This window comes from Micromonospora foliorum (assembly GCF_022229015.1).
Taxonomy (GTDB): domain Bacteria; phylum Actinomycetota; class Actinomycetes; order Mycobacteriales; family Micromonosporaceae; genus Micromonospora; species Micromonospora foliorum.
On record NZ_JAKKFF010000350.1, the window covers coordinates 1 to 45,064 of the forward strand.

Annotated in this window: 48 protein-coding genes, 1 other RNA gene and 1 pseudogene; 18 read left to right on the forward strand and 32 right to left on the reverse strand. The window is 68.5% G+C overall.

Annotated features, from left to right (window positions below; genetic code table 11):
- Positions 1-49 precede the first annotated feature (49 nt).
- The 3 genes from PSH25_RS23930 to PSH25_RS23940 all read right to left on the reverse strand — a co-directional run bounded on the left by PSH25_RS23930 (position 50) and on the right by PSH25_RS23940 (position 2,653).
- Positions 50-1,480, reverse strand: a complete 1,431-nt coding sequence (locus PSH25_RS23930) for an RNB domain-containing ribonuclease (RefSeq protein WP_238661206.1) — start codon at positions 1,478-1,480, stop codon at positions 50-52.
- Between the two features lie 80 nt (positions 1,481-1,560).
- The gene (locus PSH25_RS23935; protein ID WP_238661207.1) at positions 1,561-2,367 is read right to left on the reverse strand and encodes a histone; all 807 of its coding nucleotides are present in this window, start codon (positions 2,365-2,367) and stop codon (positions 1,561-1,563) included.
- Between the two features lie 82 nt (positions 2,368-2,449).
- Positions 2,450-2,653, reverse strand: coding sequence for a hypothetical protein (locus tag PSH25_RS23940; RefSeq protein ID WP_238661208.1), 204 nt, complete (start codon positions 2,651-2,653; stop codon positions 2,450-2,452).
- Positions 2,654-2,829: 176 nt separating this feature from the next.
- Here PSH25_RS23940 and PSH25_RS23945 point away from each other — a divergent pair, with 176 nt between their 5' ends.
- Positions 2,830-3,327 (forward strand): NUDIX hydrolase, encoded by a 498-nt coding sequence (locus tag PSH25_RS23945; RefSeq protein ID WP_238661209.1) that lies wholly within the window; start codon positions 2,830-2,832, stop codon positions 3,325-3,327.
- A gap of 3 nt (positions 3,328-3,330) precedes the next feature.
- Here the strand turns inward: PSH25_RS23945 and PSH25_RS23950 are convergent, their stop codons facing one another.
- From PSH25_RS23950 to PSH25_RS23960, 3 genes are read right to left on the reverse strand one after another with little or no spacing between them, the layout of a single operon-like run.
- The gene (locus PSH25_RS23950) at positions 3,331-4,314 is read right to left on the reverse strand and encodes a hypothetical protein (protein WP_238661210.1); all 984 of its coding nucleotides are present in this window, start codon (positions 4,312-4,314) and stop codon (positions 3,331-3,333) included.
- The gene (locus PSH25_RS23955) at positions 4,314-5,276 is read right to left on the reverse strand and encodes a hypothetical protein (RefSeq protein WP_238661211.1); all 963 of its coding nucleotides are present in this window, start codon (positions 5,274-5,276) and stop codon (positions 4,314-4,316) included. Before PSH25_RS23955 ends, PSH25_RS23950 begins: the two co-directional genes overlap by 1 nt.
- Entirely contained in the window at positions 5,270-5,602 is a 333-nt protein-coding gene (locus tag PSH25_RS23960) for a PadR family transcriptional regulator (protein ID WP_238661212.1), read from the reverse strand. Before PSH25_RS23960 ends, PSH25_RS23955 begins: the two co-directional genes overlap by 7 nt.
- A gap of 81 nt (positions 5,603-5,683) precedes the next feature.
- On the opposite strand from PSH25_RS23960, the gene PSH25_RS23965 reads away from it, so the two are divergent.
- Positions 5,684-6,535 carry an endonuclease/exonuclease/phosphatase family protein gene (locus tag PSH25_RS23965; protein WP_238661213.1) on the forward strand — a complete coding sequence of 284 codons (852 nt, stop codon included), beginning with the start codon at positions 5,684-5,686 and terminating at the stop codon, positions 6,533-6,535.
- Positions 6,536-6,592: 57 nt separating this feature from the next.
- Here PSH25_RS23965 and PSH25_RS23970 read toward each other — a convergent pair whose 3' ends face one another.
- Complete coding sequence (locus PSH25_RS23970) at positions 6,593-7,459, reverse strand: AraC family transcriptional regulator (protein WP_238661214.1); 867 nt, start codon at positions 7,457-7,459, stop codon at positions 6,593-6,595.
- A 142-nt stretch (positions 7,460-7,601) separates the two neighbouring features.
- On the opposite strand from PSH25_RS23970, the gene PSH25_RS23975 reads away from it, so the two are divergent.
- Positions 7,602-8,219 (forward strand): GrpB family protein, encoded by a 618-nt coding sequence (locus PSH25_RS23975; protein WP_238661215.1) that lies wholly within the window; start codon positions 7,602-7,604, stop codon positions 8,217-8,219.
- A gap of 93 nt (positions 8,220-8,312) precedes the next feature.
- On the opposite strand, the gene PSH25_RS23980 is transcribed toward PSH25_RS23975, so the two are convergent.
- The 5 genes from PSH25_RS23980 to PSH25_RS24000 all read right to left on the reverse strand — a co-directional run bounded on the left by PSH25_RS23980 (position 8,313) and on the right by PSH25_RS24000 (position 13,074).
- On the reverse strand, positions 8,313-9,212 hold the full coding sequence (locus tag PSH25_RS23980; protein WP_238661216.1) for a hypothetical protein: 900 nt from the start codon (positions 9,210-9,212) through the stop codon (positions 8,313-8,315).
- A gap of 34 nt (positions 9,213-9,246) precedes the next feature.
- Positions 9,247-9,870, reverse strand: coding sequence for a GNAT family N-acetyltransferase (locus PSH25_RS23985; RefSeq protein ID WP_238661217.1), 624 nt, complete (start codon positions 9,868-9,870; stop codon positions 9,247-9,249).
- A 44-nt stretch (positions 9,871-9,914) separates the two neighbouring features.
- Positions 9,915-10,856 (reverse strand): redoxin domain-containing protein, encoded by a 942-nt coding sequence (locus PSH25_RS23990; RefSeq protein WP_238661218.1) that lies wholly within the window; start codon positions 10,854-10,856, stop codon positions 9,915-9,917.
- Positions 10,857-12,083 (reverse strand): epoxide hydrolase family protein, encoded by a 1,227-nt coding sequence (locus tag PSH25_RS23995; protein ID WP_238661219.1) that lies wholly within the window; start codon positions 12,081-12,083, stop codon positions 10,857-10,859.
- Between the two features lie 157 nt (positions 12,084-12,240).
- On the reverse strand, positions 12,241-13,074 hold the full coding sequence (locus PSH25_RS24000; RefSeq protein WP_238661220.1) for an SDR family oxidoreductase: 834 nt from the start codon (positions 13,072-13,074) through the stop codon (positions 12,241-12,243).
- A gap of 118 nt (positions 13,075-13,192) precedes the next feature.
- Between PSH25_RS24000 and PSH25_RS24005 the strand changes: the two genes are divergently transcribed.
- Positions 13,193-13,795, forward strand: a complete 603-nt coding sequence (locus tag PSH25_RS24005; protein ID WP_238661221.1) for a TetR/AcrR family transcriptional regulator — start codon at positions 13,193-13,195, stop codon at positions 13,793-13,795.
- A 55-nt stretch (positions 13,796-13,850) separates the two neighbouring features.
- Positions 13,851-14,780, forward strand: coding sequence for an expansin EXLX1 family cellulose-binding protein (locus tag PSH25_RS24010; protein WP_238661222.1), 930 nt, complete (start codon positions 13,851-13,853; stop codon positions 14,778-14,780).
- Between the two features lie 124 nt (positions 14,781-14,904).
- Here PSH25_RS24010 and PSH25_RS34050 read toward each other — a convergent pair whose 3' ends face one another.
- On the reverse strand, positions 14,905-15,462 hold the full coding sequence (locus PSH25_RS34050; protein WP_238661223.1) for a YcxB family protein: 558 nt from the start codon (positions 15,460-15,462) through the stop codon (positions 14,905-14,907).
- Between the two features lie 253 nt (positions 15,463-15,715).
- On the opposite strand from PSH25_RS34050, the gene PSH25_RS24020 reads away from it, so the two are divergent.
- The 3 genes from PSH25_RS24020 (at position 15,716) to PSH25_RS24030 (ending at position 20,408) form a co-directional block, all read left to right on the forward strand.
- Entirely contained in the window at positions 15,716-16,096 is a 381-nt protein-coding gene (locus PSH25_RS24020) for a hypothetical protein (protein ID WP_238661224.1), read from the forward strand.
- Positions 16,097-16,236: 140 nt separating this feature from the next.
- Positions 16,237-17,457, forward strand: coding sequence for an MFS transporter (locus PSH25_RS24025; protein WP_238661225.1), 1,221 nt, complete (start codon positions 16,237-16,239; stop codon positions 17,455-17,457).
- A gap of 155 nt (positions 17,458-17,612) precedes the next feature.
- The gene (locus PSH25_RS24030; RefSeq protein ID WP_238661226.1) at positions 17,613-20,408 is read left to right on the forward strand and encodes a TIM-barrel domain-containing protein; all 2,796 of its coding nucleotides are present in this window, start codon (positions 17,613-17,615) and stop codon (positions 20,406-20,408) included.
- A 74-nt stretch (positions 20,409-20,482) separates the two neighbouring features.
- Here the strand turns inward: PSH25_RS24030 and PSH25_RS24035 are convergent, their stop codons facing one another.
- On the reverse strand, positions 20,483-20,650 hold the full coding sequence (locus PSH25_RS24035) for a hypothetical protein (protein WP_238661227.1): 168 nt from the start codon (positions 20,648-20,650) through the stop codon (positions 20,483-20,485).
- Positions 20,651-20,747: 97 nt separating this feature from the next.
- Between PSH25_RS24035 and PSH25_RS24040 the strand changes: the two genes are divergently transcribed.
- Complete coding sequence (locus PSH25_RS24040; RefSeq protein ID WP_238661252.1) at positions 20,748-20,939, forward strand: DUF397 domain-containing protein; 192 nt, start codon at positions 20,748-20,750, stop codon at positions 20,937-20,939.
- Positions 20,940-21,260: 321 nt separating this feature from the next.
- Here PSH25_RS24040 and PSH25_RS24045 read toward each other — a convergent pair whose 3' ends face one another.
- Both PSH25_RS24045 and PSH25_RS24050 read right to left on the reverse strand, forming a co-directional pair.
- Positions 21,261-21,971 (reverse strand): SDR family oxidoreductase, encoded by a 711-nt coding sequence (locus PSH25_RS24045; RefSeq protein ID WP_238661228.1) that lies wholly within the window; start codon positions 21,969-21,971, stop codon positions 21,261-21,263.
- Between the two features lie 225 nt (positions 21,972-22,196).
- Complete coding sequence (locus tag PSH25_RS24050; protein WP_238661229.1) at positions 22,197-23,183, reverse strand: aldo/keto reductase; 987 nt, start codon at positions 23,181-23,183, stop codon at positions 22,197-22,199.
- 129 nt (positions 23,184-23,312) lie between these two features.
- Here PSH25_RS24050 and PSH25_RS24055 point away from each other — a divergent pair, with 129 nt between their 5' ends.
- The 3 genes from PSH25_RS24055 to PSH25_RS24065 all read left to right on the forward strand — a co-directional run bounded on the left by PSH25_RS24055 (position 23,313) and on the right by PSH25_RS24065 (position 25,984).
- Positions 23,313-24,161, forward strand: coding sequence for a helix-turn-helix transcriptional regulator (locus PSH25_RS24055; RefSeq protein ID WP_238661230.1), 849 nt, complete (start codon positions 23,313-23,315; stop codon positions 24,159-24,161).
- Positions 24,162-24,563: 402 nt separating this feature from the next.
- The gene (locus tag PSH25_RS24060; protein WP_238661231.1) at positions 24,564-24,902 is read left to right on the forward strand and encodes a PadR family transcriptional regulator; all 339 of its coding nucleotides are present in this window, start codon (positions 24,564-24,566) and stop codon (positions 24,900-24,902) included.
- A 194-nt stretch (positions 24,903-25,096) separates the two neighbouring features.
- Positions 25,097-25,984 (forward strand): hypothetical protein, encoded by an 888-nt coding sequence (locus tag PSH25_RS24065; RefSeq protein ID WP_238661232.1) that lies wholly within the window; start codon positions 25,097-25,099, stop codon positions 25,982-25,984.
- 286 nt (positions 25,985-26,270) lie between these two features.
- Here the strand turns inward: PSH25_RS24065 and PSH25_RS24070 are convergent, their stop codons facing one another.
- The 9 genes from PSH25_RS24070 to PSH25_RS24110 all read right to left on the reverse strand — a co-directional run bounded on the left by PSH25_RS24070 (position 26,271) and on the right by PSH25_RS24110 (position 33,960).
- On the reverse strand, positions 26,271-27,512 hold the full coding sequence (locus PSH25_RS24070) for a hypothetical protein (protein WP_238661233.1): 1,242 nt from the start codon (positions 27,510-27,512) through the stop codon (positions 26,271-26,273).
- An 86-nt stretch (positions 27,513-27,598) separates the two neighbouring features.
- Positions 27,599-28,840: a tyrosine-type recombinase/integrase gene (locus tag PSH25_RS24075; protein WP_238661234.1), complete on the reverse strand. Its 1,242-nt coding sequence runs from the start codon at positions 28,838-28,840 to the stop codon at positions 27,599-27,601.
- Complete coding sequence (locus PSH25_RS24080) at positions 28,840-29,022, reverse strand: helix-turn-helix domain-containing protein (RefSeq protein ID WP_238661235.1); 183 nt, start codon at positions 29,020-29,022, stop codon at positions 28,840-28,842. Before PSH25_RS24080 ends, PSH25_RS24075 begins: the two co-directional genes overlap by 1 nt.
- On the reverse strand, positions 29,022-30,770 hold the full coding sequence (locus tag PSH25_RS24085) for a replication initiator (protein WP_238661236.1): 1,749 nt from the start codon (positions 30,768-30,770) through the stop codon (positions 29,022-29,024). Before PSH25_RS24085 ends, PSH25_RS24080 begins: the two co-directional genes overlap by 1 nt.
- A complete protein-coding gene (locus PSH25_RS24090; protein WP_238661237.1) occupies positions 30,767-31,318 on the reverse strand; it encodes a DUF2637 domain-containing protein in 552 nt (183 codons plus the stop codon). Before PSH25_RS24090 ends, PSH25_RS24085 begins: the two co-directional genes overlap by 4 nt.
- A complete protein-coding gene (locus PSH25_RS24095; protein WP_238661238.1) occupies positions 31,315-31,506 on the reverse strand; it encodes a hypothetical protein in 192 nt (63 codons plus the stop codon). The genes PSH25_RS24090 and PSH25_RS24095 overlap by 4 nt, the downstream gene beginning before the upstream one ends.
- 5 nt (positions 31,507-31,511) lie before the next feature.
- Positions 31,512-31,766 carry a hypothetical protein gene (locus PSH25_RS24100; RefSeq protein WP_238661239.1) on the reverse strand — a complete coding sequence of 85 codons (255 nt, stop codon included), beginning with the start codon at positions 31,764-31,766 and terminating at the stop codon, positions 31,512-31,514.
- Entirely contained in the window at positions 31,763-33,355 is a 1,593-nt protein-coding gene (locus PSH25_RS24105; RefSeq protein ID WP_238661240.1) for an FtsK/SpoIIIE domain-containing protein, read from the reverse strand. The genes PSH25_RS24100 and PSH25_RS24105 overlap by 4 nt, the downstream gene beginning before the upstream one ends.
- A 209-nt stretch (positions 33,356-33,564) precedes the next feature.
- Positions 33,565-33,960 (reverse strand): transcriptional regulator, encoded by a 396-nt coding sequence (locus PSH25_RS24110; RefSeq protein WP_238661241.1) that lies wholly within the window; start codon positions 33,958-33,960, stop codon positions 33,565-33,567.
- A gap of 470 nt (positions 33,961-34,430) precedes the next feature.
- Between PSH25_RS24110 and PSH25_RS24115 the strand changes: the two genes are divergently transcribed.
- Together PSH25_RS24115 and PSH25_RS24120 are read left to right on the forward strand one after the other, a co-directional pair.
- The gene (locus tag PSH25_RS24115; RefSeq protein ID WP_238661242.1) at positions 34,431-35,075 is read left to right on the forward strand and encodes a DUF4231 domain-containing protein; all 645 of its coding nucleotides are present in this window, start codon (positions 34,431-34,433) and stop codon (positions 35,073-35,075) included.
- Positions 35,076-35,126: 51 nt separating this feature from the next.
- Positions 35,127-35,570 (forward strand): hypothetical protein, encoded by a 444-nt coding sequence (locus tag PSH25_RS24120; protein ID WP_238661243.1) that lies wholly within the window; start codon positions 35,127-35,129, stop codon positions 35,568-35,570.
- On the opposite strand, the gene PSH25_RS24125 is transcribed toward PSH25_RS24120, so the two are convergent.
- The 4 genes from PSH25_RS24125 to PSH25_RS24140 form a co-directional block, all read right to left on the reverse strand.
- On the reverse strand, positions 35,554-36,330 hold the full coding sequence (locus PSH25_RS24125) for a glycosyltransferase (protein ID WP_238661244.1): 777 nt from the start codon (positions 36,328-36,330) through the stop codon (positions 35,554-35,556). The genes PSH25_RS24120 and PSH25_RS24125 overlap by 17 nt on opposite strands.
- Positions 36,318-37,139, reverse strand: coding sequence for a GntR family transcriptional regulator (locus PSH25_RS24130; protein WP_238661245.1), 822 nt, complete (start codon positions 37,137-37,139; stop codon positions 36,318-36,320). The genes PSH25_RS24125 and PSH25_RS24130 overlap by 13 nt, the downstream gene beginning before the upstream one ends.
- A gap of 133 nt (positions 37,140-37,272) precedes the next feature.
- The gene (locus PSH25_RS24135) at positions 37,273-37,464 is read right to left on the reverse strand and encodes a hypothetical protein (RefSeq protein WP_238661246.1); all 192 of its coding nucleotides are present in this window, start codon (positions 37,462-37,464) and stop codon (positions 37,273-37,275) included.
- 145 nt (positions 37,465-37,609) lie between these two features.
- A complete protein-coding gene (locus tag PSH25_RS24140) occupies positions 37,610-37,939 on the reverse strand; it encodes a hypothetical protein (RefSeq protein ID WP_238661247.1) in 330 nt (109 codons plus the stop codon).
- 550 nt (positions 37,940-38,489) lie between these two features.
- Between PSH25_RS24140 and PSH25_RS33735 the strand changes: the two are divergent.
- Positions 38,490-38,690: pseudogene (locus PSH25_RS33735) on the forward strand (GntR family transcriptional regulator); the annotation flags it as partial.
- A 371-nt stretch (positions 38,691-39,061) separates the two neighbouring features.
- Positions 39,062-39,949, forward strand: coding sequence for a hypothetical protein (locus tag PSH25_RS24150; RefSeq protein ID WP_238661248.1), 888 nt, complete (start codon positions 39,062-39,064; stop codon positions 39,947-39,949).
- Between the two features lie 113 nt (positions 39,950-40,062).
- Here the strand turns inward: PSH25_RS24150 and PSH25_RS24155 are convergent, their stop codons facing one another.
- Both PSH25_RS24155 and rnpB read right to left on the reverse strand, forming a co-directional pair.
- Positions 40,063-41,274 (reverse strand): hypothetical protein, encoded by a 1,212-nt coding sequence (locus tag PSH25_RS24155; protein WP_238661249.1) that lies wholly within the window; start codon positions 41,272-41,274, stop codon positions 40,063-40,065.
- 709 nt (positions 41,275-41,983) lie between these two features.
- Positions 41,984-42,399, reverse strand: an RNA gene (gene rnpB / locus PSH25_RS24160) — RNase P RNA component class A.
- A 127-nt stretch (positions 42,400-42,526) separates the two neighbouring features.
- On the opposite strand from rnpB, the gene PSH25_RS24165 reads away from it, so the two are divergent.
- Entirely contained in the window at positions 42,527-43,288 is a 762-nt protein-coding gene (locus PSH25_RS24165; protein ID WP_112582620.1) for a sulfite exporter TauE/SafE family protein, read from the forward strand.
- A 19-nt stretch (positions 43,289-43,307) separates the two neighbouring features.
- On the opposite strand, the gene PSH25_RS24170 is transcribed toward PSH25_RS24165, so the two are convergent.
- Complete coding sequence (locus tag PSH25_RS24170) at positions 43,308-44,531, reverse strand: MFS transporter (RefSeq protein WP_238661250.1); 1,224 nt, start codon at positions 44,529-44,531, stop codon at positions 43,308-43,310.
- A 54-nt stretch (positions 44,532-44,585) separates the two neighbouring features.
- On the opposite strand from PSH25_RS24170, the gene PSH25_RS24175 reads away from it, so the two are divergent.
- Positions 44,586-45,050 (forward strand): MarR family winged helix-turn-helix transcriptional regulator, encoded by a 465-nt coding sequence (locus PSH25_RS24175; protein ID WP_238661251.1) that lies wholly within the window; start codon positions 44,586-44,588, stop codon positions 45,048-45,050.
- Positions 45,051-45,064: the final 14 nt, after the last annotated feature.

Genomic DNA, 45,064 nt, shown 5'->3' on the forward strand with positions numbered 1-45,064 from the left:
CAACCGGGGCGGGCGCATCGACGAGGACCGGGCCGGGGCGGCGGCCCGGTCAGGCCAGCTCGAACAGGACGGTCCGGGTCGCCGGGTCGGCGGTGACCAGGCGGACCCGGACCCGTTCGCCGAGCGGCAGTTGGCCGTGGCAGCGGGCGCGTACCGGTGGGGCGTCCAGCGCGACCGTGCCACCGGGTGGTCGGGGCCGGGACTTGCCGTTGGGCGGGGCGTCGACGTCGAGGACGGCCGCGTCGAAGGTCTCGCCCACCCGGTGCTCCAACACCGCCGCCTCGGCCAACTCGACGGCGCCACGAGCGGCCGCCGAGGCGACCCGGTCGGTGCTCGCCATCACCTCGGGCAGCCGGGGCAGCGCGGCGCGGGCCCAGTCGGGCACCGGCTGGCCGGCGTGCAGGGCCAGGCAGACCTCGGTGGCGTACCGGTCGGCCAGCCGCCGCAACGGCGCCGTCACGTGCGCGTACGCGGCCGCCACGCCACCATGTTCCGGCTGCTCCGGCAGCTCCCCGTCGAAGGCGGTGTACGCGGCCCCGCGCATCAGCTCGGCCGCCTGGTCGATGAACGCGGCGGCGCGCGGCTGGGCGGCGTCCAGACCGGCGATGACCTGACCCGGGCCCACGCCCTCCCGCCAGTGCACGCCCAACGGCGCGGCGGCGGCCCGCAGCCGCTGCACCGCCTCCGGCTTGGGCGCCGGCATCGTCCGCAGCAGGCCGACCCGGCCGGCCAGCATGATGTCGGCGGCGGCCATCCCGGTCAGCAGGGAGATCTGCGCGTTGCGCTCCTCCATCGGTGCCGGCGCGCGCAGCACCAGCCGCCAGCCCTCACCGTCGGGTTCCAGATCCTGCTCGGGCAGCGGCAGGTTGATGGCCCCGCGCCGCAACCCCCGCGCGGTCAGTCGGTCGCCGATCTCCGGCAGCAGCGCGATCGGGTCGGGTAGCCGCCCGGCCTCGGCTGCCGCCTGCACCCCGGTGTAGTCGAGTTTGGCGCGACTGCGGACCAGGGCGCGTTCCAGCTCGACGGCCACGGTGCCGCCGTCGGCGTCCAGGTCGATGGTCCAGACCACCGCGGCCCGGTCGTCGTCGGGCAGCAGGCTCGCGGCGCCCTCGCTGAGGGTGCGCGGGTGCAGCGGCACGTTCCCGTCGGGCAGGTAGATGGTCTGCCCCCGCCGCCAGGTCTCCGCCTCCAACGCCCCACCGGGGGTGACGTGCGCGGCGACGTCGGCGATCGCGTACCGCACCCGGTAGCCCCCACCCGGGCGGCGGGAGAGGTGCATCGCCTGGTCCAGGTCCCGCGAGGTGGCGGGGTCGACCGTGACGAACGGTATGTCGGTGCGGTCGACGGACGGCCGCGGCGGTGCCGCAGCCGCCTCGTCGGCCTCACGCTGGGCGTCGGCCGGGAACTCCTCGGACAGGCCGAGTTCCCGGCGCAACGCGCCGAAGTCGATGCGGGGCGCGAGTACGCGTCGGATGACCACGGGTCAATCCTGACAGCGCCACGGGTGATCCGCTTCCGGTGACCGGCCGAGAAATCCGCCCGGCGAGGGGTGGCCCGCGCTCAGCCGGTCGCCTTCCGAGCGGCGCTGCGCGTACCCCTCGGGGCGGTGGCTCGGGCGGCGACCGGGCGGGCCGGCGACTTGCGGGCGGTCACCTTGCGGGCCGGTGCCTTGGCCGCGACGGTCTTCTTCGCCGGGGCCTTCTTCGCGGCCGCCTTGCGGGCGGTGGTCGACGAGGTGCCCGTCACCTTCGCGGCCGGGGCCTTCTTGGCCGGAGCCTTACGCGCGCCGCCGCTGGGGCGGGTGGACGCGGTCTTCTTGGCCGGGGCCTTCTTGGCGGCGGCCTTCTTCGTCGCTGTCTTCTTGACGGCGGACGCCTTGGTCGCGGTCTTGCGCGCCGGTGCCGTGGTCGCGGCCTTCCGCGCCGGGGCCTTCGCGGCAGCGGTGGTCTTCTTCGCCGCCGAGGTGGTGGTCTTCTTCGCCGCGCTCACCGTCTTCTTCGCCGTACCGGTGGTCTTCTTCGCGGCGGCGGTGGTCTTGCGCGCCGTGGACGCCGGGGCCCGCTTGGCGGTGGCGGTCGTCTTGCGGGTGGCGGCCGAGGTCTTCGCGGGGGCCTTCTTGGCCGCGGCGGTGGTCGTGGTCGTGGCCTTCTTCGCGGGGGCCTTCTTCGCCGCCGTGGTGGTCTTCTTGGCCGGAGCGCGTCCCGCGCCGCCGGCGGCCTTGCGGGCCGGTGCCTTCGCGGCACCCGTGGTGGACTTGCGGACGGGGGTGGTCCGGCTCGCCGCCGTGTTGCGCTCCGCCGCGGCGGTCTTCTTCGCGGTGGTGCGTCGGGCGGCCGGGCGGGTGGTGGCCTGCTGTGCTTCGGCCATCGTGGTTCCCTCCTTGGGGACGTGCTCTCGCGTGCGTCCTCGCGGAGCACGAAATACCTCGGCGCGGGCCGTCCCGCGCCGCCTACTTGTCCTCCCCGGCCCAACGAGCGTCCTCGGCATCCCACGCCTCGTTCCGCTCCTGCACCCGTTGCAGGGCGTTCTCCGCGTCGGCCGCCGAGTCGTACGGGCCGAGAACGTGCTTCGCCGGACACACGTTGGCGTCCGTCTCGACCCGGTGATGCCGGGTGCACCAGTAGAACTGCCCACCACGTCCGCTGTCGCTCATGGGAATCACTGTGCACCGCGAACCGGCCGGCCGCCACCGGATCGCACAAGTCGCCGACGATCTCCACAGTAGATATGCATGGCGTTCGTCGGGCCGAAATGGCGAAACGCGTGGGACTGGAACACCAGAAGATGCGCAGGTGAGCCTCGCTGTGGGGTCGCATCTATGATCGCCGGATGGCGATTCCGGACTACATCGTGGGCATGCGCAAGCACGTCGGCCACGACCTGCTCTGGCTGCCGAGCGTCAGCGCGGTGGTCCGCAACGACGCCGGTGACCTGTTGCTCGGCCAGCGCGCCGACGACGGGCGCTGGTCGGTGATCAGCGGTTTCGTCGAGCCGGGCGAGCAGCCGGCCACCGCGCTGGTCCGCGAGGTGCGCGAGGAGACGGGCCTGGAGGTGGCGCCGGTGCGGATGTCCAGCGCCGTGTCGCACCCGCACACGTACCCGAACGGGGACCGCTGCGAATACCTGAACCTGGGGTTCCTGTGCCGGCTGGTGGCCGGCACCGCCCGGGTCAACGACGACGAGTCGCTGGCCGTGCGGTGGTTCCCGTTGGACCGGCTGCCTGAGCTGGACAAGCACGCCCTGCTGGTCATCGCGTACGCGCTGCGCGAGAACCAGGTGGCCGGTTACCTGGAGCCGGGTACGACGTGGGACGACGTACCCGACTGAGGTTCACACCGGGGTCGGCGTGAGGGCGACCGGCGCGGCGGGGGCCGACCGGGCCGCCCGGATGGTGTACGCGAGCGCGTACGGCATGCAGGCCAGGTAGAACATCGGCTCCAGCAACAACTGGTCGGTGATCAGGAAGATCTCCCACGACGTGGGGCGGGGCAGGCCGAAGTTCCAGTCGGTCCAGCAGATTAGGAGCCACAACGGCGCGGAGATCCGGTCGACGCTGTCCGGCGTCATCGCGTCGGCCGGAACGCTGCCGGGCCCCGGAATGGTCTGGAGCACGAAGAGAATCACGGCCAGGTCGGCCGCGACGAGCGCGCCGACGAGGCCAACCAACCAGGCGACGCCGACCCGACCCCGGGCGGCGAGGCTCGCCGCAGCCCAGAGGGCCAACGTCAGGCCAGCCAACCAGAGCAGCAGACCGGGTACGAAGCTGCCGAAGACACTGCCGTTGACGACGGACATGAGCCCGAGTGCGGCCACACCGACGGGGAGCACCACGCCGAGCGCGATGCGCAGCGGGCCCCGCAGTGCGGTATGCCGGGCCGAGCGTGATGTGTACTTCGCCAACAGCACCGCGAAGCCGACGGTCAGCGTCGACCAGAGCGGCAACTGCCCCGCTGTCGACCAGCTCACCCGCATCGACAGCAAGTTGTAGACCTGACTCATGGCCAGCGCGCTGACGACCACTATCCCGGCGCAGGCGAGCGGGGCCAGTAGCAGGGCGGCGGCGGTACGGCGAGCCCGCCGATGCAGCAGACTGCGGTCGACGAGCGGGGCGCCGGCCCGGCTGACTGCCAGGCTCACCGCGAAGCCGACCATCGCCGTCCGGCGACCGCTCTCGGCGAGCACGTGCAGTTCGGCGGCCCACTCACGGCGCAGGTCGTCGCGGACGTCGGTTGGCCAACGGCGCGCGGCCAGCCCCAACAGCAGCTCGGCGGCCCGGCGGGTCACCACGCCGGTGGGCGGCCCGGTCTTCCGCATCAGGTCCAGCCCGTGGCGCTGCGCGTCTGCACCAGGGCGACCGGCGCGGCGGGGGCGGACCGGGCCGCCCGGATGGCGTACGCGAGCGCGTACGGCGTGCAGGCCAGGTAGAGCATCGGTTCCACCAGCAGCCGATCGCTGATCGTGATGATCTCCCAGTGGGCCGGCCGGGGAAGGCCGAAGTTCCACTCAGTCCAGGAGACGAAGAGCCACAGCGGCGCGGAGATCCCGTCGACGGTGTCCGGTGACAGCGGGGGACCGCTGTAGCCGCCGGGCACCGTGACGACGACGGCGAGGATCACCGCGAGGTCGGCCGCGACAAGGGCGCCGACGACGCCCACCCACCAGGCCGCGCGGAGTCGACCCCGGGCGGCGAGGCTCGCCGCGGCCCACAGCGCCAGCGTCAGGCCCAGCAGCCACAGCAGGAGACCGGGTACGGCAGCCGCCGGCCGGTCCGGATAGATGACGTAGACGAACGGAACCGCCGCCACCGCGACGGGAAGCGCCACGCCCAGCGCGATGCGCAGCGGGCCATCGAGTGCGGTGTGTCGGGCCCAATGCGCCGCGAACATCGCCAGCAGCAGCGCCATCCCGAGGGTGAGCGCCGTCCAGAGAGGCTTCTGCGTGCGGTCGGCCCAGGTCTGGGACATCAACCAACGCTGAATCGGGTACAGGGTGTACGCGCTCACGAGCACGATCCCGACGCAGGCGATCGGGGACAGCAGCAACGCCGCCGCGGTCCGGCCGGCCCGACCACGCATCAGGGTGCGGTCGACGAGCGGGGCGCCGGCGCGGCTGACGGCCAGGCTCACCGCGAAGCCCACCATCGTCGTCCGGCGGCCGCTCTCGGCCAGGACGTGCAGCTCGGCGGCCCACTCACGGCGCAGGTCGTCGCGGACGTCGACCGGCCAGCGGCGCGCGGCCAACTCCAATAGCAGCTCGGCGACCCGGCGGGTCACCACGCCGGCGCTCCGGTGGGCTCGGTGCCGCCCCACGGGCGGCGACCGTCGGGGATCGCGGCCCGCAGGTCGGCGAGCGCCTGACGGGCCTGCGCCACCCCTTCGGCGGTGAGTCGGTAGTAGCGGCGGGCGGGCCGGCCGGCCGCGACCGGGTCGATCGCCTCCCAGTCGGCGGCCAGCCAGCCGGCCCCCTGCAGCCGGTGCAGCACCGGGTAGAGGGTGCCGCTGGGCAGGCCGGTCAATCGCATCAGGTCGAGCCCGTAGCGCTGCTCGTCGGGCTCGGCGAGCAGCGCCGCGAGCACCTTCGCGACCGGAATCGTCATCCGCATCCCACCACTGTATCGGAACTCTACATAGGGGTGGGGCACGTCAGGATTCCACCGTGGCCGGCGCGGGTATCCACCGAGGGCATGACGACGGACGACGAGCCCGCCGCGCTGCGGGTGCTGACCCTCAACCTGCTCGCCCCCGAATTCGCCGACTGGGAACGCCGCCGGGCCGTCCTCAAGCCGGGTCTGGCCCGCCTGCGACCGGACGTGGTCGCCCTTCAGGAGACCGTCTGGGGCAACGGCTACGACCAGGCCGCGGACCTGCTCGGCCCGGACCACCACGTGGTACGCCACGGCGGGCGCTCCGCCGACGGGGTCGGCGCCGCGCTGGTCAGCCGCTGGCCGATCGGGACCGTCCGCGAACTCGACCTACAGGTCACCGAACGGGTCGACATCCCCTGGTCGGCGGTGGTCGTGGCGGAGGTCGAGGTGCCACCGCTCATCGGCACCGTGCTGGTCGCCCACCACAAACCCACGTACCAGTTCGGGTACGCCCACGAGCGGGAGTTGCAGGCCGTCCGGTCCGCGACCTTCATCGAGACACTGCTGGCCGGACGGGACCTGCCCGTCGTCCTCGTCGGCGACTTCGACGACGACGCCGACTCCGCCAGCGTGCGCTTCTGGCGCGGGAGCCAGTCACTGCACGGGTGCAGCGTCGCCTACCAGGACGCCTGGTCGGCGGTGCACCCGGACGATCCCGGGCACACCTTCACCCCGCGCAATCCGCTGGTACGAGCGGGCACGATGCCGCTGGAGACAGGACGTCGGATCGACTACGTCATGGTTCGCTGCGGCCCCCACGGGCCGAAGCTGGGGGTGGCGGACTGCCAGCGGGCCTTCGACGAGCCGGTCGACGGAGTCTGGGCCAGCGACCATTTCGGCGTACTCGCGGATCTGCGGCTGCCCGACCACCCACCGGGCCGGTGGCGGTGAACGACGGACCCCGCCGGCGCCGGGCCGACGGTGCCCACGTCGACCCGGCGCCGCAGCTCAGGACGCGACCCGCTCCACCGGGATCCACAGCTCGGCGTCCGCCTGGGTGCCGTCCGCGGACACCCGGACCCGGGAGATCTCCGGTCCGGGTCGGCTGCGGTACGGGTTGGACGGAAACCACTGGGTGAACACGTCACGCCAGAGGTGCTGCACCGCCTGCGGAAACGCACCGGACGTGGTGAACACCGCCCACGACCCGGCCTGCACCGGCAGCGCGTCCAGCTCCTCCGGCGGCGCAGCGCTGGTCACCACGCCGTGCCAGTAGTCCAGCTCGGTGCCCTCCTGCCGGCTGTCGGCGAGGTTGTCGCTGACGTTGACGATCCCCTTCGGCTCCTGATCGGAGAGCGCCTCGATCCGCCCGGTCGTCTCCTTGTCGATGCTCCGGATGAACGCGACGATTGCCGGGTTCATCCCCTCGTGCACCAGCGGGACCCGGGCCTTTCGCCCCACCAGCGCGAACGCGTCCTTGTCGACGATTCGGTACTCCATGCTGCCGCTCCCTTCGACGGTGAGTCGGAAGGACATCCGGGGCTGGGCCCGCAACGCTGCCCCCGTACGCCGAGCTTCTCCGGGCCCCACGCCGTGTACGGCGTGGAACGCCCGGGCGAACGCCTCCGTGGAGCCGTAGCCGTAGCGCACCGCGACGTCGAGCAACGTCCGCTCCCCCGCCAGTACGTCCGCACCGGCCACGGTGAGCCGACGCCGACGGATGTACTCCGACAGCGGCATGCCGGCCAGGGCGGAGAACAGCCGCCGGAAGTGGTACTCCGACGTCAGCGCGATCCGCGCCAGCTCGGCCACCTCGATCTTCTGGTCGAGGTGCCGCTCGATGTACGCCAGGGCTTCGTTCAGCCGATCCAACACCCGGGCCTCCTTCCCTTTCGAGCACCGACGCTAGGCGGCGGGAGTGGTGGCCCACCCGACATCCGATGCCCGCATCGGTCGGGTGGGCCGCACCGGTCGTCGTGTCGTAGCCTGGCGGACTTTGCTTCCCGAGGAGGTTGACGTGGCCGAGTTTCCGCAGGACGTCGTGCAGCGCTTCCATGGCACCCCCGAACAGGTCGACGCCGGCCTGGTGGGCGAGCCGCCACGGACGTGGGAGTCCATCGTCATCGAGGAGTACGACCCGGCCTGGGCGCAGCGGTTCCTCGCCGTCCGGTCGTCGCTCACCGAGGCACTGGGTGGTCTGATCATCAGCGTGGAACACGTCGGGTCGACGGCGGTGTCGGGGCTCGCGGCCAAGCCCGTCATCGATGTCGACCTCGTCATCGGGGACACCGCCGAGGAGGCCGCCTATCTCCCCGCCCTGGAACGGCTCGGGTACCGGCTCGTCCTGCGGGAGCCCTGGTGGCACGGGCACCGGATGCTCCTCAGCCCCGCCGAGGACGTCAACCTGCACGTCTGGCCGCAGGGTGCGCCGGAACCCGTCCGGCACCGACTCTTCCGCGACTGGCTCCGCTCACACCCGGACGACCGGGAACGGTACGCCGCGACCAAGCGGCGCCTGGCGCGGGACACTGCGGACCGCCCACGCGACTACAGCCTGGCGAAGAACGACGTCATCGACGAGATCTACGCGCGCATCTTCGCCGCTCGACCTCAGGTCGCCGACGGTCACGCGTAGACCTTGGACAGTTTCCGTCAGCAGCTGACGGAAACTGTCCACGATTCGGCCGTAGGCCTGGGACGTGAGCCTGCTAGTGACCAGCCGGATCCGTCAGGAACAGTCGAAGCGATAGTCGAACGGCCTGGTGGGGCAGGTCGTACAGACGAACAGGTAGATGCCGCCGACGTCGCCCAGCATGAGCCCGCTGGGGTTCTGGATCGTCCGCCACGGGTGTTCGTCGGTGGTGGCCGTCTCCCACCCGACCATCGCCGGGCGGTCCTCTACGGGAATCCACCTCTTCTCGTCGCCGCGGCTGAACTCCCAGCTGGCGATCGTCAGCAGATGGTCCATGGACGAGCCGCACTCGCAGACCGGCCAGTCCGGCGACTGCGTCCAGCCGGGGTAACCGCCGACCTTGATCCCCGAGGCGACCGCCAGATCGCTCTCGTACTCCCAACCGGTCTCCTGCGCCACCCGCGTCATCGTGTCTTCGATCTGAGGCCAGACGGCACGCGGGAGGTCCCAGGATGGGTACTCGGTGACCCGCTCCGGGTCGAGCACACAGCGGCGGGGGACGTGCGATGGATCTGACTCCACATCCGACGCGGGCATTTCCTGAAGTCTGGCGCCGATGGCCGCGCGGCGACGCCACCGCAGTTCGGGGCGAGGTGACGTCCACGGCTCATGCTCGAACGGGCACCACAACACCTGCAAGACGTCCGCGCCGGCCGGAAACGGCACCTCGGGCACATCCTCCGCCAGCAACTGCACCACCGGCACCAGCGGTGCCGCCGGTTCACCCGGAGAGTCGAGGTAGTGGTCGCCGGGCTCCGGTCCGTCGCACATCGGCCAGGCTTCGTCGGCCGGCCACAGCAAAGGGCCGCCCACCGAGCTCTGCTCCGCTGTCGGCGAACCCGGGCGGGGATGCAACCGGACCGTCGTCCGCGCGAACGGGGCGACCGGCGGAAAGACCTGCGGCACGTCGATGGGAGCGAAGGGGGTGGTGTGCACGCCGTCGATCGTAGGAGGCGCGCAATCAGCGCGTTCAGCGCGGCGGCTGCTGCATGATCCAGGTGGGTACGGGCTCCGCCAGGGAGCCCACAACCTCCCAGCCGGCCCGTCGGTACAGCTCCACGTTGGCCGGGTTGCTGGTCTCCAGGATCGCCGGCAGGCCGTCGGCGGCGGCGCGGGCCAGCCCGGCCCGCATGACGGCACGGCCCCAACCGCGTCCGGCGCTGTCCGGGTGGGTGCCCAGGACACCGAGGTACCAGAACGGGTACGTCGGCAGGGCGTCGTGCACGGCCTGGTCGTAGCCCCGCACCCGGGCCAGCACGTCGCCGGGGTATCGCGCCTCCTCCGGCGACCCGTGCCCGGCCGCCGGCGAATCGGTCGGCGGCCCGGCCGGTTGCTCAACCGATGGCGCGGCTGGGGGCGCGGCCGGCGGCTCCCAGATGGCGACGGACGCGCCGCCACCGATCGTCCAGATCGACGACCGGTGCACCCGCTTGTCGAAGAGGTGCCCGAAGAAGGCGGCGGCGTACCCCGGATAGGTTTCCTCGTCCGGGAACAGGTGCCGCAGCACGGGGTCCTTGACGAACGCGGCGACCAGCGAACCGACCACCGCAGAGCGGTCCGCTGGGGTGGCGATTGTGATCTCGGGCGTTGTCACAGCAGCCGACACTAGCCGGGGCCGAGCGCCGGGGTGGGCGTGCGTCAGCCGAAGGTGAAGGCGTATGCCTCGGCGCCGGGCTCGCCGAACGTGATCTCCAGGGTTCGCTCACGGACCGCGCCGTCCTGGCGGACGAGTTGGTAGAGGCGGCCGTCCTGGAGTACGCCGTTGCCGGCTTCGTCGACGTCGACGCCGTGTGACGGGCCGGGCGCCGCGCCGTCGAGCAGCACCCGGAACGGGATCGACCGGCCGGCCCTGGGGGCCAGCACGAGATGCGCGTCGCGGGCGTGGAACCGGAAGGCGATGCGGCCGCCGGCCTCGTCGAGCACGACGTTCTCCGACCCGATCGTCCACTCCCCCGCCAGGGCCCACTGGTTGAGGTCGAGGCTCGCCGGCACCTGGTAGGCGCGGCGCTCGTCGAGCGCCGGGCCGTTCGGCGAGGCGAAGTGTTCGCCGCGACTGAAACCGAGGTACGTCTCGGGCGTGCGCAGGTTGGTCCAGTCGGCCTCCGCCTCCGGGCCGAGCCCCTTGACGGGTACGGGTGCGCGTTCGATGCCGAGCAGTTGCTGGAGCACCCGCTCGGACTGTTCGTAGCGTCCCTCGCCGAAGTGTTCGTCGCGGATGACGCCGCCGGTGTCGACGAAGTAGAGCGCCGGCCAGTAGTGGTTGTCGAACGCACTCCAGATCGCGTAGTCGTTGTCGACCGCCACCGGGTAGTCGATCGATCGGGCCGCGACCGCCCGCCGCACCCAGTCGACGTCGTGCTCGAATCCGAACTCCGGGGTGTGCACGCCGAGGACGACCAGCCCGTCATCGCGGTAGGCCTGCGACCAGGAACGCACGTACGGCTCCTGACGCAGCCAGTTGATGCAGGTCAGCGTCCAGAAGTTGACCAGGACGACGCGCCCACCCAGGTCGGCGGGGCCGAGTGGCTCGGAGTTGAGCCACTCGGCCGCCCCGCTGAGCGGGGGCAGGTGCACGGCCATCTAGCGAAGCGACCGGAAGGCGGTGCGAAGCTCCTCGGAGAAGATCTTCGGCTGTTCCCAGGCCGCGAAGTGCCCGCCCACGTCGAGCTTGTTGTAGTAGATGAGGTTGGAGTACGCCTGCTCGGCCCAGCTCTGCGGCGCCTCGTACAACTCGTCGGGGAAGACGCTCACGGCGACCGGGATTTTCACGCCCTTGGCGGCGAAGAACGACAGCTTGTTCTCCGCGTACAGACGGGACGCCGAGATCGCGGTGTTCGTCAACCAGTAGAGCGAGATGTTGTCCAGGATGTCGTCGCGGGTGAGGCCCGCTTTGGCGCCCTCGAAGACCTGCGCGATCAGGGCCAGACTCTTCGCGTCGTGGTCGAGCAGGAAGGACGCCAGGCCGACCGGAGAATCCGCCAACCCGGTCAGGGTCTGCGGACGTGTCGCCATCATGAGGGCGTAGGCGACGTGCTTCCAGACGTAGTTGGCTTCCTCGGCGGCACGCATTTCGTCGTCGGAGAGGCCGGACGGCAGCGAGCCCATGGCGTTGTTCGCGCCGGTGGTGTCGCCCTGGAACAACAGGTCGATCTCGGGTGGGATCGCGCCGGGCATGTTGGTGTGGATGCCGAGCAGCTCTGGGGGCGCCTGGATGCCCATCTGGTCCACGATGACCGCGCCCCAGTCGCCGCCCTGCGCGACGAACCGGTTGTAGCCGAGCCGCTTCATCAGCTCGGTCCAGGCGGTTGCGATCTTCTGCGGGTTCCACCCCAGCTCGGTCGGCTTGCCGGAGAAACCGTGGCCGGGCAGCGACGGGATCACCAGGTGGAAGGCGTCCGACGCGCTCGCGCCGTGCGCCGTGGGATCGGTGAGCGGCTCGATGATCTTCATCTGCTCGATCACCGACCCGGGCCACCCGTGGGTGACGATGAGCGGCAGCGCGTCCTCGTGCTTCGAGCGCACGTGGATGAAGTGGATGTCCACCCCGTCGATGGTGGTCATGAACTGCGGTACGGCGTTCAGCCGCGCCTCGATCTTGCGCCAGTCGTACTCATTTTCCCAATAGCGGGCGACGGCCTGAATCGTCGCAAGTGGCACGCCCTGCGACTGGTCGTTCACCGTTTCCTTGTCCGGCCAGCGCGTGGCCTTGATGCGCCTCTTCAGGTCATCGAGGTCGGCCTGGGGAATGTCGACCGAGAACGGCCGAATCTCCGTGGTGCCCGGACGAGTCTTGGTTTTGACAGCCATGCGTGTTTCCTCTCCGTCTAGGTTTGCGCCTCGCGAGGAGAAATCATGGGGTGAAGGCACTGCCCGGACTTATGTGCCAACGAGATGGGCACGCCGCCGCCATACCTCGGAGCCTAGAACGCCGCACCGGTTGCCCGTGGCGATACGAGCAGGCCTCTCATTCCGGTCCGGGGGCCGCGACGGCGTGCTCGGCGGCGCGGCTGACCTGCTCCCAGCCCGCCCAGGTGTCCATCCGCCGCCGGGCGATGTCGAACGCCAGGTCGTACACCATGCTCCCGAGCAGGAGCCGCAGCGGCGGGTCGTCGCTGTCGACCAGGTGCAGCAGCGCCTCGGCAGCCAGCCGGGGTTCGCTGTCGATCGAGCCTTCCGCCCACTGCCGTTCCAGTTCGGCGCGCAGCGGCGCGTAGGCGTCCATCGGGGTGGTGGCGCGCAGGCTGGTGTAGAGGTCGGTCCAGTATCCGCCCGGCTGCACGATGCTGACCTTGATGTCGAAGGCCGCCGCCTCCATCGCCAGAGCCTCACTCATGCCCTCCAGGGCGAACTTGCTCGCGCTGTACAGGCCGGTGCTCGGAAAGCCGCCGAGCGCGGCGATGCTGGAGACCTGCACGATGTGGCCGAACCGTTGGGCGCGTAGGTGCGGCAGCACGGCCTGACTGACCCAGAGCGCGCCGAAGAGGTTGACCTCGAACTGGGCGCGCGCCTCGGCCTCGGTGAACTCTTCGATCATGCCCATGGACAGGGTGCCGGCGTTGTTGACGACGATGTCGAGCCGCCCGAAGTGCTCGACGGCGGTGTTCACGGCGGCGATGACCGCCGCCCGGTCGGTCACGTCGAGGGTCAGGGTCAGCAGCCGGTCGGCGTACCTCTCGTCGAAGTCGGCCTGGGCGATGGTCCGGGCGGCGGCGACCACCCGGTCGCCGCGGTCGAGCGCGGCGTCGGCGAAGGCGCGGCCCAGGCCGCGACTGGCACCGGTGATGAACCAGGTACGCATGTGCTCTCCAGGGGTTTCAAGACGAGACGGTCCGTCTCGTGATGGGCCGAGACTAGGCCCGCCAACCATCATCGTCAAGACGAGACGGTTCGTCTCGTACGCTGGTATCGTTTCACCCATGACGCCGAACACGGCCCGCCGGAGAGAGACCTCCCGACGCGCCATCCTCACCGCGGCCTTCGACCTGCTTCAGGAAATGGGGTACGCGAAGCTCAGCATCGAGGGCATCGCCGCGCGGGCCGGCGTCGGCAAACAGACCATCTACCGCTGGTGGCCGTCGAAGGGCGCGGTCATCTTCGACGCCTTCCTCATGCTCAGCGAGGCCACCGAGGGCGGGCCGCCGACGCTGCCGGACACCGGCGACCTGGCGGCGGACCTGACCCTGGTGCTGCGCGCGACGGTCGAGGAGATGAACGATCCCCGGTACGAGCAACCGATGCGCGCGCTGGCCACCGAGATCGCGCTCGACCCTGAGCTGGCGGCGGCGTACGCCGAGCGGTTGGAGGGGCCGTTGAAGGAGGCCAAGCGGCAACGCCTGCGCAGCGCCCAGAAGGCGGGTCAGATCGCCGATGACGTCGACCTCGGTGTGGCGGTGGACATGATCTGGGGGCCGGTGCTCAACCGCTGGCTGCAACGCAGCGGGCCGCTCACCGCCGAGTACGTCGACCTCGTCGTCGCCACCGCCCTCAACGGATTGCGTCCCCGCCGATCCGGCGAGTAACGATCGGTGGGACGGCTTTGCGCTGCCACAGCACCGTGCGGCAACATCAGGCGCCGTGACGGCACCAGGCACGGCCCCCAATGACGACACCCCGGCCAGCAACAACGGCACACCTCGGTCGAGTCGGCGGGTCAGACACTGGTTGGCCGGCGCCGGGGTCACCGCCCTGGCCGCCGTTCTCGGCATCACCCTCGCCGTCCGCGGCGGCGCCACCCCGGCCTGCGCCGCGCCGCCGACGGGCAACGCCGTCCACAATGGAAAGGCCAGTTTCTACGACGCTGGCCGCTCGGGCGGCAACTGCTCCTTCCCGGGCCCGCCGGCGGACCGGCTCTACGTGGCCCTCGGCGCATCCCAGTACGCCGGCTCGGCGGCCTGCGGCAGCTACCTGGAGGTGAGCGGCCCGAAGGGCAGGGTCCGGGTCATGGTGATGGACCAGTGCAGCGGCTGTGGACCCACCAAGATCGACCTCTCCACCGAGGCGTTCACCAAGATCGCCGACCGGTCGCAGGGCATCGCCTCAGTGACGTACCGGGCGGTGGTGAACCCGCCGCTCGACGGAGGCCTCACCTTCCGGATGAAGGGCGGCGCCTCGAAATACTGGTTCGCGGTGCAGGTCGGCAACCACGGCAACCCACTCCGCTCGGTCGAGGCGAAGGGCCCGGGTGGCGGCTTCCGCAAGGCCGCCCGGCAGAGCGACAACCACTGGACCATCGAGGGCGGGATCGGCCCCGGGCCCTACAGCATCAGGGTCACTGACGTGTACGGACGCCAGGCGACCGCCACCGGCATTCGCCTGGTCACCAAGCAGGTGCAACGCAGCACGGCCACCCTCGTCAGCGCCTCCCCCACGCCCAGCAGCTCACCCGCGGCCCCGCCGAGCCCCACCACCGCGCCCACACCGACGCCGACGGAGTCGGCCGCACCGACGACGACAGTCGAAGCGCTGGCGGGTGCCGCCGCGCCACTCGACCGCCCCCGCTGCTGACCGAGCCGCAGGTGGCCAGCCGCCGGCGTCTTCCTCGCCACGCTGCTTCGCCAGGGCAAGGGTCAACGTCGCGTCCACGACGGTGAGCGACGCCATGGCAGTCGCTCCCGTTCGGGTCCGCTGATCAGGCGCTTCGGTGACAGTGGGTTTCGAGCAACGCCCGCAGCGGCGCGGGATCGCCCGTGACCAACCCGCGCTTGGGGAGCACGAGTACCGCCGCGCCCAGCCGCTCGGACGCGCGCAGGACGAACGACCGGTCCGTCTCGACGTACCGCAGGTATTGCGACCAGGCGGCCGTTTCACTCCGGCTTGCGCTGGTGAGACGTAGCCCGGTGTCATCGACGATGGCCCGGATCGGCTCGGCCAGCCAGGGGTTTCCGCGCATGATCAGGCGTACCTGCCAGCGATACATCCAGCGGGCGGCGATGAGGAACCGGAACAGCAGCAGGCCGAACCCGACGGCGGTGAGCGCCGTCGTGCCGAGGATTGCGACGTCAACCGCGGACATGGCCCGGAAGCCGTTCGAGATGACGAGCCCGACGAGCGCGGCGACGATCAGTATCGGGACCAGCCAGGGACGCCGGAGGCGGCGCCGGTGGGCGACGAAGCCGTCGAGCCAGTCCTCCTCGGTAAGGGTGTAGTTGAGTTCGACCGGGCTCACGGTGACCTGCTCTGCTGACACAAACGGGAAGCCTATTCCCAGCGTGAAGTGCTTCTTCAGTCTGACTCTGGATTATTCGACCGTTGCCGGACCCGTCCTGCAAGGACGCTGTCCTGGTAGGCGACAAGACGAGTCGACCGTGTGAATCTGAGTTGCGTCAGAGCAGGTAGCGGCCGAGTATCGCCGGGTGGATGCTGTGGTGCAGTGGGTTCGCACGTCGTGGACCAAGCGTTCGCACGGCGGAGCCGAGGCGACCCGGCGTAACGCCGTACCGGTGTCGTTCGCACTTCCGGCACGGACGGCGCCGCTCGCCCACGAGGTGGACATGGCGGAGGCCGACGGGTTCGAGCCTCACGAGGGCCTGCGGCGCGTGTCGTACCGGAGCGAGGTGCGTCTCCGGCTGGAAGACGGTCAACTCCGGGTTGAACTGCTCGCGTCGGCCTGGGGTAGGCCGCGCCGTCACCGCCGGCCGCCCGCGGTGCGACTCGCGCACGGCGAATGGCTGCGCTGGCAGATCAACTACCGCTTCACCGGGATGAATGGCGCCTGGCTGTACCGCTTGGACACGCTCAACCTGGCGCACGGGGCAGTTCCGGCCGCCGCCTTCCTCGGCGAGCCGCCGCGATTCATCGACGAGCGCGCGCACATCTGGTAGCAACCACCGCCGCGCCTCGGCCCTCCGTACCCGCCGTACCTTCCGACGGTGATCCCGGGAACCTTCAAGGCGCGTCTCGCCACCCGACGTGTCGGCTGACCCAAGGTCAACATCCACGGATGGAGTACTAGGCTCGGCGGGTGTCCGAGCACCGCAGCCTCCCGCTGTGGGCGGGACGCACTGCCGCGCTCCTGGGCATCGTGCTCATCGCATTCACCCTGCGCCAGGCGGTTGCGACGATATCGCCGATCCTCGGCGACATCCGGGTGGACATCCCGATATCGAACATCGGCCTCGGGCTGCTCGGCACGTTGCCACCGATCCTGCTGGCGGCATCCGGGTTCATCGCGCCGCGCGTCGCCCGTGGCTTCGGCCTCGACGGCGGCATCGTGCTCGCGCTGCTGCTCATGACCCTCGGCCATCTCGTGCGCGCGTTTGCCCCGGGCTTCGCGGTGCTGCTCGTCGGCAGTGTCGTCGCGCTCGCCGGTACGGGCATCGGCAATGTGCTGCTGCCGCCGATCGTGCGGCGCTACTTCCCCGACCGGGTAGCGCTGCTGACCGCCGTCTACGTCTGCGTCGTGGGCCTGGGCACGGCCGTGCCCGCCGCGGTCGCCGCTCCGGTCACCGAGCAGGTCGGCTGGCGGTTCTTGCTCGGCGTCTGGTCGGTGAACTCGGTAGTCGCGCTCGTTCCGTGGCTCGTCATCATCGCGCGGGAGCGCCGCCAGCGACGCTCGGATGCCGTCGCCGTGGAGTCCCCGCCTTCCGCCCTCGTCACGCGACTGTGGGGGTCACGCGTGGCCCTGTCGATCACCGTCGTGTTCTCGACCAGCACGATCTGCACCTACGCTGCTTTCGCCTGGCTGCCCGAGATCCTCGGCGACATCTCTGGCTCGACGCCGACCGAGGCCGGTGTGCTGCTCGCCGTCACCGGCATCATCAGCGTGCCCGGCGCATTCATCGCGCCCTTACTCGTCGCGCGGCTGCGCAATGTCGGTTGGCTGATCGCCGCCGGTGTCGCGAGCTTCGTGTTCGGCTACCTCGGCCTGCTGCTCGCGCCCGCCACACTCACACTGCTCTGGGTGCTGCTCATCGGCTCGGGGTCGATCCTGTTCCCGGTCTGCCTCGTGCTCATCAACGTTCGCACCCGAACCCACGGCGGCACCGTCGCGCTGAGCGGCTTCGCCCAGGGGGTCGCGTACGCGCTCGGCGCGCTCGGTCCGCTGCTCGTCGGGCTGCTGCACGACGTGAGCGGCGGGTGGGCCCTGCCGCTGCTGTTCCTGCTCGCTGTCGCCCTCGTGGCGACCATCCCGGCGATCACGCTCGCAAGGCCCGCGTTCGTCGAGGACGAACTCACCCGCTGACGCACCGCTGGATCACCCTGCGATCCGCGCCCACGCCCTCCTCGCCGCTGACGAAAGAGAGAAGGGACACCCTTCAAGATCCGTTGACAGGCGTTTCGGTCGAGTGACAGCGTTGTCATCGACTCATTTCCTCCATATGAGACGAGGAGCGCATCTTGCTCTATCGGAACTCACCCCGCCGCAGCGCGACAGCAGCCGCCGCCGTCGGCATCCTCATCACGGGGCTGGCGCTCGCGCCGTCCGCGCCAGCACAGGCCGACCACCACCGGGCGCAGGACGAAGCCGTACGGTCGGGCAACGCACGTTTCGAGGTGCTGTCCCCGACCCTGATCCGCACCGAGTACCAGAAGAACGGCCGGTTCACCGACGCCGCCACGTTCAACGCCATCGGGCGTGACGACTTCCCCCGTACCCGTTTCACGAAGCGCGTCGACCACGGCTGGCTCACCATCGACACCGGTGCGATGACGTTGCGTTACCAGGTCGGCTCGGGCGCGTTCACCGCCGACAACCTCACTGTGCGGCTCAAGACCGGCAAGCAGGTCGTGCAGGGCCAACCCTGGGCCGGCCACACCGCCCCGGCCTGCACGTTCGGCGCGCTCTGCGAGGCCGAGTCGCTGCAGTTGAACGGCCCCGGCGTGGCCACCGACCACCAGGGGTTCACCGGGCGCGGCTTCGCGGCCGGCTTCGCCTCGTCCGGCGACTCGGTCACGTTCGCGCTCGACGCTCCGGAAGGCGGCGCGAAGCAGCTCAGCGTCCGCTACGCCAACAGCACCGGCGGCGACGGCCAGAACGTGGCCCGAACCCTGACCGTGCAGGTCGACGGCGACGCCGGCCACACGCTGACGCTGCCGCCCACCGCGAACTGGGACACCTGGGGCCTGGCCAACGTGCCGGTCGACCTCAGCGCGGGTCGACACGAGATCAGCGTCGTGCGGGGTCCCAACGACTCCGGCAACGTGAACGTCGACAGCCTCGCGGTGGTCAACCCGGGTGACTCGTTCCCGGCGCCGACCCCGCCCCAGCCGCAGCCCCTGCGGTTCGGCACGCTGGGCGAGGCCGAGACCGGCGCGCTGACCGGCGGCGCGAGGCCCGCGAACGACCACAACGGCGCTTCCGGTACGGGATTCCTCGCCGGCCTGGAGAGCACCACGTCCGCCGACGCGCTCACCGTGACGGATGTTCCGTCGACGGGTGACTACCAACTGCAGATCCGGTACGCCAACGGCCAGGCCGGCGCCCAGCCGAGCCAGGCGCGCACCATGTCGGTCACGGCGGGAACGGCGGCGCCGGTCACGGCGACCCTTCCGCCGACCAGCGGGTGGGACTACTGGAACACCGTTTCCGTCCCGGTCCACCTCGACGGCGGCACCAACACCGTGACGCTTGGCTGCCCCACGGACGCCAGTTGCAACGTCAACGTGGACACGGTCGCCGTCACCAGCAAGGATTTCCCGCTGCTCGCCCCGCACGCGCCGCTCGGCGGCTACCGCCGGGGCCTGGACGGCGTGACCGGTTCCGCACTCACCGCCCCGGGCCTGCTCTACCAGGACGGCTGGTACCTGCTCGACGACTCGGCCTCGGCCCTGAGCGACACCAAGCCCCGGCCCGCCGCCGAGCAGGACGGCTACGTCTTCGCCTACGGGCAGGACTTCACCCGTGGTCTGTTGGACCTGTCGACCCTGACCGGGCCCACGAAGCTGCTGCCGAAGTGGGCGTACGGGGTGTGGTACTCCGAGTACTACGACCGCACCGCCACCGAGTTCCAGGACCTGGTGACCCGGGCCAAGGCCGAGGGTGTGCCGATGGACGTGCTCGTCCTCGACACCGACGTCAAGGCGCCGGACAAGTGGAACGGCTGGAGCATCGACCCCACCCGCATCCCCGACCCGAAGGCGTTCTTCGAGTGGGCCAAGGAGCAGGGCCTGCACACCGGCATCAACATCCACCCGAGCATCCTCGGCTCGGACCCGAAGTTCGCGCAGGCGCAGGCCACCGCGAAGGGCAAGCTCCAGCGCGTCGGCTGCAACGGCGGTCCCGACTGCTACGTGTTCGACTTCGGCGACCCGGACCAGCTCAAGGCGTACATGCAGCTCCACGACGGGATGCTGCCGGAGGGCACCAAGGGCCCGGACCTCTGGTGGCTGGACTGGTGCTGCGACAACACGAAGTCCTCGCTCGCCGGGGTGACCGCGGACGCGTGGATCAACAAGCAGTACGCCGACAAGACCGGCTTCGCCTTCTCCCGGGCGTACGGCTCGTTGCAGGCCGGCGGCTACAGCAGCCCAACCCCGGTGTCGACCGGACCGTGGGCCGACAAGCGCACCACGCTGCACTTCACCGGCGACACCACCTCCGACTGGTCAACGTTGCAGATGGAGGTCGGCTACACGCCGGGCGAGTCGGCCGCGACCGGGCTGGCCGCGGTCAGCCACGACATCGGCGGGCACACCGGCGGCCTCCAGGAGCCGGGCAGCGAACCGGGCAGCACCAAGCTGCCCGACGACCTCTACGCCCGGTGGGTGCAGTTCGGCACGTTCCAGCCCATCGACCGGCTGCACTCCAACCACAGCGACCGGCTGCCCTGGCAGTACGGCCCGGAGGCGAACGCGTCGGCCAAGAAGTTCCTGAACCTGCGGGAAAAGCTGCTGCCGTACACCTACGCCGCCGCCAAGGAGGCCACCCGCACGGGTACGCCCATCGTCCGCTCGATGTACCTGGCGTACCCGAATGAGCATGCCGCGTACGCCACCGCCGGTTCCCAGTACCTCTACGGCCCGGACTACCTGGTGGCACCCGTGACGACGCCCGGCACCACCGCCACCACGTCGGTGTGGTTCCCGCCGGGCAACAGCTGGACCGACATCTTCACCGGGAAGACGTACCGGGGCGGCACCACGCAGAACATCACCACCACGCTGGACACCATGCCGGTGTTCAAGAAGCACTAGAGCCCGTTTGCGGGGATCCGGACACCGGCCGGGTGGGGCACAACCCACCCGGCCGGTTCGTTGCTTGGCTGGGCTCAGCGTCGGTGGGGCCGGCGGGCCAGGGACAACCAGCCGAGGAACCTGGCGTGCATCGCGGGCAGGTCCGGGCGCAGCCCCAGGCCGTACACGTCGTCGATCGCCTCCTGCATCGACGCGGCCAGATAGAACGCCAGCGCGATCGAATGACCGTAGAACTCGGCCACGAGGGCGAGCCGAGCCGGACCACACGGCCAGGGCGCGGCGCAGTTGCGGCACAGCCACGCCGGGCGCATCGGCAGGTGCGGGCGAGGGCGCGCGATCATCCGACCCGCACCGGCCCTCGCCGGCAAGTCCACCCGCAGCGGCGCGAGCGGCGGGAACTGCGTCGAGGTGGCAAGCAACCTGCCCGGTGTTGTGGCCGTGCGCGACTCGAAGGACGTCACCGGACCGGCATTGACCTTCGCCCCAGCCGCCTGGGCCGCGTTCGTCGCCCAGGTCACCGAGCGGCCGTAGATAACGCCAGACGCAAGAGCGCCCGACCCCGAGGCGGAGCGGGCGTGGGTGCATTGGGCTGGCATGCCCACTTGGCGCACGATCGAGATCCTCTATGCAGTTGCCGGACTCCTCGCGCACATCAACTGGCCCGCCAACTGCGGTTTCGTAGCGGCGGCAGCCACCGCCTCGTCTTGGGTCCACACGACCTTCGAGACTCGGCGGTGGCTGCTGCAACGTCTACGGACAAACGACACCGTCACCGCAGTTCACAACAGATCTCTTGCTGGAATGTCGAGCCGCCTCACATGTCCCTGTCCAGCTGCGCGGGAGGCGGTGGTGTCAGCCGAAGAGGGCGGCGGAGATGTCGGCGTAGAAGAGGGCCGGGTCGCGGGAGAGCGAGGCCTTGACGTTGGCGGTAGGACTGTCGGCGATTACTTCGAGCTTGCCCGCCTCCAAGCCGTCCAGGGCCATGGCGACCACCTCGTGGGGCGGGAGTTTAGGGATGTCGTAGGCGGCCATCATGTCGGTGTCGGCTATCGCCAGGGCGAGGGCGGTAACCTGGGTTTTCTGGTCGGCCAGCTCAAGTCTGATGCCATTGGTGAAAGACCATTCGGCGGCTTTGGAAGCGGCGTAGCCATTGCTGGCAGGGGCGAAGGTGTACCAGCTCAGCGCCGAGATGACGTTGAGAATGGCACCCCCGCCGAGCCTGGGAGCGAAGGCGCGGGTGACGTTGAGGGTGCCCCAGAAGTTGGTGTCGAACTCGCGACGGATGTTTTCCGTGGAAGGGCCGAGCAGGGGTGCATTCGTGGAGATGCCGGCGTTGTTGATGAGGACGTCGAGGTCGCCCACCTCGGCTGCGGCGGCCTCGATGGACGTCGGGTCGGTGATGTCCAGGTGGAGGGGGACCACGCCGGGGATGTCGATGCTCTCAGGCCGGCGGGCGGTGGCGTAGACGGTGGTGGCACCGCGGGCGAGGAGCCCCTCGGCGAAGGCCTTGCCGAGTCCACGGTTGGCACCTGTTACGAGGGCTTTCGTACCGTTGATCTGCATGCCCCCCACGCTAAAACCTAACGTTAACGTCAGAGGCAAACATTTGCGAGGTGGGTCACTGTGCGGATCGGGGACGCGGGCGCGTCGGTGATCGGGCTGCTGCCACTCGGCCCCCGGCCGCGCCTGGCGACCCGTCGCACACCCGGGTACGACCACGGCCACCTAAACGCGACCAGCCCCGAGATCCGCCACCGGACTACCCGTTCACGGCTGGAGGACGAGGCACTAGTTACCGACGCCGAGGCTCGACATGAACGCCGCCGGGTAACGGTCACCGCGCGCGGCACCCTTCGGCACGGCCGCCTCGATCTCTTCGAGATCATCGGCTGACAGCTTCACGTCCAGCGCCGGCAACGCTTCGGCCAGCCGCTGCCGGGTGCGCGCACCGACCAGCGGAACGATGGACGGGTCCTGCGCCGTCACCCACGCGATCGCCAACTGCGCCACCGTGCACCCCTTCGCGTCAGCGACCCGGCGCAACGCCTCCACCAGGGCGAGGTTGTGCGACGCGTTCTCGGCGGAGAAGCGGGGACTGTGGTTACGCGGATCGTCCGCCCGCCCCGGCACCCAGTTTCCCGAGAGCAGGCCACGGCTGAGCACCCCGTACGCGGTCAGCCCGATGCCCAGCTCCCGCAGCGTGGGCAGCACGTCGGCCTCGACCGCCCGCGACAGCAGCGAATACTCAATCTGAAGATCAACAACCGGATGTACGGCGTGCGCCCGCCGGACGGTCTCCGCGTCAACCTCGGAGAGCCCCACATATCGCACGTGACCGGCGTCGATCATCTCCTTGATCGCGCCGATCGTGTCCTCGATCGGCACCGACCGGTCGAGCCGGGCCGGCCGGTAGATGTCCACGTGGTCGACGCCGAGCCGGGTCAGCGAGTAGCTCAGGAAGTTCCGCACCGAAGCCGGGCGGGAGTCCTGACCGGCGAACCGCATGCCCGGCCCCACCTGCTGCCCGAACTTCACACTCAGCAGATAGCTGTCCCGGTCACGTCCCCGCAACGCCTCCGACAGCAGCAGCTCGTTGTGCCCCATGCCATAGAAGTCACCGGTGTCGACCAGCGTGACCCCCGCGTCCAGCGCGGCTCGTACCGTGGCGATGCTCTCCTCGCGATCGGCCGGGCCGTACGCGCCCGACATACTCATCGCCCCCAGCCCCACCGCGGAAACCTTGGGACCCGTGTTGCCCAGAGTGCGTGTCTGCATCGAAACTCTCCCTCATCGCTCGATCTCGGCTCCACCCTGCGCCGCTTTCCGGCCCGCCGGCAGCGGAGCGCTTATCGTGGGAGCGCCGCTCCCTGGCTCGATGCCCAGTCCCCGGGGCAGCATGGAGGCATGCAGCGTGAGCAGCTCGCCGACTTCCTGCGGCGCCGGCGCGAGGCCATCCGCCCCGCCGAGGTCGGCATCGCCGACGGCCCCCGCCGCCGCACCGCCGGCCTACGCCGCGAGGAGGTCGCCATGCTCGCCGGCATGTCCGTCGACTACGTCGTCCGCCTTGAGCAGGGCCGCAGCAGCCAGCCGTCGACCCAGCTGCTGGGTGCCCTGGCCCGGGCCCTGCGCCTGACCGACGACGAGCGAAGCCACCTGTTCCACCTGGCCGGCCACCAGCCGCCGCCCGCCGACGGCATCGCCCGCCTGGCCCGGGCCGGCCTGGTCCGCCTGCTCGACCTGGTGGGCGACACCCCCGCCATGGTCCTGTCCGACCTCGGCGAGGTCCTGGCGCAGAACCGCATGTCGATCCTGCTCACCGGCGACCACACCGGGCTGACCGGTGACCGCCGCTACGTCGCCTACCGCTACTTCACCGACCCGGTCATCCGCGACCTCCACGGCCCCGAGGAGTGGCAACGGCACGCCCGCCAGCAGGTCGCCGACCTGCGCGCGGTGGCCGGCCGGAGGGCCGGCGACCCGGCCGTGACCGGCCTGATCGAACGGTTGCGGGCCGCGAGCGACGACTTCCGGCGGCTGTGGGCCGAACATGAGGTGGCGGTGCGCCGGGCCGACCGCAAGACGTTCATGCACCCGCGCGTGGGCCGCATCACGATGGACTGCGAAACCCTGGTCACCCCCGACCTCGGCCAGCAGCTGCTGGTGCTGACCCCGGCCGACGCCGAGGCCCGGGAAAAGCTTGAGCTGCTGCGCGTGCTGGGGGTCGAGGAGTTCCCGGCCGAGTTGCCTCACTGACCCCTGTCGCAAACTGCCGCCGAGCTACACAAACACGGCCATGCGCCAGTGCCCTCGCCATGCAGCCATTCGGACGTGGTCGCATCGAAACAGTCGGTCGCCGATCACCGTCGGACCCCAGCCTGACCCAGCGCGACGCCAACAACCGATACCACCGGATGAACGGCGGCCGCGAGCCAGTAGCCGACGTGCGCACTGTTCGGGACGTTGCGGTAGCAGGGTTGGCCGGCGATGCAGTGGCCGTTCGTGCTTCCTCCGGCCACCGGAGAGTGCTCGTGTGGCTTGTTCGGGTCTGCCGGTCGCGGGGCGCGGCCCGGACCGCAAGCAGGCGATGTAAGCGCCCCGGCCGGCGCGGCACCAGTGCCGTTGCACCATAGTCAGATAATCTTTATATTGGCGATCATGTCGAAGGCCATGCGAGAACCGACGTTCTGGATCCTGACCGCACTGGTCGATCAACCACGGCACGGGTACGGCGTGATCCAGACGACCGAGGCGCTCTCCGAAGGCCAGGTCAGGTTGCAGGCCGGCACCCTCTACGCGGCGCTGGACCGGTTAGCCGCCCAAGGACTGGTCGCGATCGACAGAGAGGAGACCGTTGAAGGGCGTCCTCGGCGCTACTACCGCCTCACCGACGGCGGCGCGGCGGCACTCGCTGAGGAGACAGCGCGATTGGCCCACAACGTTCGCACCGCATCGCGGCGGCTGAACGCCACGCGGCCTGGCCCGGCGTTCGCATGAGCCGCCGCCTCGCCACCCCATATCGCCTGCTGCTGCACGTCTACCCGAAGGGCTCACGTCGCGGAGAACTGGCAGACACGCTGCTCATGGCCGCCGAGGCCGGACACGTCCGGCCCGGCCCTATTGAGACGCTCAACCTGCTTCGGCAAGGCATGCGGGCCCGACTCGGTCGCCCACTTAGCAGAGGCGTGGTCGTGCTGGCAATCTTCGCCTCAATTATCTCCGGCTTTCTGAGCGCGTCGCTGGCGAACCGTATTGGTTGGGAGGCGGCGCCGGCGCTTCCAACCGGCGCAGCGTGGACTCAGCTCGCCGAGATGCTCACCCCAGGCTTATCAGCACAATCGTACGGAAGGTCGGACGACCCCTTCCGCAACAACGGTGGTGAGACCGATGCGGCGTCGGTCAGCTACGTCACCGATCGAACGCCTGCGACCGAGGACGTCGATGCCTATCTAGCCGGCCTGCAGCAACGCCTGGAGGCGGCCGGCTGGCGCGTCACCGACACCTACTCGACCAGCCCGACCGACATCGAAACCGGCGCCCGGCAAAACAACTCGCAGGCGTTGACCGCACGCAACGGCGCACTCGTGCTGTCGTTCGAGGACTACTTCGACGCAGCGTACGCCGAAGGCGGGCTCAGGGTCTCGATCTACCGGGCGGAACCGCGGTGGCTCACCGGTTCGACGCTCGCCGTCGGCCTGCTCGGTATGCTGGCCGGCTGGCTGCTAGTCGGCTGGGCCAGCCGCCGTCTCGAGCACCGTCCGTGGGCCGCTCCTCTCGCGGCCACCGCCGCCATTGGCGGTCTCGTCTTGCTGATCCCCGCCTGGCTGCTCGGTAGTCTGCAATTCCTGGGCACACTGTCCGACACGGCCGTGCCTGACTCGCCGTTCTGGCGTGGCCTGGTGCCCACCGACGAGTTTGGCGGCATGGCCTACCCCGCCGGGGCGGCGATAACAGCAGCCATCGCCGTGGCCGTGCTCTGCCCGCCCCGCCCCGGCCCGGCCCGGCCCGCACTCGCCACCGACCCGGGCTCAGCCAGTAATCTGACCCACGAGGCCAACCTCGACCAAGATCAGAAGTAGCCGTCGACCGGGCGCGGCGTCGCGCCGATCACCATCTGCGTCGTCAGGGCGTCAAACGCCGGCCAAAGTTGACCAAGAACGACCATCGACACCCGGACATAGAACCAGCTCAGAGCCTTGATCAGGTCTCTGAGCTGGTGGGCGACGGACGAGTCGACCTGTACGCCGGATTATGAACGTGAAACACGCCCTGAGCAGGCGGTTCGTTCGCTTGATACCTGCTCAGGGCGTCGCCAGGGCGTCAGAGATGCGGCGGTATGAGCGCCAGCTAACGATAGACGACCGCTCAGTCTTCATCGGAAACGATCGGTACGACCCCACCGAAGAGAGCGTCAATTTCTTCCACCTGTTCTGCGGTTAAGCTAGGTGGGCCAACGAGCGGAACTAGCGAGATCGTGAACCCGACTTCATTCCTCGGAGCTTTCAGAAACATGATCCCGATGGTTAGTTTTCCTTCTTCATCCCCTACAGCCGGATGCCTACTATGTCGCAGGTGCACTAGCGCATTGAAAAGTGGAACACACTCCGAAGGATGCACTTCCGTAAGGCCAAATACGAATTGAATGCCGCTGGAATGCTCCTGGACAACGAGATAGTCAAGCTGAGAGGTTAGGCTTTCAAGCCGAGAGATGACCTGCGCCGCAACAGCATTGCGCATTGAAAATGACAGGCAGTCAAGCTTCGCCATGATCTCAAGACGAATTCGCTCATGTTCCGGCAGGAAGTTGCACTCCGAAATAGAGCGATACAAGTTTCGCCAGAATACTTCACACTCAGGCAGAGGACGCCCCATTTGGATCAGCGGCAGAGTTGGATCAACGAGGGCAGGTTGAGCATCAACACGATTGCCAGGTCTCTGAATAGATCGGCCCCCTAGCATCACCTGCTGATTGAAGCGGACGAGTTCCTCACCTAGAGGCACCATCGGAAAAGCTGTTACGCCGTACACATATCTATGAACTCCGTAGACGGAGCACAGCTGCCCCAGCAAGAACTCCCACTCGTACCTCAATAGGAAGAGGGTAGGATTCTTTGCACCAGTCTGATCGAGTGTGACCTTCGGCGGATCAGGATGGTCAATTACTACAACATTGCAGACAATAAGGCCGTCGGCATCAATATCGACCTCACGGCCAGCACGATTAGAGAATCGCCCTCCACCAGCCAAGCGAAAGGTCCTGAAGCTCCCATCCGCCTGCCCCATACCCTTTTTGGCATGCTTCCGAATCCACCGTTCCTCCTTCGCCGGATCGCCCGAGGCCGAGGCGGGATCACGGGTCTTCACTTGCACACTCAACGCCAGCTTTCCGGCCACAATTAGTCCATCAGTGACTTCTTTCGGTGCGCCCCCCTTCAGGACCTTACTCGGGTTGAAGACAAAATCAGGGACCGTGAAGTCTGACGCTGCCTCGCGAACCCGCTCCTCAACCAAATCCGTGAAGACGCCTTCCCCTGATATCGCCGAAGGCACGTCCGCTGCTTGGATCATCACGCCTTCAGACGTTTGTATAAAGTAGACGCGGGTCATAAGTAGATTATGCTCAATCAAGACGAGGGCACCAAGCCAGTATCCTCGCTCCGCACTAGACGCCGCAGGGGTGGCACTCTTCAGCGTCACCGCGCATCAAGCCGTGTCCCCGTACGGTTCGCCGCCGTGGACCCACCCGGGGAGCTGAATAGATCGTCGATCGCGTTGCGGGTACGTTCCTCACTGGCCGGCATCAGGTGCGTGTACACCCGGAGCGTGAAGCCGGGGTCGGCGTGCCCGAGGTACGACGCGAGCGCCTTGATGCTCTCCCCCGCGTCGAGCAGCGACGAGGCATAGAAGTGCCGTAGCGCGTGCATCCCGGTCGCCCGGGTCGGCGTGATGCCGGCCGCGAGCACGGCGGGTCGCCAACTCTTGTTGTCGAAAGTGCGCCGGTTGATCGCACCTCGCCGCGTAGTGGTGAACAGCAGCGGCACCGTGACCCGCTCGTCATCCGCCGGGTTCTCCCACGGCAGCGTGAGTGTCACCGGGTCGCAGTCCTTGATGTGCTGCCGCAGCACCTGGGCGACCGAGTCCGGCAGCGGCACCCGGCGGTCCCGGTCGTTCTTGGGCAGGCCGAAGACGAGCCGGGAGCGGACGAGTTTGACCTGACGCGAGACGTGCACCCATCCCGCGTCAAGGTCGATGTCATCGACACCGAGCCCCAGGATCTCGCCCTGTCGCAGCCCGCAACCGGCACCCAGGTCGACCATCGCGCGGTACCGCTGGGCAAGGCCACCGCGGATTGCCGAAACCTGGTCGTAGCGCCAGGGCACCACCCGACGCTGAACCGGTCGCGGTGGCTTGACCGACTTTGCCGAACACGGGTTCTTGACGATCCGCTCGTCGTCGACAGCCGCGCCGAGGATGGTCCGTAGGTGGGCGAAGACCACGGCCCGGGTCGCCGGGGCAAGCTTGCCGACCATCGCGGCGTCCCACTCCCGGATGTGGCCCGGCTTGATCTCGGCCAGCTTCCGCGAGCCGAAGAACGGCAGCAGGTGCTTGCGTACCCGATACTCCGTGCTCTCCCGAGTCGACTCGTCGAACGATCGTGTCCGGAGCCAGGTCTCGGCGTACTCGGCGAAGGTGATCCGACCGGCCAACGGGTCGACGTAGGTGCCACGCAGCTTGTCTGACTCGGTGGAGACGAGGAAGGCGTCAGCCTCCCGCTTGGCCCGGTCCGGGAACGACTTCTTGCGCTCCTTGCCGTCCGGCCCGATGTACCGCACCCGGTAGCGCAGGCCCTTGCCGAACAGTTCCGTCTTGACCCGCTCCGTTCGCCCTCCCGGGTGCCGCAGCGTCTTGTGCCAGCGGTCCTCTACGTGTCCCATTAGGCCGCAGCCTGCTCACGTACCCATGACCGGACTCTCTCTGGCTCGTACCGCAGGTGCCGACCGACCCGAGCCGCCGGCGGACCGTACTTGACCTTCCGCCAGCGGTACAGCGTCTCGGTTGGTACCCGCAGGTACGCCGCCACGTCCTGAACCGTCCAGAGCCCATCGTTCGCCGCCATCAAAGCTTCTCCCCCGTTGTGCCGTCGGTTCCCGTTCTCGTTTCGGCGTTGGGGAGCTGCGCGGCCCGGTCCTTCGCGGCGAGGAGTTCGGAGCGCCAGCGGGCACGTTCGCTGATCGACCGCAGCAGCCGGTGGGCAATGGCCGGCACGTCGGGGTCGTCGGGTCGGGCGAGTTCCCAGGCGTGCCGGACCGGTTCGACGGTCGCGCCCTGGTCGTCGACGTCGTCCAGGCCGACGCTCACGCCGAGCAGCGTCCGCACCCAGGCCCGTACGTCGTGCTTGTGGTCGGAGAGCGTTTTGCCGGACCAGTCGCGGGAGATGAGGATGCGCCGGCCGCCGATGCCGAGGGTGTCCCGCTGGTGGACCTTTCCCTTGCACCGGCCGGGCCTGAGCTTCGCGTGTGACCCCTTCGGCTGGACGCCGTAGAGCAGCCAGTTCGCGCAGCGGTCGGTGCACGGGGTCAGTTGGAGTTCCTGCCACAGCCGGTCCAGGTGCGCCCGCTGCCGACCGCTGGTGATCTTGTGGACGTCGCCGGTGTGCTTGGTGATGTATTTCGTGACGTACCGGATGGTCCGCTCGGCGTCCTCGGTGCCGGGCATGACCCCACGGGCGTCGACCTGGGAGCCGAAGCGCACCACGTGCACCGGTTCGGCGTCCCGGTCCTCGTCGATCGCGTCAAGGGCTTCCGTCCAGGTGGTCAGCGGCTCGCGGGTGTCCGGGTCGACCCATGTCGCCGCCTGCTCGTCCCAGACGGGGAGCCGGTCGAGGGTGTAGCGCTGGACGTCGACCGAAGGCCACCACACCTGGTGGTAGGTCGCCGCCGCAACCGTCCGCAGTACGTCGCGGGGAATGGTGCCCCGGATGGCGAAGTGCGCGTGTGGGGCGAGACGGCGTTGCGGCTCGACGCAGCCGGCGTACTGGACGTTCCAGCCCTCACACCGCCGAAGGTTCTGCCAGAACCGGTCCAGCAGCCGAGGGAAGTGCACCGCGTCCCAGGCTGCGCGGCGGTAGTCGTACCGGTCGGGGTTGACCGGGGTTCCGTCGGGGCGGACCGGGCCGTACGAGTCGAGGGTGAGGGTCAGCCACATCGACGGCCGGTAGGTCGAGCCGTCCGGCGCGGTGTAGGTCTTGCCGACCGTGCGGCGCTCGACCTTGCGGCGAGGCAGGTCCGGGGCATCCTGCCGCCGCCGGGTGGAGCGCTTGCGGCGCCAGCCGTTGTCCTCGTCGCCCTGGTCCTCGTCGCCGGTCGAGTGCGGCGGCGCGATCCGTCCCCGGAGCCCTTCCGCCGTGATCGCCTCTTCCACCTCCTGGATCGCCTCGTCGAGGTCGGTGACCTGGTCCCACTGGCTCGCCCGGGACGCCTCGTCACGGGAGAACTCCAGGTGCCCGCGCAGCAGGACAAGCGCCTTCTGTTCCTCGGTCGCCGGCTCCGGTGGCGGTAACGGCTCGTCGTCGCGGTGCCAGCCTTCCCGGATCTGCGCCTGCCGCAGCCGGCGGTTCTTCTTGGCGCACGGGGCGCACTTGTCCTCCCGGGTTGCCCCACAGGGCAGGTCGATGACCTCGGTCAGCCCGGTGTTCAGGTCCGTGCGACGCATGGCGAGCGGTCGGACGCAGACGCCGTACTCGGCCGCTATCTCCTTGAGCACGTCGACCGAGCGGGGTAGCGCCATGCGGGCCGCCCGCGACCCCGGCCGAGGGGCAACCGGGGTCGGGGCGGGTTCGAGGCCGGGCAGGGTCGGAGCGGTCATCGAATGATCCCGACGACGTGCGGCCGGTTGGACGGGACGACCGCGCGCGGAGGCACCACCGCCGGGACGCTGGACGGCATCGGCTCTGCCGAACGGACCGGGTCGATGTCCGTGGTGGGACGCTCGGGTTCGTCGTACTGGTACGCGGAGGGCTGGTCCGGCTCGTCGGCCGGCATGGGGACCGGCGCGTTGGACAAGACAACCTTGACCAGTGCAAGGAACGCCAGCGACGGCACCGCCGCCACGATCCAGCCCCACACCGACGCTTGGGCTTCCGCGACCTGGGCCGCGAGGGACAGCAGCGCGAACGCCACCAGGAGCGAGCCGACCAGGCCGACCGGGCGACCGGCACGCCGCCGGGCACGGATCTCCAACCCGAGGTAGATCGCCATCAGCTCGACCGCTACCGCGTTGGCCCAGCCGATCCAGTCGGGCTGGCCGTGGGCAACGGACAGGTCGTGAACGTGGGTGAAGGCGGCGGCACCGGCCATGGTGCCGATGGCGAGCAGGATCACCAGGCGTACCGCCGATTCGGTGCTCTTGCTCATCGCCACTCCTCCAGCGGCTTCTCGCGGATGGTCAGGTCGATACGGATGCGCCGGCCGTTCATGTCGGCGCGGCGGTTGACCATGTGCGCCACGCCGTGTAGGGCGGCAGCGGTCTGGTCGGAGGGGCCGACGAGCCGGATGCGCAGCGGACGCCGGAGCCGGTCGATGAGGCGGGTGAAGGGGTTCACGGCGGTTACCTCCGGGCCGGTCGAATGTCGGTGCGGATGTAGTCGGGTGGGGTGCCGAGCGCGGCGACCGCTTCGGAGAGGCAGCGCCACAACGCCCACGCCTCGTCGGGGGTCAGGGACATCCGTCGCCGGCCGGCACCAACCGCCAGATAGACGGGGTACGGGTCGGGCCGGTCCGGGTCGACGCGGACGGAAACGGCGGTGACCGGTTCGGGGGTACGCAGCCGGTAGAAGCGCCGGCCATTCGTCGTGGCGGTCATCGGCCGTCACCGCCGGTGTCCCGGTCGAGCAGGTTGCGCAGGGATTCGGGGAGCAGCGGCCCGGACGGCTTACGGGGCAGCGGAAGCCGGGCCGGTTCGGTGGCGGTTTCCCGGCCAACCTGGGCGAGGATGTCCGCCGCGTCGGCCGGAGCCGGGTACTGCCGCGCCATCTCGTGGATGTCGTCGTCGCTGACGTACGAGAACCGGACCCGCATCGGGTCGGGAGCGCCGTCGAGGATCACGTACCCGACGCCCTTCGCCCACCGGGGCATCTGGTCCGCGAGCGCGCCCCGCTTGCGGGCGCCGTCGCCAAGAACCATGTCGACCTGTGACGCCTCGGTCAGGCCCAGCGCGATCCGGGTCGGGAACAGGTCCCGGAACGGCAGTACGTCCTTGCGCGGGTCCTGCAACGCGGCCACCACCAGGACGCCGACGCCCGCCCCCTGGGACAGCAGCAGCCCCAGCGACGACGCGATGCGCTTGCGCAGCTCGACGTCTTGCAGGTACGCGGTCAGCGCGGCCATCTCGTCGATGACGACCACGACCAGGGGGTCAGCCTCGGTCGGGGTGTGGACGCGAACCCGGCCGGCGAGCCGGTTCTGCCGCTCCCGCAGCACCTCCACCGCTTCGTCGAGCAGATCTGCCATGGCCTCGAACGACTTGCCGGCGAACCGGGCGAACATGGGACGGCCGAGCGCGAACTCCATCCCACCCTTGGGGTCGATCACCCACAGCCGGACGAGGCCAGAGGTGATCCCACCACCGAGCACCCGGACCAGCGACCACAGCACCGAGCCCTTACCGGACCGGGTCGCGCCGCCGACCAGGACATGCGTGGAGAGCAGGTGCAACGACCAGGTACGCAGGTCTTCCCGCCGTGCCAGCGGTAGCGCGGTGAAGTCCGGCACCGCCGGGACAGCAAACGGCGGGACCACTGTCCGCAGCGCATCGGTACGGACCAGCGCCAGGTAGACCAGCGTCGGCCGGTCCCGAAACCGCACCCGGTCGACGAGCCGCAACAGCCACGCAGCCCGGCCGGTCCGGGTCGGAGGGTCGCCCGGACGCTCGGAGTAGATCCGCGCGTGCCGCCGCCCGAACGCATACGCCAGGTTGGCGCTGACCGCCTGGAACTGCTCCGGCGTCTGCCCCCGAACCATGCGGACGGTCAGCACGTCGAGCGCCTGATCCGAACGCACCCGCAGCAGCTCGGGCAGGACCGGACGATGGTCGTACATCTCGGATAGCCCACAGAGAGTCACGGCTTCCCGCCACGCACGCCGGTAGACGAACACCCGCCGCCAGGAGCCGAGCAGCGGACCCGCCAGCCAGGTCCACCAGGACGACTCGTCACGCCAACGCCACACCGACGAAGCCGTGGCCGCCAGCACGAGCGGCACTACCAGGCCGGGCCAGTCGAACTCGACGTAGAGCCAGAGCGCCAGCACCGTCGAAGCCGTGGCCACCGGGTGCCGCAGGCACCACCAGAGCACCCGCCCGGACCACCTCAGCAGCAGGCCGAGCAGCACCATCCAGAACGGCAGCTTGAGCTTCTTCGGCCGGATCACCAGCAGATCCCCGGCCGAGGTCATCAACACCTCACCCCGAGGCCGCCCGATCATTTGGCACCACCGGCCAGGTTGAACCGGGCCTGACACACACCACACCGGGGCCAGCCACGGCCAGCCCGACGCCTACCCTTGGACACGTCTGCACCTCTCTCGACAGAGCAGGGGGAAGAGACACCGGGGCGGGGCTGCCGTCCGCCAAGACCTGACAGCCCCGCCCTGACCAGAACCGGCTACGCCGACGCCTTCTGGTTGACGCCCGCCGGGGCACGCAGCCCGGTCGCCCGCAGCGAGTACGCCATCCGACCGTTGTTCGCCACGTACGGCGTGACGGTCATCCCGTCGAACTCGACCGCCTCGAACAGGCCACCCGTGGGCGGCACCGGCTGGTAATCGGCCGAGATCTTTACCGTCGTCTCACGGGACCGCTTGCCAAGCTCAGGGTCGAGATCCATCACCCGGACCTGCCACACCCGCTGGCCGGTCACCTTGTCCTTGGCCGGCGACCGTCGGCCGGTCTTCTCGTCGTAGTCCTCGACCTCACCCAGGGACTCGGGCACCAGCGCGCACCCAGCCGGGAACACGTCCTCGAACCGCACAGCGAACCGCGTTCCGCCTCGCAGAGCCATGGCTCAACCTCCAACTTGTTAACTTGTCTGCCAAGTTGCGATTCAAGGTAGACGGCACTTGGCAGACAAGTCAACAACTTTGCTTAGGGCGGTGGAGAGGGGCCACTTCGGAGCGCCTGACACCCGGCGTCGCATCGACGTGAAGGCGACAAAGTCTTGGTAGGCCACAGTGGACCGAGCGATACTGCCTGGCTCATCACGGTTGGCAACGCAGAGAGTACGGAGAGCCCGTGACTACCCCTCAAGGCGACTCGCACGATCATGCAAGCAGGAGCGAGTACCACGAAAGCCCTGCGCACACCCAAGAGGAGTACCGGCAACTCGGAAGGGACTACGAGTTAGCTGTCGACCGACTGCGCTCAGCCAGATCCGCACAGTTCGCCTACTTGCTGGTCTTACTCTCCGCGTTCACGCTAGTAGCACTACTCGCCTATTCTGTGATTATCGGACTGTGGCGCGACCAACCCGTCGTGACCAGATACGTCGGACTCATAGCGCTTCTCGTGCTATGCATTGCGGCAGGCAATCTCGCAATCAGGAACCGTCGTCGAATTGTTGAAATCGACGTGGAGGTGCGGAACCTAAACCACGATCGCCAAAGTGCTGCCGCCGGAATGCCCACCGACTCACTTGAGTCACTTCGAATCTACCGCGAAGCCTCCCAAGACATCGTCACGCAATTCCGAGGGCGGGCAACCCGGAACCTGCGAGCACACAACACGGTCCAGGCAATCATCATCATCGGCTCCATCAGCGCTTCGACCACAACTGCCCTCATGGCGGGCGAGCACCCGCTGAGCTGGGTTTCTACCGGCCTTACAGCATTCATCAGCATTACGGCTGGACTCGCGGCCTACTTCAAGTTCCGGGAGCGCGGATACAACCTACAATCAACAGCAGACGAAATTGAGAAGCACTACAACGCAACCCAGTTCCGCCTAGGCGAATACGGCGCAGGCGACGCTGAAGCTGGGGATCCAAAATCGGACGCAGGCACTGAAGCAGAAGCGGCACGCCTGAGGCGATTTGCTGAGAATGTCGAACGATTGCGGGATGAGCAACGTAAGCGTGAGTTGCAGCTTGAACAATCCCCGGGCCAACGCGAGGAGCGCTAGCATCGGCCGATGTCGGGTTAGCGAGACCCTTGAGGGGGGTAGAGGAGACCTATGGAAGCGACACGCGCATCTGTCGATGAATTGCATTCACGGCCAGACCCCCTCGATGACGCCACAGTCGAAGGGCTAGGCGAACTGAGTAAGGCGTTGGAGACAATCCACCGGGTGCGCGGTCACCTATACGCCGCTCATCAGCTCGTCGGCGGGGCGGACCTCACCCTTGACCGTGTCGTCGAGCTACTCCGGCAGGCAGGACACGACGAGGTCGCCGACCGGGTGGAGCGGGAATTGCTGGGCCGGAACGTCCTACCAGGCCGGTGGACCTTCCAGATCATGGAGGAGTTCGACGACGGCTACTACGCGGCGTTTCAGGAGGTCGAGCGGTACGCCCGGGACAAGTTGGCCGGCGGTCGGCGGCACATCTACGAGGCGGAGATGAAAGAGCGACGGCGTACCCATGGGATGCCGGGGCATGAGGCTACGCCGCAGGAGTGACCGGCAGCCCGTTCGGGAGCATCGAGGCCAGGGCTTCGGCTCTGGCCTCGATGATCTTCATCCGGCCTTCGTACTCGACGGGTTCGCGGTGGGCGGCTTGGCTGGTGACCTGGCCGGGCCACTTGCGATAGAGCAGGCCGTGTTGGCGGGTGAAGTAGCCGTCGCTGATCGCGCTCGCGGCCAGAAGGAGGCCGGTGTCCTCGGAGGCAGGGAGCGCCATCCAGCCGCCGAGGGCCAGAAGCAGATCCCGGCGGATGCACAAGGTGGCGGGGTGAACCTGGGATCGGTAACCGTTCGCCTGCCAGAAGCTCAGGACGGCACCGCGGGCGATGGTTCCGCCTTCCGGGTCCTTGTCCCAGCCGAGGGTAGATCCGTCGGGCATCAGGTCCAGGACGCGGGAGGTGGTCCAGCCGATCTGCGGGTGCGCCTCGAAAGCGGCGATATCCCGGGCCAGGGCACCGGGGGTGAGCTGGTCGTCTGCGTCCAAGACCTTGACGTGTTGCCCGGCGACACGGGAAAGAGCGGAGGTACGGGCAACACCCGGCCCGCCGGGACGACCACCGCCGATGCTGATGCGAGGGTCGTCCGGCAGGACACCGTTCAGCGCGCCGGTCTGCCCGTCCTCCTGGACGAGCCACTGCCAGTCCCACCCGTCAGGCATCTCCTGCTTGACCAACGAGTCATACGCGCCGGTCAGGTGTTCGATGCTGGGCGCGTGAACTGGCGTGATGACCGAGACGAGCTGCGTCAAGTTTTCCACCGTTGAAGTTTGTGGGAGTAGACCAATTCCGTCCGGTCCCCCGGCATCACCACGTCGGCCACCTCGACAACGCGGCCCTTGGTGTCGATCGAGGTCTTGCGCACGGTGAGCACCGAGACGCCCGGGTCGATGTCCAGCAACTCGGCCTCGTCCGGCGACGGCGGGCGCGCGCGGATCTCGTCGTCGATCCGGTCCACCTCGATACCGAGGGTATGGAGTTGGTGCTGTGTGCCGCCCGGCCAAGGCTCCTTGCCCGCGTCGAGCAGGTCCGGGTTCGCCGCCACCAGGTCATACGGCAGGTAGGAGTACGACATTGTCAGCGGCGCGTTCTCATGCCGCGAGGTCGTCCAGTAGACCCGTCGCAGCAACGGCGCACCCGGCTCAACCTGCAAGGCCGCCGCCATGTCCGAATCCGCCTCCACGCGGGCGTACTCGGCGTGGAACTTCAGGTCATCGACGGTCAGGCCGGTGTCGTGCTCGGTGGCCCCGGTCTTCAGCCGCTCCGACTCGTCGAGTAGCGCCCGGTCCTTTTCCCACTGGTAGCGCTCGGCGTTGCGCCGCCGTACCCGCTGACGGGGTGCCCGCACGTAGGTGCCGCGTCCTTGCTCCGCGCGGACCAGGCCCCACTCCCGGAGTTGCCGGATGGCGTTGCGAACGCTGGTGCGGGACAGGCCCGACGAGTCGGCCAACTCCGTCTCGCTCGGCATCAGCGTCCCGGGGGCCAGCTCACCGCCCACGATTTTGGCCCGCAACTCTTCTGCGAGTTGCAGGTAACGAGGGCGCCAGTCCCGGCCTTGCACACCGGCCACCGTACCCCCTAGACGTTCCAACGTCTGCCAGGCGGTCCCGCCTGCCGGCCGCTCAGGCACTGGAGGCACGACGGCCGCTGGCCGCTTCGTGGACCGCACGCCCGTCGAGGGCATCCGACCGATGAGCCGCCGGTCAGCGGTGTTCATGGCACCCCTCCAGAGGTTGCCCCCTGGTCATCATCACCAGTCGGGCGTAGGTCAGCTCGTAGATGAGCCGGTCGAGCTGGATTCGGGAGAGCAGGACCGATTCGGTGGCACCGCTGCGGCTGGCGTCGAGCTTCACGGCCAGGTCGCGGCGACGAAATCGGTCGGTAAGCAGTTGCACGCTGATCCAACCGGTTCGCTCCCCGCCGATGGTCCGGAGCAGCCCGTGATGCATTGGATCGCTCGGGCCGCACCCCCGGCACCAACTCGGGCAGTCGGCAGGATTCGTGGACGGAGTCGACCCGCCAGCATTCGTGGCCTCTGACTCAGTCACCGGTGGCCTCCGTGCGGGTGCCCGCCTGGGCCAACAAAGAGCGCAGCCGCTCGGCCAGTTGGGCAGCCTGCGGGAGGGACAGCTCCACCCAGGCGATCCCGCCCCGGCTCGTCACGTGCACCGCGACCAGGGGCACGCGAGCGTCGGAGCCGACGAGGTACGAGACGAGCTGGCCGCTTTGCCGACTGTCGCCCAGGCGGTGCATCGGGCCACGATGACGGCGCGGCATGTGGGCCATCAGCGGCGGCACCAGGTGGCCGCATCGGTCGGGTGCGCACCACGCCGGGTGGCTACCGCTGGTCAGCTTGCCCGCGTTGCTCACCGAAGCCACCGCCCACCGTCGCCCCGGTAGATCTGGGCCGGTGTCATCAGCGGTGCGCTCCTCAGCACCGGCAAATTCCGAGTCGGCGCGTTCGCCCACGCCTGCATCGGCGTCACGCAGGGCGTACAGCGGCCCGAGGTGGCCGCGTTCCCGCCGGGACTAGACGGCAGACGTCTGCGGGACCTCCAGACCGAGAACCAACGCCGCCGACGATGAGAGCCAGACATCGCACCTCCACGGGTAGGCCGGAACCGGTGGTCAGCAACGCGAGAACGCAGCCGGCCACCGGTCCGGATGAGGGCGCGGCGCACCGTCCGACGCAGACGGGTCGGGTATCGCCGAGCCAGCTTGTACGCGCAGCTACCGCAACCGGTCCGACAGGACGCCGCGCGTCACGTGCGACCAGGAGCAACGCGAGACAACCCCTGATACAAGCCGTCATCCTGACCGCACAATCGGAAACGTACCTACAAGTGGATGAGTTGTCTAGACATGGAAACCTGCTCGCTGGTTGACACTTGATAAGACAAGTGCCAGGTACGGTGGCCGAGTGCCCACCCCGCACTACGGACAGCCCCGTTACCGCGTCATCGCGGACCAACTCAGGGAACGCATCGAGAGCGGCAGCATCCCGCCAGGTTCGCTCCTGCCGACCGAGAGCGCCCTTACCTCGGAGTTCCGGGCAAGTCGTGGCACTGTTCGTCAGGCCATAGCCGTCCTACGCGAGGAAGGCTTAGTCACCACCGAGCACGGGCGCGGCACCTCGACGAGGCCGATTACTCTCGGACACGACTCAAAGCAGGCCGCAAAATCCGACAACGAGCGATTTGAAATCGCTGCCGATGCGGATATTGCAAAACTCTTCGGCGTTGAGATCGGCACAATCCTGATCGGGCAGCAGCAGGTTCACCGACGCAACGGAGTCGTCGAGTCGGTCGTCAGAGGCTATTGGCTGCACCGCCCGGGACAGTAGAGGCACGATGTCTACAACCCCTTCCATGCGACAGGTTGACCCGCCATGGTTCCAACCTAGAGCCGACGTGGCCCGGAAACCTGCAATGCCTTGCTACGCTCCGGATGAGCCACCGGGGTGGCCTCGACCGACGTTTCTAGGGGAAACGATTGTCCAGCGACGCACGTGCCGAGGATCTGCCGCTCCAGGCTTCAACCGGAACAACGGGAGCCGCAGAGCCCGCTTTGCCCATACCTAAACCACGTCCAACGGTTACTCCTGCTTCAATCAGCTTTGAGCCTATCGGAATCTCCGGTGTCGCTCAGGCGGCAGTGGCTCTAGCCGTAAGCCTGGGAGTTCTAAGGCTGCTAGGGGTAGCTGGCGGCGACAGCCGGTTGGCGGTGTCAATTCTCAGAGAGTCGGGTTACACCGCCCCAATTGCGGCGATCCTTATCGACACTTTCCCGAGCGTCGTTCTCTACAGCATGCTTTACTTGATCGAGTATCGCGGGATGACGAAGGAGATTAGTCGGGCGAGCGGTGATCCAGTGTCGCAAGCATTCAACTGGAGCCACATTGCACTCATTGGACTAGGTCTATTGCTATTCAATTTTTCAGTTTGGTACTTCTTCCTTGCGTCGATTGCAGTCTTCGCCGCCTACTCCTATGCAGACAAAAAAGGACGAAAGCGGGCGAGAAAAACGGGTAAACGGCTCAGCATTCCTCAGTATAGGGCCGTTAAAAACAGTCACGTCTGGCTAATGCTTGCCTCTTCCCTAATCCCGTCAATCATCTCGCAGGTATCATCCACGACCCCTTGGCAGACCACTGAGTTGGTGAAGACTAGCGACGGCAAACAGATCGTCGGAGTTGTGCTTCGTGTGGACGAGAGATGGTCCGCTCTACTCACACAGAATCCACGCACCATTGAGTACATAAAGACCAGCAGCGTGGAAAGTCGACAGACATGTAAGCCCAAGGGCGATAACCGCAATCTCGTACAATTCATTGCACGCAATGAGCGCAATCGACATGGCGGAGTCAAGTGCCCCGAATAGCCAGCAACGCGGACGGATTCCTCAGACGCCCCTGCAGCCAGCAGGATCAGCCAGTCATGCTGACCGCCAGGATTTAACGTCCCCAGAAGTGGCAGGATGTCCACATACCCTGACTAAGCCTGCTGCACAAAACTTACTGTGATGTCTAAAATCGCCCTGGCCTGTCGCTGCGCCCGCTTCGCCTTCAGGTACTCCAACGCCACTTCAGCAATTTTCCCCGTCGCGGCACCAATCAAAGCCGGCGCAATCTTCCCGCCGGCTATTGCTCCCCCCAGGGTTCCGATACCCGATAGGGTGAAGTCTCTTACGCCTTTCTTGGCGGCAGCCATTGCAGGCGACTGCATCGCGGCCTTTTGAAGCTTTTCCCTGGCAGGAGCCAGTTCCCCATAGACGACACCCCTGGCCTCCCTCGCCCAGCTCCCATCACCGTCAGGGAGCCCATGTATCTCTCGTAATGCCGCCGCCAGGACTTCACGCCATTCGGCAAACTCGTCGCTAGAAGCCCGCAAGGACGTCAAGTCCCTAACATTCATCGAAATGTTAGGGACCGATATCGCTGCCAACTTTTGCAAATGCCTCTCCCTGCCGTCAATCACCGTGCCAGCTCGCTCGAAAACAAATCGAAGCAAAGCATCTTCAACCGAGCTCCGAGCGAGAAGACTGCAGGACCCAGGCCATTTTTTGGAAACATTGATTCCCGCTCCAATCAGCGCCTGCGAAGCAGAAACATCCCTGGTCATAGACGCCGGGTCAGCTCTTAAAGCACGCAATTGATTCAACTCTCGGTCGCACCTTACCCCCGCAGGCGATTGCCAGTCGGCATCCTTGAAATGCCCAAGGGCCGTTGACGGGTGCTGCGCGATCGACCGCTTTTGTATAAAAATCAGGGCATTGGCGTCTGCCAGCGGCTTCGCCGTCAGCAACACATCAAAAACCTCAAGTGACCGCCGCTTAATTTCTCGTGGTGTGCCATCGACGCTCATGAGCGGGTCTTGCATCATGACCTGATGCGAGTACAGCAGGAGGGTCATGGCTGCGCCGAAGTAACGGTTGAGCATCCCAGACGGAGGGCCAGGCAGTCCGTATCCACGATCACTATCGTGCAAATATGAAGGTAGCATCAGTGGACGCAGTTCCCCTTCATCGAGTGGGACAACATCACCACTCGGCGAATACTCAGCATGGTCTCTATGGAACTGCGCGAAATGCTGGGCCGGCGCTCTCTCGACACGCCGAATCAGTTCGATAGTCAGCGGCTCTCCCCACCATGCCAGAATAGAGGCATAGGGATCGGATTTGCTAATGTGGCGCAGCACGTAGTGCATGACCGCTTCCGGGGGTAAGAGTAGGGGACCTCATCATTGCAGAGAGACGCAACCTGACTCGGTAGGAGCGCCGGGCACTCCAGCCCGGTACCTGCGGCCGCCTTACAGCAACAGTGACAGCAACCGGCCCTTTGATGATCTCTGATTGTTGCATGGTGATCATCATTGCCGAATTTCTCTGTTTTGGATCAAGGCACCGCGCTTCGCGCGGCGCGGGCGGCAAGCCCGGCCGGCGGCAAGCCGCCCCGGTCGCCTTCGGCACCGGGGCGGTGAGCCACCGACAGCCGCCGGGACACCGCCCCGCAGACCAGAGGGATCAGCTCCAACCAGCCCGTGACGGAAGCCGACGGGTCTTCCTGATCGCGTGGACGGGGCTTCCGGCTGCCGCGCCAGTCCAACCCCGGGACTGGCTTGCCACCGAGTGTCTCCGAGCCTCGCCATGAGCAGCGCCACCGCCCAGGACGTGCCCGGCATTCTCGACAGCCCGCAGCAGCGCACGGAAGCCCCGCCAAGCCACCGAACGGCCGCTAGGACAAGGTGATGTGCCGGGCCGAATGCAGAACTACTGACCCAAGGCTCAGGGCGTCTCCAGGGCGTCAGGGCGTCGTCAGGGCGTCAAACGCCGCCCAATGTTGACCATGAACGACCATCGACGCCCGAACATAGAACCAGCTCAGAGCCATGATCGAGGCTTTGAGCTGGTGGGCGACGGACGAGTCGACCTGTACGCCGGATTCTGTGCGCGGCGCGTACCCCGAGGGGTTTGCGCCGGCGGCGGCCATCCATCTCGGCCTGCCGTTGCCGGCAGGCTCCAGCGGCCTACCCGCAGACATCGGGCGGGCAGCCCTCAAGCGTCTGCGCCGGGTCGTCATCTTGCGGTGACGGCCCTTGCTTGGCCTTGCTCCGGGTGGGGTTTACCGAGCCACCCCGGTCACCCGGGGTGCTGGTGGGCTCTTACCCCACCGTTTCACCCTTACCGTCCCCGTTGGGGTCGGCGGTCTGTTTTCTGTGGCACTTTCCCGCGGGTCGCCCCGGGTTGCCGTTAACAACCACCCTGCCCTGTGGAGTCCGGACGTTCCTCGGCGGCGGGCCGAAGCCCGCCGACGCGGCCGCCCGGTCGACTCGTCCGTCGCGCTCTCATCCTAACGACGAGGGTGCTGCCGGTATTGCCGCCCCGCCTGGGCAAGATCGCGCAGCTCAAGAACGGTCCGGCGAATGCGTGCCGTAGGGCGACGGCTAGCCTCGTGGGGCTATGGATCTCTCCCACGCCGCGCTGCTGCTCGCCGCCGGTCTCGCCGCTGGCACGGTCAACGCGGTGGCCGGTGGCGGTTCGCTGATCACCTTTCCGGCGATGATCGCGATCGGGTTGCCCCCGGTGCCGGCGAACGTCAGCAACTCAGTCGCCGTGTTCCCCGGCTACCTGGCCAGCGTGGCGGGCAGCCGGCAGGACCTGCCGCGCCCCCGCGCGCTGGCCACGCTGGTGCCCACCACCATCGTGGGCACGATCCTCGGGGCGTTGCTGCTGTTGGCCACTCCGGCCCGCGCGTTCGAGCTGGTCGTACCGTTTCTGGTCCTCGGCGCGACAGCGGTCCTGGCCTTCCAGGACCCGCTGCGCCGCCTGGTCGGTCACCCCCGGGACCTGTCGCCACGCCGGCGGACGATCGCGGTGCAGACGATGGTCGCGCTCGGTGCGGTGTACGGCGGTTACTTCGGTGCGGCGCTCGGGGTGATGTTGGTGGCCGGGCTGGCCCTGGTGCTGGACGCGACCCTGGCCCGGGTGAGCGCGATCAAGAATCTGCTCTCGGCGGTGGTGGGGTTCACGACGCTCGTGGTGTTCGCCCTGTTCGGCCCCTTGAACTGGGCGGCGGTCGCGGTGGTCGCGCCGGCCACCCTGATTGGGGGGTACGCGGGCGCCCGGCTCGTCCGGCGGCTGCCGCCGGTGGTGCTGAAGACGGTGATCGTGGTGTTCGGCACGACGATCGGCCTCTACCTGCTCTGGCGCGCCCTGAACTGACACGCCGCCCGCCCGGCGATCAGTAGGTCTCGCCGACGGGCTCGTGCTCGGTGTCGGCGGCGGCGCGGTTCCAGCGGGACCAGAGCACCCGCTCGCCGTAGCCGGCGGCCATCAGGTGCGCGAAGGCCAGGTAGACCAGCACGCCGACGGCGAGCACCCCGAAGCCGACCCAGAACGGCAGCGCCAGCGACTGCTCGGCGAGCTTGCCCGAGATGATCGGTGCCGGCGCGGCGGCGCCCCAGCGGACCAGGTTGAACGCGCCGGTGGCGACGCGCCGGTCGCTGGAGCCGAGGCCGAGCGCCAGGTCGGTGAGGTTGGCGTTGGCCAGGCCCATGCAGAGCCCGGCGAGCACCAGCACCACGAGCGCCTCGGCGGTGCTGGTCGAGGTGGCGAAGAGGACCATGCAGACCAGCAGCCCGGCGATGGCCACGCCGACGGTCTGTACCGCGCCGATGCGGTGGGCCAGCCGGTGACCGATCACCAGGATGCCGGTGGCCAGGCCGAGACCCCAGCCGGTGAACGCGAGCCCCAGCGGGATGATGTCCAGGCCGAGGAAGAGCGGCGTGTAGCCGAGCACCACGAAGAACACGAAGTTGTACGCGGCGGTGACCACGCAGAGGGCGATGAACGCCGGCCGGCGGTAGGTGGCGAAGATCTGGCCGACGCGTACCGGGGCCTGCCGGTTGGTGGGCTCGCGGAGCTTGCGGGAGGCCACGCCGAGGGCGAGGACCATGAAGACGCCGCAGACGAAGAACGGCAGTCGCCAGCTCACCTCGCCGAGCAGGCCACCGATCAGCGGTCCGACGGCGAAGCCGAGACCGAGGGCGGTCTCGAAGAGGCCCACCACCCATTCCCGGTCGACGGCCAGGTTGACCAGCACCACCATGGCGGTGGCGAAGAACATCGCGTTGCCCAGCCCCCAGACGCCGCGCAGCACGGAGAGCTGCACGATGTTGTCGCTGAACGAGGCGAGGATCGCGGCCAGGCCGACCACGGAGACGCCGGCGATGAGCACCGGCTTGAAGCCGAACCGGCCGCTGGCCAGCGTCGCCGGGATCATGCCGAGGGCCATGACCGCGATGTACGCGGTGAACAGCAGCTCGACCTGCCAGGCGGTGACCCCGATCGCTTCGCCGATGGCGGGCAGGATCGGGTCGACGACGGCGATGCCGGCGATGGCGAGGAAGGCCACCAGCGTGGTGGCGTAGATGGCACTGCGGTTCGGTTCGGAACGCCGATCCACTCCGACTCCTCAGATAGCTGTATCATACAGGTACTTATTCTGTATCATACAGCTATGAGCGACGACCATGACGAAAGCAGCGCCCTCGGCCGGATCGAGACCGAGGTGGCCCTGCTGATGCGCTTCGGCGAGGCCACCCGGCGGGCCACCGGCACCGCCGAGCACCGGGTGCTGGACCGCGCGGCGTACGTCATCCTGCGCCACCTGGCCGACGCCGGCCCGCAGAACGTCTCGGCGCTCGCCGCCCGGCTCAACCTGGACGGCTCGACAGTCACCCGGCAGGTGTCCGCGCTTCAGCGCGACGGCCTGATCACCCGTACCCCGGACCCGTCCGACGGCCGCGGCACTGTCATCTCCCCCACCCCGGCCGGTCTGCAGCGGATGGCCGCCGTCCAGGCCGCCCGCACCCGGCTCTACGGCGACATGCTGGCCGACTGGAGCCCCGAGGACCGCTCCACCCTGGCAGCCCTACTTGGCCGCCTCAACCAGGCCCTGATCAACCGCAACCGCCCCCGCTAACCCCGCCCACCCCC

Excerpts from the sequence above, each read along its gene's own strand:
- PSH25_RS23935 (WP_238661207.1), bottom strand. The coding sequence starts at position 2,367 with ATGGCCGAAGCACAGCAGGCCACCACCCGCCCGGCCGCCCGACGCACC.
- PSH25_RS23940 (WP_238661208.1), bottom strand. The coding sequence starts at position 2,653 with ATGAGCGACAGCGGACGTGGTGGGCAGTTCTACTGGTGCACCCGGCAT.
- PSH25_RS23945 (WP_238661209.1), top strand. The coding sequence starts at position 2,830 with ATGGCGATTCCGGACTACATCGTGGGCATGCGCAAGCACGTCGGCCAC.
- PSH25_RS23950 (WP_238661210.1), bottom strand. The coding sequence starts at position 4,314 with ATGCGGAAGACCGGGCCGCCCACCGGCGTGGTGACCCGCCGGGCCGCC.
- PSH25_RS23960 (WP_238661212.1), bottom strand. The coding sequence starts at position 5,602 with ATGCGGATGACGATTCCGGTCGCGAAGGTGCTCGCGGCGCTGCTCGCC.
- PSH25_RS23965 (WP_238661213.1), top strand. The coding sequence starts at position 5,684 with ATGACGACGGACGACGAGCCCGCCGCGCTGCGGGTGCTGACCCTCAAC.
- PSH25_RS23990 (WP_238661218.1), bottom strand. The coding sequence starts at position 10,856 with ATGGCCGTGCACCTGCCCCCGCTCAGCGGGGCGGCCGAGTGGCTCAAC.
- PSH25_RS23995 (WP_238661219.1), bottom strand. The coding sequence starts at position 12,083 with ATGGCTGTCAAAACCAAGACTCGTCCGGGCACCACGGAGATTCGGCCG.
- PSH25_RS24000 (WP_238661220.1), bottom strand. The coding sequence starts at position 13,074 with ATGCGTACCTGGTTCATCACCGGTGCCAGTCGCGGCCTGGGCCGCGCC.
- PSH25_RS24005 (WP_238661221.1), top strand. The coding sequence starts at position 13,193 with ATGACGCCGAACACGGCCCGCCGGAGAGAGACCTCCCGACGCGCCATC.
- PSH25_RS24045 (WP_238661228.1), bottom strand. The coding sequence starts at position 21,971 with ATGCAGATCAACGGTACGAAAGCCCTCGTAACAGGTGCCAACCGTGGA.
- PSH25_RS24050 (WP_238661229.1), bottom strand. The coding sequence starts at position 23,183 with ATGCAGACACGCACTCTGGGCAACACGGGTCCCAAGGTTTCCGCGGTG.
- PSH25_RS24055 (WP_238661230.1), top strand. The coding sequence starts at position 23,313 with ATGCAGCGTGAGCAGCTCGCCGACTTCCTGCGGCGCCGGCGCGAGGCC.
- PSH25_RS24060 (WP_238661231.1), top strand. The coding sequence starts at position 24,564 with ATGTCGAAGGCCATGCGAGAACCGACGTTCTGGATCCTGACCGCACTG.
- PSH25_RS24070 (WP_238661233.1), bottom strand. The coding sequence starts at position 27,512 with ATGACCCGCGTCTACTTTATACAAACGTCTGAAGGCGTGATGATCCAA.
- PSH25_RS24075 (WP_238661234.1), bottom strand. The coding sequence starts at position 28,840 with ATGGGACACGTAGAGGACCGCTGGCACAAGACGCTGCGGCACCCGGGA.
- PSH25_RS24080 (WP_238661235.1), bottom strand. The coding sequence starts at position 29,022 with ATGGCGGCGAACGATGGGCTCTGGACGGTTCAGGACGTGGCGGCGTAC.
- PSH25_RS24085 (WP_238661236.1), bottom strand. The coding sequence starts at position 30,770 with ATGACCGCTCCGACCCTGCCCGGCCTCGAACCCGCCCCGACCCCGGTT.
- PSH25_RS24090 (WP_238661237.1), bottom strand. The coding sequence starts at position 31,318 with ATGAGCAAGAGCACCGAATCGGCGGTACGCCTGGTGATCCTGCTCGCC.
- PSH25_RS24100 (WP_238661239.1), bottom strand. The coding sequence starts at position 31,766 with ATGACCGCCACGACGAATGGCCGGCGCTTCTACCGGCTGCGTACCCCC.
- PSH25_RS24105 (WP_238661240.1), bottom strand. The coding sequence starts at position 33,355 with ATGACCTCGGCCGGGGATCTGCTGGTGATCCGGCCGAAGAAGCTCAAG.
- PSH25_RS24110 (WP_238661241.1), bottom strand. The coding sequence starts at position 33,960 with ATGGCTCTGCGAGGCGGAACGCGGTTCGCTGTGCGGTTCGAGGACGTG.
- PSH25_RS24120 (WP_238661243.1), top strand. The coding sequence starts at position 35,127 with ATGGAAGCGACACGCGCATCTGTCGATGAATTGCATTCACGGCCAGAC.
- PSH25_RS24155 (WP_238661249.1), bottom strand. The coding sequence starts at position 41,274 with ATGCACTACGTGCTGCGCCACATTAGCAAATCCGATCCCTATGCCTCT.
- PSH25_RS24165 (WP_112582620.1), top strand. The coding sequence starts at position 42,527 with ATGGATCTCTCCCACGCCGCGCTGCTGCTCGCCGCCGGTCTCGCCGCT.
- PSH25_RS24175 (WP_238661251.1), top strand. The coding sequence starts at position 44,586 with ATGAGCGACGACCATGACGAAAGCAGCGCCCTCGGCCGGATCGAGACC.